Annotated in this window: 47 protein-coding genes and 1 pseudogene (2 of these 48 cut by a window edge); 27 read left to right on the forward strand and 21 right to left on the reverse strand. The window is 52.8% G+C overall.

Going from position 1 to position 57,671, the window contains the following annotated elements:
- A protein-coding gene (locus tag ACQE32_RS13210; RefSeq protein WP_427022039.1) for a carbohydrate porin crosses the window boundary here: on the reverse strand, nt 1–1,204 show its 5' portion. Its footprint begins 293 nt before the window's first position; only the first 1,204 of its 1,497 coding nucleotides appear in the window; it begins with the start codon at nt 1,202–1,204; its stop codon lies beyond the left edge, outside the window.
- A gap of 242 nt (nt 1,205–1,446) precedes the next feature.
- The gene (locus ACQE32_RS13215; RefSeq protein WP_427021913.1) at nt 1,447–2,358 is read right to left on the reverse strand and encodes an aminoimidazole riboside kinase; all 912 of its coding nucleotides are present in this window, start codon (nt 2,356–2,358) and stop codon (nt 1,447–1,449) included.
- A gap of 373 nt (nt 2,359–2,731) precedes the next feature.
- Here ACQE32_RS13215 and ACQE32_RS13220 point away from each other — a divergent pair, with 373 nt between their 5' ends.
- The 3 genes from ACQE32_RS13220 (at nt 2,732) to ACQE32_RS13230 (ending at nt 6,330) form a co-directional block, all read left to right on the forward strand.
- Nucleotides 2,732–4,279, forward strand: coding sequence for a methyl-accepting chemotaxis protein (locus tag ACQE32_RS13220; protein WP_427021914.1), 1,548 nt, complete (start codon nt 2,732–2,734; stop codon nt 4,277–4,279).
- Between the two features lie 144 nt (nt 4,280–4,423).
- Nucleotides 4,424–5,251 carry an AraC family ligand binding domain-containing protein gene (locus ACQE32_RS13225; protein ID WP_426981921.1) on the forward strand — a complete coding sequence of 276 codons (828 nt, stop codon included), beginning with the start codon at nt 4,424–4,426 and terminating at the stop codon, nt 5,249–5,251.
- Between the two features lie 113 nt (nt 5,252–5,364).
- Nucleotides 5,365–6,330 carry a DMT family transporter gene (locus tag ACQE32_RS13230; RefSeq protein WP_426973148.1) on the forward strand — a complete coding sequence of 322 codons (966 nt, stop codon included), beginning with the start codon at nt 5,365–5,367 and terminating at the stop codon, nt 6,328–6,330.
- Nucleotides 6,331–7,248: 918 nt separating this feature from the next.
- On the opposite strand, the gene ACQE32_RS13235 is transcribed toward ACQE32_RS13230, so the two are convergent.
- Nucleotides 7,249–7,647, reverse strand: a complete 399-nt coding sequence (locus ACQE32_RS13235) for a transposase (protein WP_085069697.1) — start codon at nt 7,645–7,647, stop codon at nt 7,249–7,251.
- A 531-nt stretch (nt 7,648–8,178) separates the two neighbouring features.
- Between ACQE32_RS13235 and ACQE32_RS13240 the strand changes: the two genes are divergently transcribed.
- Both ACQE32_RS13240 and ACQE32_RS13245 read left to right on the forward strand, forming a co-directional pair.
- Nucleotides 8,179–9,435: an oligosaccharide flippase family protein gene (locus ACQE32_RS13240; RefSeq protein ID WP_426973150.1), complete on the forward strand. Its 1,257-nt coding sequence runs from the start codon at nt 8,179–8,181 to the stop codon at nt 9,433–9,435.
- Between the two features lie 7 nt (nt 9,436–9,442).
- Complete coding sequence (locus tag ACQE32_RS13245; RefSeq protein WP_426973151.1) at nt 9,443–10,399, forward strand: ATP-grasp fold amidoligase family protein; 957 nt, start codon at nt 9,443–9,445, stop codon at nt 10,397–10,399.
- Between the two features lie 68 nt (nt 10,400–10,467).
- On the opposite strand, the gene ACQE32_RS13250 is transcribed toward ACQE32_RS13245, so the two are convergent.
- Nucleotides 10,468–10,749 (reverse strand): YjcB family protein, encoded by a 282-nt coding sequence (locus ACQE32_RS13250; protein ID WP_085069703.1) that lies wholly within the window; start codon nt 10,747–10,749, stop codon nt 10,468–10,470.
- A gap of 539 nt (nt 10,750–11,288) precedes the next feature.
- On the opposite strand from ACQE32_RS13250, the gene ACQE32_RS13255 reads away from it, so the two are divergent.
- On the forward strand, nt 11,289–12,569 hold the full coding sequence (locus ACQE32_RS13255; RefSeq protein WP_426973152.1) for a diguanylate cyclase domain-containing protein: 1,281 nt from the start codon (nt 11,289–11,291) through the stop codon (nt 12,567–12,569).
- Nucleotides 12,570–12,607: 38 nt separating this feature from the next.
- Here the strand turns inward: ACQE32_RS13255 and soxS are convergent, their stop codons facing one another.
- Nucleotides 12,608–13,036 (reverse strand): superoxide response transcriptional regulator SoxS, encoded by a 429-nt coding sequence (soxS, locus tag ACQE32_RS13260; RefSeq protein ID WP_250651039.1) that lies wholly within the window; start codon nt 13,034–13,036, stop codon nt 12,608–12,610.
- Nucleotides 13,037–13,124: 88 nt separating this feature from the next.
- Between soxS and soxR the strand changes: the two genes are divergently transcribed.
- From soxR to ACQE32_RS13280, 4 genes are all read left to right on the forward strand, one after another.
- A complete protein-coding gene (gene soxR, locus ACQE32_RS13265; protein WP_085069709.1) occupies nt 13,125–13,592 on the forward strand; it encodes a redox-sensitive transcriptional activator SoxR in 468 nt (155 codons plus the stop codon).
- A 41-nt stretch (nt 13,593–13,633) separates the two neighbouring features.
- Entirely contained in the window at nt 13,634–14,302 is a 669-nt protein-coding gene (locus ACQE32_RS13270; protein WP_426973153.1) for a glutathione S-transferase, read from the forward strand.
- Nucleotides 14,303–14,565: 263 nt separating this feature from the next.
- Complete coding sequence (locus ACQE32_RS13275; protein WP_085069713.1) at nt 14,566–15,915, forward strand: NCS2 family permease; 1,350 nt, start codon at nt 14,566–14,568, stop codon at nt 15,913–15,915.
- Between the two features lie 207 nt (nt 15,916–16,122).
- On the forward strand, nt 16,123–17,772 hold the full coding sequence (locus ACQE32_RS13280; RefSeq protein ID WP_426973155.1) for a Na+/H+ antiporter: 1,650 nt from the start codon (nt 16,123–16,125) through the stop codon (nt 17,770–17,772).
- A gap of 27 nt (nt 17,773–17,799) precedes the next feature.
- On the opposite strand, the gene ACQE32_RS13285 is transcribed toward ACQE32_RS13280, so the two are convergent.
- A complete protein-coding gene (locus ACQE32_RS13285; RefSeq protein WP_427021915.1) occupies nt 17,800–18,702 on the reverse strand; it encodes a LysR family transcriptional regulator in 903 nt (300 codons plus the stop codon).
- 107 nt (nt 18,703–18,809) lie between these two features.
- Between ACQE32_RS13285 and ACQE32_RS13290 the strand changes: the two genes are divergently transcribed.
- Nucleotides 18,810–19,235, forward strand: coding sequence for a CidA/LrgA family protein (locus ACQE32_RS13290; RefSeq protein ID WP_426973157.1), 426 nt, complete (start codon nt 18,810–18,812; stop codon nt 19,233–19,235).
- The gene (locus ACQE32_RS13295; protein ID WP_426973159.1) at nt 19,228–19,929 is read left to right on the forward strand and encodes an LrgB family protein; all 702 of its coding nucleotides are present in this window, start codon (nt 19,228–19,230) and stop codon (nt 19,927–19,929) included. Before ACQE32_RS13290 ends, ACQE32_RS13295 begins: the two co-directional genes overlap by 8 nt.
- Before the next feature lie 81 nt (nt 19,930–20,010).
- On the opposite strand, the gene actP is transcribed toward ACQE32_RS13295, so the two are convergent.
- The 3 genes from actP to acs form a co-directional block, all read right to left on the reverse strand.
- The gene (gene actP, locus ACQE32_RS13300; RefSeq protein WP_426973161.1) at nt 20,011–21,672 is read right to left on the reverse strand and encodes a cation/acetate symporter ActP; all 1,662 of its coding nucleotides are present in this window, start codon (nt 21,670–21,672) and stop codon (nt 20,011–20,013) included.
- Complete coding sequence (locus tag ACQE32_RS13305; protein ID WP_085069725.1) at nt 21,672–21,980, reverse strand: DUF485 domain-containing protein; 309 nt, start codon at nt 21,978–21,980, stop codon at nt 21,672–21,674. The genes actP and ACQE32_RS13305 overlap by 1 nt, the downstream gene beginning before the upstream one ends.
- A gap of 130 nt (nt 21,981–22,110) precedes the next feature.
- On the reverse strand, nt 22,111–24,066 hold the full coding sequence (acs, locus tag ACQE32_RS13310) for an acetate--CoA ligase (protein WP_250651031.1): 1,956 nt from the start codon (nt 24,064–24,066) through the stop codon (nt 22,111–22,113).
- A gap of 511 nt (nt 24,067–24,577) precedes the next feature.
- On the opposite strand from acs, the gene gltP reads away from it, so the two are divergent.
- The 4 genes from gltP (at nt 24,578) to ACQE32_RS13330 (ending at nt 30,593) form a co-directional block, all read left to right on the forward strand.
- Nucleotides 24,578–25,879 carry a glutamate/aspartate:proton symporter GltP gene (gltP, locus tag ACQE32_RS13315; RefSeq protein ID WP_426973164.1) on the forward strand — a complete coding sequence of 434 codons (1,302 nt, stop codon included), beginning with the start codon at nt 24,578–24,580 and terminating at the stop codon, nt 25,877–25,879.
- A 162-nt stretch (nt 25,880–26,041) separates the two neighbouring features.
- On the forward strand, nt 26,042–26,959 hold the full coding sequence (murQ, locus tag ACQE32_RS13320; protein ID WP_427021916.1) for an N-acetylmuramic acid 6-phosphate etherase: 918 nt from the start codon (nt 26,042–26,044) through the stop codon (nt 26,957–26,959).
- Nucleotides 26,960–27,251: 292 nt separating this feature from the next.
- Nucleotides 27,252–28,796 (forward strand): methyl-accepting chemotaxis protein, encoded by a 1,545-nt coding sequence (locus ACQE32_RS13325; protein WP_427021917.1) that lies wholly within the window; start codon nt 27,252–27,254, stop codon nt 28,794–28,796.
- 159 nt (nt 28,797–28,955) lie between these two features.
- A complete protein-coding gene (locus ACQE32_RS13330) occupies nt 28,956–30,593 on the forward strand; it encodes a dihydroxyacetone kinase subunit DhaK (protein ID WP_427021918.1) in 1,638 nt (545 codons plus the stop codon).
- 172 nt (nt 30,594–30,765) lie between these two features.
- Here ACQE32_RS13330 and sbmA read toward each other — a convergent pair whose 3' ends face one another.
- Nucleotides 30,766–31,992, reverse strand: coding sequence for a peptide antibiotic transporter SbmA (gene sbmA, locus ACQE32_RS13335; RefSeq protein ID WP_427021919.1), 1,227 nt, complete (start codon nt 31,990–31,992; stop codon nt 30,766–30,768).
- Between the two features lie 311 nt (nt 31,993–32,303).
- Here sbmA and ACQE32_RS13340 point away from each other — a divergent pair, with 311 nt between their 5' ends.
- From ACQE32_RS13340 to ACQE32_RS13350, 3 genes are read left to right on the forward strand one after another with little or no spacing between them, the layout of a single operon-like run.
- Nucleotides 32,304–33,044, forward strand: a complete 741-nt coding sequence (locus ACQE32_RS13340) for a gluconate 2-dehydrogenase subunit 3 family protein (RefSeq protein WP_426973172.1) — start codon at nt 32,304–32,306, stop codon at nt 33,042–33,044.
- A 2-nt stretch (nt 33,045–33,046) separates the two neighbouring features.
- Nucleotides 33,047–34,828, forward strand: coding sequence for a GMC family oxidoreductase (locus ACQE32_RS13345; RefSeq protein WP_085069742.1), 1,782 nt, complete (start codon nt 33,047–33,049; stop codon nt 34,826–34,828).
- Between the two features lie 11 nt (nt 34,829–34,839).
- The gene (locus ACQE32_RS13350; protein WP_427021920.1) at nt 34,840–36,165 is read left to right on the forward strand and encodes a c-type cytochrome; all 1,326 of its coding nucleotides are present in this window, start codon (nt 34,840–34,842) and stop codon (nt 36,163–36,165) included.
- Nucleotides 36,166–36,235: 70 nt separating this feature from the next.
- On the opposite strand, the gene ACQE32_RS13355 is transcribed toward ACQE32_RS13350, so the two are convergent.
- Nucleotides 36,236–36,559 carry a cupin domain-containing protein gene (locus ACQE32_RS13355; RefSeq protein WP_250651024.1) on the reverse strand — a complete coding sequence of 108 codons (324 nt, stop codon included), beginning with the start codon at nt 36,557–36,559 and terminating at the stop codon, nt 36,236–36,238.
- A gap of 4 nt (nt 36,560–36,563) precedes the next feature.
- Complete coding sequence (locus ACQE32_RS13360) at nt 36,564–37,748, reverse strand: oligogalacturonate lyase family protein (protein WP_427021921.1); 1,185 nt, start codon at nt 37,746–37,748, stop codon at nt 36,564–36,566.
- 326 nt (nt 37,749–38,074) lie between these two features.
- On the opposite strand from ACQE32_RS13360, the gene ACQE32_RS13365 reads away from it, so the two are divergent.
- Nucleotides 38,075–38,713, forward strand: coding sequence for an RpiB/LacA/LacB family sugar-phosphate isomerase (locus tag ACQE32_RS13365; RefSeq protein WP_085069746.1), 639 nt, complete (start codon nt 38,075–38,077; stop codon nt 38,711–38,713).
- A gap of 89 nt (nt 38,714–38,802) precedes the next feature.
- On the opposite strand, the gene ACQE32_RS13370 is transcribed toward ACQE32_RS13365, so the two are convergent.
- Nucleotides 38,803–39,672, reverse strand: a complete 870-nt coding sequence (locus ACQE32_RS13370) for a nucleoside-specific channel-forming protein Tsx (RefSeq protein ID WP_427021922.1) — start codon at nt 39,670–39,672, stop codon at nt 38,803–38,805.
- Between the two features lie 445 nt (nt 39,673–40,117).
- Between ACQE32_RS13370 and ACQE32_RS13375 the strand changes: the two genes are divergently transcribed.
- The 6 genes from ACQE32_RS13375 (at nt 40,118) to ACQE32_RS13400 (ending at nt 43,836) form a co-directional block, all read left to right on the forward strand.
- On the forward strand, nt 40,118–40,699 hold the full coding sequence (locus tag ACQE32_RS13375) for a TetR family transcriptional regulator (protein WP_426981909.1): 582 nt from the start codon (nt 40,118–40,120) through the stop codon (nt 40,697–40,699).
- A 12-nt stretch (nt 40,700–40,711) separates the two neighbouring features.
- Nucleotides 40,712–41,068 (forward strand): helix-turn-helix domain-containing protein, encoded by a 357-nt coding sequence (locus ACQE32_RS13380; RefSeq protein WP_426973179.1) that lies wholly within the window; start codon nt 40,712–40,714, stop codon nt 41,066–41,068.
- A 328-nt stretch (nt 41,069–41,396) separates the two neighbouring features.
- Complete coding sequence (locus ACQE32_RS13385; protein ID WP_085069752.1) at nt 41,397–41,579, forward strand: general stress protein; 183 nt, start codon at nt 41,397–41,399, stop codon at nt 41,577–41,579.
- Nucleotides 41,580–41,902: 323 nt separating this feature from the next.
- Nucleotides 41,903–42,409, forward strand: coding sequence for a ferritin-like domain-containing protein (locus tag ACQE32_RS13390; protein ID WP_352412391.1), 507 nt, complete (start codon nt 41,903–41,905; stop codon nt 42,407–42,409).
- Nucleotides 42,410–42,481: 72 nt separating this feature from the next.
- A complete protein-coding gene (locus tag ACQE32_RS13395) occupies nt 42,482–43,381 on the forward strand; it encodes a manganese catalase family protein (protein ID WP_426973180.1) in 900 nt (299 codons plus the stop codon).
- A 107-nt stretch (nt 43,382–43,488) separates the two neighbouring features.
- Nucleotides 43,489–43,836, forward strand: a complete 348-nt coding sequence (locus tag ACQE32_RS13400) for a LysR family transcriptional regulator (protein WP_426973182.1) — start codon at nt 43,489–43,491, stop codon at nt 43,834–43,836.
- A gap of 82 nt (nt 43,837–43,918) precedes the next feature.
- Here the strand turns inward: ACQE32_RS13400 and ACQE32_RS13405 are convergent, their stop codons facing one another.
- The 8 genes from ACQE32_RS13405 to tssF all read right to left on the reverse strand — a co-directional run bounded on the left by ACQE32_RS13405 (nt 43,919) and on the right by tssF (nt 55,861).
- Complete coding sequence (locus ACQE32_RS13405; protein ID WP_426981908.1) at nt 43,919–46,318, reverse strand: glucose/quinate/shikimate family membrane-bound PQQ-dependent dehydrogenase; 2,400 nt, start codon at nt 46,316–46,318, stop codon at nt 43,919–43,921.
- An 807-nt stretch (nt 46,319–47,125) separates the two neighbouring features.
- Nucleotides 47,126–47,617 carry a DcrB-related protein gene (locus ACQE32_RS13410; RefSeq protein ID WP_426973184.1) on the reverse strand — a complete coding sequence of 164 codons (492 nt, stop codon included), beginning with the start codon at nt 47,615–47,617 and terminating at the stop codon, nt 47,126–47,128.
- A gap of 20 nt (nt 47,618–47,637) precedes the next feature.
- Entirely contained in the window at nt 47,638–49,464 is a 1,827-nt protein-coding gene (locus tag ACQE32_RS13415) for an OmpA family protein (protein ID WP_427021923.1), read from the reverse strand.
- Nucleotides 49,458–50,807: a GlcNAc-transferase family protein gene (locus ACQE32_RS13420; protein ID WP_427022040.1), complete on the reverse strand. Its 1,350-nt coding sequence runs from the start codon at nt 50,805–50,807 to the stop codon at nt 49,458–49,460. The genes ACQE32_RS13415 and ACQE32_RS13420 overlap by 7 nt, the downstream gene beginning before the upstream one ends.
- 27 nt (nt 50,808–50,834) lie before the next feature.
- Nucleotides 50,835–51,851: a fimbrial protein gene (locus tag ACQE32_RS13425; protein WP_427021924.1), complete on the reverse strand. Its 1,017-nt coding sequence runs from the start codon at nt 51,849–51,851 to the stop codon at nt 50,835–50,837.
- A 3-nt stretch (nt 51,852–51,854) separates the two neighbouring features.
- Nucleotides 51,855–52,931: an ImpA family type VI secretion system protein gene (locus ACQE32_RS13430; protein WP_427021925.1), complete on the reverse strand. Its 1,077-nt coding sequence runs from the start codon at nt 52,929–52,931 to the stop codon at nt 51,855–51,857.
- Between the two features lie 51 nt (nt 52,932–52,982).
- Complete coding sequence (tssG, locus tag ACQE32_RS13435) at nt 52,983–53,984, reverse strand: type VI secretion system baseplate subunit TssG (RefSeq protein WP_426973191.1); 1,002 nt, start codon at nt 53,982–53,984, stop codon at nt 52,983–52,985.
- Complete coding sequence (gene tssF, locus ACQE32_RS13440; RefSeq protein WP_426973193.1) at nt 53,981–55,861, reverse strand: type VI secretion system baseplate subunit TssF; 1,881 nt, start codon at nt 55,859–55,861, stop codon at nt 53,981–53,983. The genes tssG and tssF overlap by 4 nt, the downstream gene beginning before the upstream one ends.
- A 494-nt stretch (nt 55,862–56,355) precedes the next feature.
- On the opposite strand from tssF, the pseudogene tssH reads away from it, so the two are divergent.
- A pseudogene (gene tssH, locus ACQE32_RS13445) lies at nt 56,356–57,671 on the forward strand (type VI secretion system ATPase TssH); its annotated part runs 1,288 nt beyond the window's last position; the annotation flags it as partial.

Here is a 57,671-nt window from a genome sequence, read left to right on the forward strand (position 1 = left end):
GGTTAATTTCCTGGATAAAGCGGGCATTAAACGTCAGCCAGCGATAGTCATCGCCCCGCACATAGCGATCGCGACTTTGCTGAGCCAGTAGCGCCGGGGCGAAGCTCCAGGTGTTATTAATCGCGGTGGTACCGTAGCTGGCCAGACGCCAGGTGTTGGCGTTTTGCGTCAGGTTGCCATCCGAACCAATGCCTTTTACCTCCGCGCCCAGACCGTGGCCGTACAGCAGAGCGCTTTTAGCCTGACCGGCGCGCAGCCCGTAAAAGCTATCGTTGTGCAACGCCGCCATGACATGAAAACCGCTATCACCGGCATTGTCATTGCGAACGCCATTATTGACGCGCTCTTCATTGTCTTTGGCGCGCAGCCCGCTGAGCATAAACTGGAACGGTCCGACAAAATTATTGGCGGTTACGATATAGTTTTGGATGGTGTTATCCACCGTTTCAATATCGCCAAAGTTGCGGCCGTAAAGAGAAAAGTTGCTGCGTACCCGATCGTTCCAGCGCACGTCATAAATTCCGCCGCCGGTTCCGGCAAGAAACACCACATCCGAGTCCAGCCAGTGAATATCAAAGTTATCGCGATCGAAGCGCTTGCCCGCCCATAGCGTGCTGTTATGGAACGCGCCGGTAAAGGTCGGCAGGCTGCCTAACTCAACAAAAGCCTGACGCAGATTCAGACTGCTGGTATCTGCCGTCCAGTCGTTGTAGCTCTGCTGACCATCTGCCAGCATCGCTTTAAAGCGGGTTGTAGCGCCGTTAGCCAGGCGGGTTTTATGTTCCAGGTTAAGTTCGACATAGGTGTTATTTTCATTGCCGAGTCTCCCTATCGCACCGCCGGTTTCGCCTGCTGGCGTCAGATAGGGACCGCTCTGCGTGCTGGTGGCCGCATCATTCATGATCAGGCCGGATCGTGCATAGCCGTGAAATTCAAAACCTTCGGCGATCTCTGGCGTTTGCGTCGGCGCGTCTGGCACGGCAGCAGTGGTCATTGGCGATGAAGAAAGCGATGGCACGGCAGCTGAGGACGCAGAAGCGGCGTGCACAGGGTTCGCTGCGGCTGGCGGCGCAGTGTTCGTCAAGGCTACCGGCTGAGACTTGTCACGCTGTTGTTCTATTCCGGCAACGCGCAGTTCTGCCTGGCGGGCGCGTTTTTCAGCATCGGCCGCGCGCTGTTCAGCAGCCTGCAGACGCGCTTCCATGGCGGCAAGACGAGTGGCAAGCTGATCTACGCTGGTATCGGCAAAGGCTAACGGCGTGGTGATCAGGGTAAAAGCAGCAACACCAGCCAAAGGGGTCAAGATGTTCAATTAGGCTATTCTCCAGAGGATTAACAACTTTGCTAAACCGGTTCGACAGGAGGATATTGAAATTGGATCCAGTAGATCAATAAAACTTGCTAACCCGGTTTAGTAATTGTGACCGGGCCAGCAATTTTCTGTTTTTAGTGGGGATCCTGATAAGGCAGGGCGGTCATTGCACCGCGTGCCGTCGTCGCCAGTGCGCCACAGCGTTGGGCGCTGGCGATCGCCTGCGGAAGCTCAACAGGTGAAAGGGGGTTAGGATCGCGGATCAAAGCGGCCAGCAGACCGGCAACAAACGCATCGCCTGCACCGGTAGTATCAACTACTTTAACCTGCGGGGCTGAATAGTGGCTCAGTTCGCCGTTCTGCCAGAGCGTCACGCCTGCCTTGCCCTGGGTAACCAACAGCAGAGCGGGACGATAATGCGCGCTGAAGCGGGTAATGCCGTCATGCAGCTCGTTGCTGTCGGTGAGAAAATAAAGCTCTTCCAGTGAAAGCTTTATCACATCTGCTTTCAGCAGCGCCTGAGCGACAACGTCGCGCATTTCCTGTGGATCTGACCAGAGGTCTTCCCGTAGGTTAGGATCGAAACTCACCCAGCCGCCAGCCTGCTGGATACCATCGATGGCACTGAAAGCTGCGCTGCGTGATGGCTCGGCGCTGAGGGCAATCGAACAAAGATGCAGACCTTCGCCTTTCTGAAACACAGGAAGATCCGCCGGGGTCAAAAACAGATCGGCGCTCGGGCGTACCATAAAGGTAAAAGTGCGTTCGCCTTCTTCGTCCAGGCCGACCAGCACCGTTGAGGTGCGTTGGTCCGGCAGCGCACGCATATAACCAGTATCCACATTTTCCTGCTGAAGCGTTTTCCGCAGTAGCTGGCCAAAGGGATCCTCTCCTGTGCAGCCAATAAAGGCGCTGTTTCCGCCCAGTCGGGCGATGCCGACCGCCACATTTGCCGGCGCGCCGCCAGGACAGACTATCAAACGCTGCTCGCCTTCCGGCAGCAGATCCACTACGGCGTCACCCAATACCCAGATACGTTTTGTCATCGCTTCCTCTTAGCTAATCATGCTAAACCGATTTAGCTAATCATGGCACATTTTTCAATGCGGGTGATAGCCCTGCGTAAACGAGCTTTAAAGGAAAAGAATTGCGGAGCGCCAGCCAGCACGGCCTGCATACGGGTAATTCTGGCTGCCTGCGCATCACCGGGCAGAGCTGTTGCGAATGATGCCTGCGGGAACAGGCGCGCGGCGGATAGCGCCCGGCACGCCGTATAAGTTACGTTTAAGGTTTTCGTGCGAAGGATCAATGAAAAGCTCAATAAAAAGTGAAAAACAGTGCTTTGCGCGCATGAACATATAAGAAATTTCTGACTATGGCCGATAAAGAGGGCACCGGTTTTATTCAGAGATCCCTTTAATGACCATCAAACGCTCTTCACTTATTATTCTGATCGCCTTACTGGCAATTTTTCTGTTCAGTTCCGTGACTAACGCTTTCCTGTTTGTGCGCAGCAATAACTCGCTCGACAGTGTGAACAAGGAAATCCGCGTGGTGTTGTCCATCATCGATCCTATCAACCACAGCCGTAACCTCCGTGTGCATCTGATGGAGTATATGAAGCAGCTGGAGAAAGGCGATATTGAGAGTGCCAACGCCAGAATGGCGGGTGTGGAAACGCTGGTGCAAAAAATGGATGAGGCCTTTGCCGCCTATGTAAAAGCGCCGCGTCTGAAAGATGAAGATGTGCTGCTGGCTGAGTATCAGCGTGCCTGGCTGGCCTATAAGCAACAGGGAATCGAACCGCTGATCGCCGCAGCGCATAGCGGCGACCAGGCCGGATTCACCAGTCAGCTCACCCAGGTGGCTAAACTGGACCGCCAGTATGAAATTGCGCTGGATCAGGTGCTGGCGTTGCACGAAGCCTACGCGAAACAGCTCAACGCTACCGCTCAGCAGAACTTTAACTTCTCGGTGATCATGCTGGTACTGTTTGCCGTGGTGTTTGTTTTCATTATTGGCCTGATCTATTTCCTGTTGAAAAAATACCTGCTTGATTCACTGCTGGCAGCGAAAGAGCAGTGCAGCAAAATTGCCGAGGGGCAGTTACAGCATACCGTGCCGGTTAGCGCGACCTCACGCACTGAAATTTCTGAAGTGATGCGCTCTATTGAGCAGATGCGTCTGGCATTGATTCAGATCATTAGCCAGGTACGTGACTCTTGTCACTCCGTAGCCAACGCGTCGCAGGAAATTGCCGTTGGTAATATCGATCTCTCTTCGCGTACTGAGCAACAGGCGTCAGCGCTGACACAAACCGCAGCCAGCATGGAAGAGCTGAGTGCAACGGTAAAACAGAATACCGATAACGTTTATCAGGCAACGCGCCTGACGCAGGAAGCGGTAAAAGCGGCTCAAAGCGGTAACGAAGTCTCGAAAGCGGTGATTACTACCATGAGCGGCATCACACAGAGCTCACGGAAAATCGAAGAGATCACCACCGTGATTAACAGCATCGCCTTCCAAACCAACATTTTGGCATTGAACGCTGCGGTAGAAGCGGCGCGAGCCGGGGAGCAGGGACGGGGCTTCGCGGTAGTGGCCGGTGAAGTGCGCAATCTGGCAAGCCGTAGCGCCGCCGCCGCGCGCGAAATCGAAGAGTTGATTAAAGATTCCGTTACCAGTATCAGCCAGGGATCGCAGCAGGTTACCAAAACCGGCGAAGCGATCGCGAATATCATCGATTCCGTTACGCGCGTTAACGCACTGATGCAGGAGGTTTCTACCGCGTCCGACGAGCAGAGCCGTGGCATTATGCAGATTGAACAGGCGGTAACAGAGATGGATGGCGTGACGCAGCAAAACGCCGCGCTAGTGCAGGAATCTGCTTCTGCGGCTTCTTCACTGGAAGAACAGGTTAACTACCTGAAAAATACCGTTTCGGCGTTCCAGCTACCCGCGCATTAATCAGGCCAACAAGGGCGATAACGTCGCGTCGCCCTTTTCCAACCTGTTTCACAGAAATTGCTGGCAGAGCATAGCCATCTTTTGCGTTATTCACACGCAACTGCCATGCTCTGCTTTCTCTCTTTTTTCTCTCAGGAGTTTAGTGTGCAGGGTGTGCCGCAACAGTTTCCCAGTGAAAAGGATCGCGCCCAGTTTCTTCAGCTTAGCGAGCTGCCCGGCGTTGAACTTTATCAGGCGCATATATCACGCTATGCCTTTGAGCCTCATACCCATGAAGCGTTTGGGATCGGCGCGATTGATTTCGGCGCGGAGCGCTTTCGTTATCGCGGCGCCAGCCATATTGCGGCGGCGCAATCGCTGGTAATGATGAATCCGGACGAACTCCATACCGGCGAATCGCTGGGAGAAGAGGGCTGGCGTTACCGTATGATCTATATCGATCCTGAAACGCTGGAGACGCTGACGGGCGAGCGCGGCTGGTGGTTTACCGAGGTAGTAAAAGAGGAGCCTTTGATTGCTTGCCAGCTTTCGCAGGCGATAGCCGCATTGTGGCGGGCGCCTGATGCACTGACCGCTCACGGTCAGATGCTACAGATTGTGGATCTGTTCCGGCCTTACGCCCGTATTGCGGATAAAGCACCGCAGGAGAAAATGCACCGTTTTGATAAGGTGCGCGACTATTTGCGTGCCAGCTATGCCCAGTCGGTCACCCTGGCGGAACTGGCTGAACTGGTTTCGCTCAGTCCTTATCATTTTTTGCGTCAGTTTAAATATCACTTTCATGTTACGCCGCACCAGATGCTGATGGCCTTTCGTCTGTTTGAGGCCAAGCGCCTGTTGGCGCAGGGTTACAGCGCCGCCGATGTTGCTCTTGGCGTGGGGTTAACCGATCAGGCGCATCTGACACGCGCGTTTGCTCATCGCTATGGCATAACCCCCGTTCGCTACCAGAAGCAGATAGCTGGCCGTTAAAAGTCGTCGACCAGCGCCAGTGATCCTCTCCTGCGCCGATCGCAATCTCCTACAATATTTTCCGCTCAACCTACGCCACAATGGCCGCTCATATACTTGTTAATGAGACAGCTATGCTTGCAGGAGTACTTTTTGCGCTGGCCGCTGGCCTGCTATGGGGCCTGATTTTTGTTAGCCCGCTACTGGTGCCGGAATATCCCGCCACAATGCTTTCCGCCGGCCGCTATCTGGCCTTTGGAATGATCGCTCTGGCGTTAGCCTGGCACGACCGGCACCGTTTGAAACGGTTATCACGCGGCGACTGGGCAGAAGCTTTCCGTCTGACGCTGATAGGCAATCTTCTTTATTACAGCTGTCTCGCCGCCGCTATTCAGCGTACCGGCGCACCCGTATCAACCATGCTGATCGGAACACTGCCGGTAGTAATAACCATCACTTCAAACCTGTTATATGGTGGTCAGGAGGGGCGCTTAGCCTGGGGTAAGCTAATGCCTGCACTGCTACTGATCGTTGTCGGTTTAGTCTGCGTGAATGTGGCTGAGTTACGCGGCGCGGCGCAACACATTGAATGGGCCAGTTATCTGAGCGGTATTGCCCTGGCGGTTATGGCGGTGATCTGTTGGACCTGGTATCCGCTGCGCAACGCCCGTTGGCTACGCGCTAACCCCGATAAAAAACCGGGGACCTGGGCTACGGCACAGGGCGTGGCAACGCTGCCGCTGGCACTACTGGCCTGGCTGCTGGTAGCCCTGATGATGAACTGGACTATGCCAGGTTTTGCTCTGCCTTTCGGCCCCCGGCCAGAGGTCTTTATTCCTCTGATGCTGGCGATTGGGCTGTTTTGCTCATGGATTGGGGCGCTGTGCTGGAATGAAGCCTGTCAGCGTTTGCCGACGGTGCTGGTTGGGCCGCTTATCGTTTTCGAAACGCTGGCGGGGCTGGCCTATACTTTCATGCTGCGCCAGAGCTGGCCACCGCTGCTCACGCTAATGGGAATTGCCTGTTTAATTATTGGCGTATTGATTGCTATTCGCATTAAACCTGAGCCAATAGTCGCACCGTTGGATATTTCCCCATAATTTACTTAGAAAAAGCGTCCGGTTTAAATAGCTGACCAGGCGCTTTTAAGAAAACCCTCAACGGCTTTTCACCGTTTTTGTTTTGATTTGCGTTAAGTGGCAACGTTTACGTAAAAAAAGCCCGTCCGGGAAATAAAATTTTTGCTGAAAGGGAGCTAATATTGCAGTAGATAAAAATTGGCCCTGATATTAAGATAATACTTAACCTGATAACGGCGGTAACCTGGGTCATTTCTCAACTAACTATCTGATTGTCTTGCCATAAGTGCCCCCTCCTGCGCTATCGGATTTTTCGCTAAAACGTTTCAACCCAGACGCATAAATGTCAAAGTTTACTACTGTATCGCTAATGTGTTGCACATCACATTATGGTAAAAATCGCGATCCAAACATTGCTTGAGTTGCCCTCAACAAGCAGAGCGGTAAACAAAGATCCTCTTACAAAAATCATTAGAAACCTGAAAGTGAAAACGGTTAAGACCATCTTTTGAACGCATTGCAACGTGATAATCATTAACTGTGCTTAATGACTTTACGGCGATCCTATTGTGAGTAGGGTACGGCAAGCAGATAAATCAGACCCCGATTTGCCATAAAAGGCATGGACAAACCGATACAGATTTATCTGGAAAGTATAAGGCAGATTGAAGCGAAATGGACCGTTACAGAGAAGACTATTAAAAGGGCTGAAGTGCTTCCCGGCCGCCTTTCCTGCATAAGTAAAGAAAGGTAAGCCGGGAAATACCTGAAATAAAGGGTTTTAATGTGAGTGTGATAAAAGAAAGCCTAAAAAACAATCGTGCCCAAACTGAAATAGTTCAGGAAAAAATGGTACGAATGGCTTGTTCTTAAAATTTTAATTAATTTCACACATCTTTGCTTATCAGATTTATCCTGAGCGTAGGCATTATTATTTAATCAGTGATTATCACACTGCCCGGAAGGATAGTGATAAACGCTACGGCTAATATCAAGCAGGCGGCAGCTACGGCGTGTACCTATCTCGAAAGTATCCTGTAAATAATTAACTGCTTGCCGCTTATCATTAGTCGTAAAGAAGTTTTTGACCACGCTTTGCAGCATCGCTTTATCAGAACTCAGAATTTGCAGTTCCCGGTTTAGTGCCTGCAGTCTCTCCTCTAACTCTTTGATTTTTCTACCTTCCTCGGAAGATAGCCCAGCGTACTTCTTCTTCCAGCTATAAAAGGTCGCTTCAGAAATCCCCAAATCTTCACAGATATCTTTGACCTTAACGCCACACTCAGAAGCTTTAATCGCGTTGGTGATTTGCTCTTCGGTGTATCGTGACTTTCTCATAAATGCTGTTACCTTTCTAATCAATTAATGGATGAGAAAAGCTGCAATAATAAATGGATCTAATCCCCTGGAATATTAAAGCAGCGTTTTAAAGTGCGCGATTTGAATGGCAAGCAATAAGTTAAGTTATCCTGTAGAAATATCATCATGGGATTTCTCTTATTTTATCTTTGGCTTAAACCCATACCTTTCTCAGCACCCAGTTTTGTTATAAATTCACTTCCCGTCAGGTGAACGATTTTGACAATGCTGGCACTCCACTGGAAACTTGCGTAACGGTAAATTTGTGCCAGGGTAGCTTTCAAAAAATAATTTTTATGAAATCGTTTACACAAAATTGAAAAGACCATTTTTTACCAGATAGCCTATGAGAAAAATCTCATGAAAAGGCAAGTAACCGTTATTTAGATAACCGGTAGTGGAATGTGGTTTTTAATCTTGTGCCGCCAGAGTTCACTGTGCGTAATTGTACGTTTAAAACACGGACGTCTTTTTCATATGTGAGAAGTGAGAAATACAAAGGATGCGTCGATGAAATACAGTGTGATGTCCAACGCCGCCTGGATGATATCTGAAAAATTTGTTTCCATATTTGGCGTAATTTTTGTCACGTCTTATGTAGCAAAATCTTTTGGACCCACGGTATTTGGTCAGATGTCTTTTTCAACATCGCTGTTCTCAGTGGTGCAAACTATTGCAATTTTTGGCACTGAAACCCTTCTGTTCAAGCGCATCAGTAAAAGCGCACAGAAAGGGATGCGTCTGATGACCATCGCCAAAAAGCTGCGTTTGGCTTTACTGTTGCTGCTTTCCTTGCCGCTTTTGGTTTGGATGTACTACCACATGCGCGAGAACTATCTCGCCTTTGCGTTGGCTTCGTTTGTAGCGGCGCTGTTTGTTACGCAGGACACCTTTAGCGTTTTTAACAATGCCCAGCTGGCGTCGCGCTTTAATACGATTGCCAACACCGTGGGCATGTTGCTGGGCTTTGCTATTAGCTTTAGCGTTGCCTGGCTAAAGTTGAGCCCGCTGTGGTTGACCTTGTCTATTGTCGCCGTCACGCTGGTACCATACATGATTAAACGGTATAGCTTTTATCAGCGTTACAGTGATGAAGAACCGCCGCCAGGTAAAAGCGGCAGTTATCTGCGTTACTTAATATATGCCGGACTGCCTTTAGCGATTTCGAGCATATTTATTTCAATTCAGATAAAAATGGCGCAATTCTTCCTGGTCAGCGTAGGGACTGCAAGGGATGTTGGGTTATTTAACGCAGCGAATATCATTTCTGCATCATGGATATTTATTCCTGCGGCAATTATTACCTCAAGCTTTACTGAAATATTCAGAGAGCAGTCAGAGAAGGCGTTAAAGCTGACTGCACGGTTGAATGGCTATGTCATGGTTATTTCACTATTGATGCTGCTTATCGTATCCCTTTACGGTGAGAAGATCATTATTACCCTGTATGGGGAAGATTACACACAATCAGGAAGTATCGTTACGTTGTTGTCATTAGCAACTTGCTTTTCGTCAATGGGGACGGTCGCATATCGTTATATGGTCAAAGAAGGAGGTTTTAATTATCTGTTGAAGAAAATTCTCTGTCTGATGTTAATCAGCATACCGCTGGCATGGTTATTAATTACCTGTTTTGGTTTGGTTGGCGCAGCCTGGAGCGTTTTAATCACAGAAATTCTGTCCCTGACCGTAATGAATTACTTCTTTAAGCATGGCGTCATTCGCAAGATCCACGTTTCCTCACTCAACTACAAAACTTACAAATGAGGTTAAAATGTCTAAGTTTAAAGATGAATTAAGAAGAAGCGTTCTTTATTTTGTTAAGAAAATGCCGTGGGCATATCAGGACCGCATTCACTATTTTCGTAAATTTAAAAGACTACCCAACATCCGTGAACCCAAGCTGTTTAATGAGAAGGTTCTGTATCGTAAGTTTGTCAACGGCGACTATGCCCGTTACGGCAAACTCTCCGATAAGTTCACGGTACGCGATTATATTGCTGAAGCGATTGGCGAAGAGTATTTGATCCCACTGGTGCATGAAACCAGCGATCCGACGACGCTGCTGAGCTTGCCTGGCCTGAAGAACACGGTGGTTAAGCCTAACCATGGTTCTAACATGGTAGAAATTTTGTTAGAAGAGCCTGATAGCCTGCAAAAGCAGCTGATCATTAATCGTTGCCAGGAATGGCTGCGTAAAGACTTTTCTGAAGAAGCGCGCGAAATTCATTACCGTTATATTAAGCCGCGCATTCTGGTTGAGCAGTATATCGGCGATGGGAAAAGTGCGCCGATCGATTATAAGTTCCACATGTTCAATAAAAAGGACGGTAATTTTGAATATGTGCTGCAGGTGATCTACAACCGCAGCAATCCGGCGTTGTCGATGAACTTTTACGTTAACAACCTAAAAGAAGCCTGGTACAAAATTCGCGATACGGGTCTTGACCTTAATGGAGTGATGCCGAAGCTGGAGCACGCATTAGCGTTAAGTAAAACCCTGGCGAAAGATTTCGATTATGTTCGTGTGGACTGGTATATCCATGAAGAGCAGGTGTGGTTTGGCGAATTAACCTTTACGCCAGGCGCAGGATTGGTTACCGGCCTCGACCGTGGACTGAATCGGATGATGGGTGAAATGTGGTTGCAGGATCATATCACGCAGCCAACGCCAGGCGCTTCGCCGGATGTGACCGACGTAACGCTGCCGGCGATACTAAAAAAAGTATAGTGGTGTTCGGCTGGGTGAATAATAAAAAAAGCGAGCCAGCAAGCTCGCTTTTTTTATCAGGCAATTAATCAGGGCATCGGCCATGCAGGTGGCGTCTGGCTCATGATATTAATAAATGCCTCTTTGGTGATGTTCAGGAAATTATTGAAATTTTCCATACTGAACGTCATCCCCAATAGACCAGCAACAAACCAGCAGGTCAGGCCCACGCCAATGCCGCTAAAAACAAAGGCCATTACCGGATGGCTTGTCTGACGACATTTTGTTTTAAAAGTGCTGGCGAAAAACATTAGTACGGCGCTCAGCAATTCCCAACGCATTACAACAAGGCTGGCGGTAAGCGTAGCCATAATATGCAACCCCTGTGTCTTATCAACCCTGACGCCTGGAAGGAAAAGACAGCGATAAAGATGTCAGGAAGTCTTTATCGGTCATAAACGTAGAGTACTAAAGTGTGACTTGGGTCACATTATAACACTAGATTTTAAAATTTGAACAAAATTTACACCGGCAAAAACGGCTGTTAGCCGTTTAAAAATTAATCGCAGACCAGCACAAAGCGGCGCTCCAGGATGAGTCCTAATCAGACACATTACCGACGAGCAAAAAGAATATAACTAATTGTTTTATCGGCGAATTACAGAGCGATCACCTGCTTTGAGATGAATCTGACCGCCCGTCTTATTGTACCGGGCATGGCATTCAGTCAGTCTTTTTCGAAGTTGCGGGCGCAACCGCTTCGCCCTTTTTATGCACGCCGCTAGCGCTGCGTCTGCCCCTATTATTCAGGACCTATTTATGACCAGGTTGCTTTCTGCTGCTGACATCGGTCTCAGGCATCGCCCACAGCCCAGCACATCGTTTCCCGGCCTCTGTTACGGAGGACGATGTGATTAAATCTCACCCTCACTTTTCTGAAACCGCTCCGGCGATCGCGCGTCCCACACTGCGCAAATCGCTGCAGCGTATTCATCTGATCATTATCGTTGTTTCCATGACGATTTCCTGCATCTCTTTGTCCACGCTTTCCCTGATTGCGTTACGTAACTATGCAGAAAATAACCTGGAGCTATTGGCCTCAACGCTGAGCTATACGGTGCAGTCGGCAGTAATAAAAGGCGACGGACAGATTATCCGCGAAGCGCTGGCGGAAATTGGCGGGCGTGGCTGTCTGGCCGACGGACGGGTGTATGACGGACAGGGGCGGTTATTAGCCAGCTGGCATGAGGCCTCGCATCAGAGCAAAAACGGCCTGGAACGCCTGATTGCGCGCTGGTTTTTTCCGCAGCCGATGAGTATACCGGTGATGCATGGTGGGGAAGAGATTGGAAAGATCTGGCTTATCGGTAACGCCAGTCAGGTTATCCAATATATCTATAAAACGCTTGCCTGGCTGGCTGCCAGCCTACTGACCACGGCAACGCTGGCTTCACTGCTGTCGCGGCGGATGCATGCCGGGATTATACAGGCGCTGCAAAGTATTACCCTGGTAACCCAGGATGTACGGCAGCGTCGCGCTTTTGGTCGCCGGGTTCCTGCTGCTGAAATCGCTGAGCTACAGGCGCTCAGCCATGATTTTAACTGCCTGCTGGCGGAGCTGGACGAATGGCAAAGCCATATGAAGCGTGAACATGACTATCTGACGCATCAGGCCAGTCATGACAGCCTGACCGGCTTAATGAACCGTATCGCATTTGAACAGGCGCTGACTCAGGCTTTTGCTGATAACGCGCAGCGACAAAGGCTGGCAGTGCTGTTTATTGATGGCGATCGCTTTAAGCAGATCAATGATACATGGGGACATGCGGCAGGCGATGCCATTATTACCGCCACCGCACAGCGGCTGCGCGCGCAGGTAAGAAAAACAGATATCGTGGCGCGCCTCGGCGGCGATGAATTTGCGGTTCTGCTGCGTAATATCACTGAGCCGGAGGAGATAGCCACGGTAGTCGAGCATCTGATGATCAGCATGGAAAGTCCGCTGCTTTTGCCGGACGGCGAGCCAATTATCTGGTCGGTGAGCATTGGCGCAGCGATGGGAAAAAATGCGCGATCCACAGAAGGGTTAATGGCTCAGGCAGATGCTGCTATGTATCACATCAAATCGCTGGGCGGCGGATGGTACTTATCGCCGCTGCTACAAAGCCATCCACAGGCTGAAATAGCCTGAAAGCGGCCCGGCAAACGCGCCGGGCCTGGCTTACGCTTTTAACCGCTGACCGGGCAGCAGATGCCGGTGGTACGCTGGGCGTAACTGCCAATAACATCGTTACGATTATAATTAACGGAACGCTGACGCAGCGCGCTTTGACGACGCATGCTGTGGCGATAGGCCGTGGGCGTTTGTGAAAACTGACGGCGGAATACGCGCGAAAAAGTTTGCTGCGAGTCAAAACCATACTGCATCGCAATATCAAATACCGGACGCTGGGTCAGAGTAAGAGCTTCCGCCGCCAGCGTCAGTCGACGCTCGCGAATATAGCTGCCCAACGTCTGTTTCGTTACGGTACGGAACATACGTTGCAGGTGCCATTTTGAGTAGCCTGCTTTGGCGGCGACTTCATCGATGGACAAGTTTTTATCTAAGTTCTGATCAATCCAGTCAGTCAGAGAATGAATAATGTCGTTATGCATCATGACTACGTCCTTCTGATGAGATTTTAAGCGTTGCGGGTTAATGGGGTGGGAGTATAATTCCTCAAGTTAACTTGAGGTAAAGCGCAAAATGAAAAAAAACAGTTCTCCCAAACCGGTACTGACGCCAGGCGAAGTGGCGAAACGTAGTGGGGTAGCGGTTTCCGCGCTGCATTTTTATGAGGCGAAAGGGCTGATCGCCAGCACGCGCAATGGTGGAAATCAACGGCGCTACAGCCGTGATGTGCTGCGCCGCGTGGCAATCATTAAAATTGCCCAGCGCATCGGCATTCCCCTGGCGACGGTTAGCGAAAGTCTGGCGCATATGCCGGTCGAAAAGCGTATTTCGCCTAAAGCCTGGGAAGAACTCACAGAGCAGTGGCGCGCCGAGCTAACGAAACGGATCGAGACCCTCACGCACCTGCGTGACGATCTTGACGGCTGTATCGGCTGCGGCTGTTTATCGATGCGCGACTGTCCGTTGCGCAACCCCGGCGACCGGCTGGCGGAGAAGGGCACCGGCGCGATCCTGCTCGATCCGCAGCGCGAAGAGGAGTAGCCGCTATACTGGAGGCTGGCGCTTAACCACAGGAATCGGTCATGATCGTTGTCCATCATCTCAACAACTCCCGTTCTCAGCGCATCCTCTGGCTACTGGAAGAGCTGGAGCTGCCCTATGAAATCCGGCGCTATCAGCGTCAGGCAAATATGCTGGCGCCGGAGGCGCTGAAACAGGTGCATCCGTTGGGGAAAGCGCCGGTTATCAGCGACGGCAATCGCGTAGTGGCTGAATCGGGCGCGATTCTGGAATATCTGGCGGACCGCTACGATGCCCAACAGCGGTTGACGCCGCAGAATGAAGAGGAAGCGTTGCAGAGTCGTTACTGGCTGCACTATGCGGAAGGGTCGCTGATGCCGCTGGTGGTTATGCGCCTGATCTTCAGCAGAATGGGCAAGCCGCCGGTGCCCTGGCTGTTGCGTCCCATCGGCGCAGCCTTCGGTAACGGCGTGCGCAAAGGCTTTATCGATAAGCAGCTGGCCACGCATCGTGAGTTTATCGAGCGACATCTGACTACCCATAGCTGGTTCGCTGGCGAACGGCTTACGCTGGCGGATTTTCAAATGAGCTTTCCTGTTCAGGGGCTGGCGGCGCGCGGCGGGTTGAATAATATGCCGGCAACGCAGGACTGGCTTGCTAACATTATGCGTCGTCCCGCCTGGCAGCGCGCCATTCAGCAGGGCGGCGAACTCGATCTGGCGGCGGAGTAGCCAGATAAAGAGGACGTAACGGCTCTTCCTTGCGAATTATCCTGGTTCAGGCGTAAACAGCAGTTGAAAATATGCCCGTAAAGGCAGGATAATCGTTTGCCTTTTTACAGGCCACTATTGCGGCCTAATTCGCGCGGCGAAGTAATCGTTTGCTTTTTTTACTGGCGTCTTCTGTTCATTTCACGCCAGCATCTATCCAGGGATATAAAAACGGTGCGTTCTGTCGCCGCGCAGGCTGTCATCCAAAAATAATGAGGTTTTTCATGTCGACTCCAACACAACCCGCGCGTCGCTCGCTTGATAGCTGGTTCCAAATTTCTGCGCGCGGCAGCAGCGTGCGTCAGGAGATCCTGGCGGGTTTAACCACCTTCCTGGCGATGGTCTATTCGGTGATCGTAGTACCGGGAATGCTGGGTAAGGCGGGCTTTCCGCCCGCTGCGGTGTTCGTTTCCACCTGTCTGGTGGCCAGTTTTGGTTCCATTATTATGGGGCTGTGGGCAAACCTGCCGATGGCAATCGGCTGCGCCATCTCACTGACCGCGTTTACCGCGTTTAGCCTGGTACTGGGGCAGCAAATCACCATTCCGGTGGCGCTGGGCGCTGTTTTCCTGATGGGCGTACTGTTTACCCTGATCTCCGCCACCGGCATTCGCGCCTGGATTTTGCGTAACCTGCCGATGGGCGTGGCGCATGGTACCGGCGTTGGTATTGGCCTGTTTTTACTGTTAATCGCTGCGGACGGCGTTGGCCTGGTGGTAAAAAATCCTGCTCCCGGTCTGCCGGTGGCGCTGGGGGATTTTACCTCTTTCCCGGTTATGATGAGCCTGCTGGGTCTGGCGGTGATTTTCGGTCTGGAAAAACGCCGTGTGCCGGGCGGCATCCTGCTGACAATCATTGCTATCTCTTTGATTGGTCTGGCGGTGGATCCGGCGGTCAGCTTTAAAGGGTTGTTTGCCATGCCCAGCCTGCGCGACGCAAATGGTCAGTCGCTGCTGTTCAGCCTGGATATTGGCGGCGCGTTGCAGGCGGCGGTACTGCCAAGCGTACTGGCGCTGGTGATGACGGCGGTATTTGATGCCACCGGCACGATCCGCGCCGTGGCCGGACAGGCTAACCTGCTGGATAAAGACGGGCAGATCATCAGCGGCGGCAAAGCGCTTACCACCGATTCGGTTAGCAGTATTTTTGCCGGCCTGGTCGGGGCATCACCGGCGGCGGTCTATATCGAATCGGCAGCCGGAACCGCAGCGGGCGGTAAAACCGGCCTGACGGCGATTGTAGTCGGTCTGCTGTTTTTGTTGATCCTGTTTATGTCGCCGCTGGCCTATCTGGTTCCGGCCTACGCCACCGCTCCCGCGCTGATGTATGTCGGGCTGTTGATGTTGAGCAACGTTGCGAAAATCGACTTTAATGATTTTGTCGATGCGATGTCCGGCCTGCTGACGGCAGTGTTTATCGTGCTGACCTGTAACATTGTTACCGGCATTATGCTGGGCTTCGGCGCGTTGGTGATTGGTCGTATATTTGCTGGCGAATGGCGTCGGCTGAATATTGGCACCGTGATTATCGCTATCGCTCTGGTGATCTTCTATGCCGGAGGTTGGGCGCTTTGATCGTTCAGGCGCGGCCGCAGTGCCGCGCTTTCCTTTATTTTTCCGTCACTTTCCTCTGATTTCTTTCATCTACAAAGAAATATCCTGAAGCGTAAACGATCGCACGCCATGTTTTTAACAGCTCGATCGTTTTGTTTTACACTGCTACGGGGTAACCCCAGGGTAATCGATTCACATATGCCTGTTGGAAGAGGCTATAAGGAAAGCATGGAAATCTTTTTTACTATTCTCATTATGACGCTGGTGGTGTCACTGTCCGGCGTTGCCGCCCGTATTATCCCGTTCCAGATCCCTCTGCCGCTGGTGCAAATCGCCGCCGGTGCGCTATTGGCATGGCCAACCTTTGGCCTGCATGTGGATTTCGATCCGGAACTGTTCCTGGTACTGTTTATTCCGCCGCTGCTGTTTGCCGACGGCTGGAAAACGCCGGTCAATGAGTTCCTGCATCATGGTCGGGAAATCATGGGACTGGCCTTAATGCTGGTACTGATTACGGTTGTGGGTATTGGCTATCTGATCTACTGGATGGTGCCAGGCATTCCGTTAGTGCCCGCCTTTGCGCTGGCAGCGGTGCTGTCGCCGACCGATGCCGTGGCCCTTTCCGGTATTGTTGGCGAAGGCCGTATTCCCAAGAAGATTATGTCGATACTACAGGGTGAAGCGCTAATGAATGACGCTTCCGGCCTGGTATCACTGAAATTTGCCGTCGCGGTGGCGATGGGAACCATGGTCTTTACCGTCTCCGGCGCGACGGTGGAATTTTTTAAAGTCGCGATCGGCGGTCTGCTGGCGGGCGCTGCGGTCTGCTGGATATTTGGTAAATCGCTGCGTCTGTTCAGCCGCCTGAGCGGTGACGATCCCGCAACACAAACCGTACTGCTGCTGCTGCTGCCGTTTGCCTCTTATCTGATTGCGGAGCATCTGGGCGTATCGGGTATTCTGGCGGCCGTGGCGGCCGGTATGATGATCACCCGTTCCGGTATTATGCGTCGTGCGCCGCTGGCGATGCGTCTGCGCGCCAACAGTGTCTGGCAGATGCTGGAATTTGTGTTTAACGGCATGGTGTTTTTGATGCTGGGCCTGCAGTTGCCGGGCATTCTGGAAACCTCCATTACCGAAGCCAATGCCGATCCTAACGTTGAGCTGTGGATGCTGTTTACCGACATCCTGCTGGTTTACGCCGCCTTGATGCTGGTGCGTTACGGCTGGCTGTGGGTCATGCAGCGCATCAGCAAGCGTTTCCTGAGCAAAAAACCCATGGAGTTCAGCAATTACAGTTCGCGTGAATTGCTGATCGCCTCCGTAGCGGGTGTTCGCGGTGCGATTACGCTGGCTGGCGTGCTGTCGATTCCGCTGTTTCTGCCTAACGGCGAGGCGTTTCCGGGGCGTTATGAACTGGTATTCCTCGCAACCGGCGTTATTCTGTTCTCGCTGTTCGTGGGCGTGATTGTTCTGCCATTACTGCTGCGCGGGATTGATGGCATCGACAAGTCCGTACATCGCCGTGAGCTACAGCAGGCGCGGGCGATCATGGCGGGCGTGGCGATTGACAGCCTGTATAAGATGGAAGAGCGGCTGGCGCATGACACGGAAGAGAATGTGGATAACGAGCTGCTTAAAGAGGTGAGCTCGCGCGTGATCGGTAATCTGCGTCGTCGTGCTGACGGGCAGGGCGATCTGGATAATGCCCATATCGCCGAAGAGCTGGAACGCCGCTTCCGACTTACTGCGCTGCGCGCCGAACGTGCCGAACTTTATCATCTGCGCGCCACGCAGCAGATCAGCAATGAAACCATGCAACAACTGTTGCGCGATCTCGATCTGCTGGAAGCGCTGCTGGTAGAGAAAGATCATTAAAAGCGGCAGGCGGGCACCTTTGCCCGCCTATACCCACAGGGTCGGCGCATCGCCCGGCCAGTATTCACGGCAGCAGTCAATCCACGCCTGCGCGCTGCGGGAAAGATAGCTGCCTTCTCGCCAGATCAATCCCAGCGTCCACGCCAGTTCCGATTCCAGCGGCAGCCACAGCAGCGATTGCTTATCCAGCCGCTGACAGATCGGCTCTGGTAAAATCGCCACTCCCATCCCCGCCTGCACCATCGCCGCCAGAAAATCCCATTGTCCACTGCGTACCGCGATCTGCGGCGTCAGGCCTTCACGCTGGAAAGCCTGCTTTAGCTGCCGGTTAAGCGAAAACTCTTCGTTAAAAATCAGCAGCGGGTGCCGGGTGACCTCCGCCAGCGAGACGCTGGTACGCTCCAGCCAGGGCGCGGCGTGCGGCACCAGCACGCACAGCGGATGACGCATCAGCGTCAGCGTGTTGAGCGGTAGCTGTTCATCTATCGGCAGGGCGGTAAGCGCTAAATCCAGGCTGCCGGAGAGAACCGCTTCCTGCACCGTCAGCCCGCCGGACTCAACGATTTTTAACGTAATGCCGGGATAACGCTGGCGAAATGCAGAGACAGAACCGGCAATTTGCATACCGACCATAGGCGGCACGCCCAGCCGCAGCTCACCGGTTTTCAGCTGATTGATATCGCCAATTTCCTGCTGCAGCTGTTTGAACTCCTGCAAAATCATCAGGCCGCGTTGATAAACCACCTGACCGCTGTCGGTCAGGTGTAGCCGACGGCCTTCACGCAGCAGCAGCTTGCAATTCAGTTCATCCTCCAGCTGACGCAACATTTTGCTGATGGTTGGCTGCGTCACGAATAGCGCTTCAGCCGCGCGGGTAAAGCTTTGCTGACGCACCACCTCAACAAAGTAGCGTAACGCCCGAACATCCATCAACTATTCCTTTTATGCATACTTTGGATAATTTTAATTCATTTTTTTCACCCTTTGCCAGCGCCGTATACTGACAGTCATCACAGAAACAGGGGGAGAAAATCAAAATGGCTCTGGCCTTAAGCCCGCAGAAAACGGGATGGTTGCAACGTTTGCAGGTGCCTGTACAGGTCGCTATTTATGTCGGCCTGTTTATCTGCGCGCAACAGCTGGTGAGTTGGCTGCATCTGCCGTTACCCGCCAATATTGTTGGTATGCTGCTGCTGCTGGCGCTGTTGGCGTTGCGCATCATGCCACTGAAATGGGTCAAGGCGGGCGGCAACTGGCTGCTGGCAGAGATGCTGCTGTTCTTTGTTCCGGCGGTAGTCGCGGTGGTCAACTATGGCGATCTGCTAAAAACTGAGGGCTGGCGTATCTGCGTAGTGATTGCGCTAAGCACCCTGATGGTGCTGGCGGCAACGGCGCTGGTGGTGGACAGAGTTTACCGGCTGGAGATCTGGCTGGCGCAACGTAAGCAGGCGCGCCATGAATAATCTCATTATTAGCCTGCTCTGTTTTATCGCCACGCTATGCATCTACTTTCTTAATAAACGACTCTACCGCCGCTGGCGCAAACTGCTGCTGATGCCGCTGGTGCTGACGCCGCTGCTGCTGGTGGGCATGCTGCTGGTGATGCATATCTCCTGGCAGAACTATATCAGCGAGAGCCGCTGGCTGCTGTGGTTACTTGGCCCGGCGACCCTGGCGTTTGCGGTGCCGGTCTATGAAAACCAGAGCATTATCCGCCAGCACTGGCTTTCGCTGTCGGTTGGCGTGGTCACCGCCACGCTGGTGGCCGTATGCAGTTCGGTCTGGCTGGCGCGTCTGCTGGCGCTGCCGGAAATTATCCAGCGCAGCCTGGCGATACGCTCCATCACTACCCCTTTTGCGCTGGCGGCGGCAAAGCAGGTAGGCGGACAGCCCGATCTGGTGGCGCTGTTTGTGGTGCTGACTGGCGTATTCGGTATGGCGGTCGGCGACGTACTATTTCTGCGGCTGGCGGTAAAACAGGGCATGGCCAAAGGTGCAGGTTTTGGTGCCGCATCACACGGTGCCGGTACCGCGCGCGCTTATGAACTGGGGCAGCAGGAAGGCGTGGTCTCCAGCCTGGTCATGATGCTCTCTGGCGTGGTAACGGTGATCATCGCGCCGCTAATTGGTCAACTGATGTGGGCCGCAGCCCGGTAGCAGGCGCCTTAACGGCGAGGCTAAATAAAAACAGGGCCCGTAGGCCCTGTTGTAAAGGATGATAAAGTTGGAGCGTGACGATCAGTGCGTCTTGCCCTGATCGATACCCAGCCCGGTTTGTGAACGAACAAACTGCGAGTGGAACAGCTGACGCTCCTGGGCGCCTTGCGCCGAATGGTCGGTGACAGAGAACAGCCAGGTGCCGATAAAGGCTGCCAGCATCGAGAACAGCGCCGGATACTCATACGGGAACACCGGAGATTCATGTCCCATCACCTGAACCCACACGGTAGGGCCGAGGATCATTAGTATCACCGCCGTCAGCAGACCCAGCCAGCCGCCCACCATCGCACCGCGCGTGGTTAGCCTCGACCAGTACATCGAAAGCAGGATAATCGGGAAGTTACAGCTGGCGGCGATAGAGAAGGCCAGCCCCACCATAAAGGCGATATTCTGTTTCTCAAACAAAATACCCAGGGCAATAGCCACTACACCCAGCACCAGCACGGTGATTTTCGATACGCGCAGCTCCTCGCGTTCGTTGGCCTGCCCCTTACGCCATACGCTGGCATAAAGGTCGTGCGAAACCGCAGAGGCGCCGGCCAGCGTCAGTCCGGCGACCACCGCCAGAATAGTGGCGAACGCCACCGCAGAAATAAAGCCGAGGAAGGTGCTGCCGCCGACCGCATTCGCCAGATGCACCGCTGCCATGTTGTTGCCGCCAATCAGCGCACCAGTGGCGTCTTTAAACATCGGATTTGCACCCACCAGCAGGATCGCGCCGAAACCGATAATAAAGGTCAGGAAATAGAAGTAGCCCATAAAGCCGGTGGCCCAGAACACGCTTTTACGCGCCTCGCGGGCATCGCTCACGGTAAAGAAGCGCATCAGGATATGGGGCAGCCCGGCGGTACCGAACATCAGTCCCAGCCCCAGCGACAGCGCTGAAATCGGATCGTTTACCAGCCCGCCGGGACGCATAATTGCCTGGCCGTTAGGGTGTACTGCCATCGCCTCGGTGAACAGCGTATTGAAGCTGAAGCCGACCGTTTTCATCACCATAATTGCCATAAACGACGCGCCGAACAGCAGCAGCACCGCTTTGATAATCTGCACCCAGGTGGTGGCCAGCATGCCGCCGAACAGCACATAGAGCACCATCAGAATGCCCACCAGCACCACGGCAACGTGATAATCCAGGCCAAACAGCAACTGGATCAGTTTGCCCGCGCCCACCATCTGGGCAATCAGGTACAGCGCCACCACCACCAGCGAACCGCAGGCGGAAAGCGTGCGGATCGGTTTCTGCTGTAAGCGGTAAGAGGCCACATCGGCAAAGGTATAGCGCCCGAGATTACGCAGCCGTTCGGCAATCAGAAACAGAATGATCGGCCAGCCGACCAGGAAGCCCAGCGAGTAGATCAAACCATCGTAGCCGGAGGTGTAGACCAGCGCGGAAATACCCAGAAACGAGGCGGCGGACATAAAGTCGCCGGCGATCGCCAGCCCATTCTGAAAACCGGTAATATTGCCGCCGGCGGTATAGTAGTCGCTGCGCGATCGGGTGCGTTTCGACGCCCACCAGGTGATCCCCAACGTACCGGCGACAAACACCAGAAACATGATAATCGCCTGGTAGTTCGTTCCCTGTTTTTGCACTGCGCCAGTCAGCGCGTCGGCAGCCAGCAGCGGCAGCGGAAACAGCAGAGCGAGCCCCGCCGTAAAGCGTTTTAGCCCGTTCATTATTTCACCTCATCAAGGATCTGTTTGGTCAGACGATCGAACTCGCCGTTGGCACGCCAGACATAAACGCCGGTGAGCAGAAAAGAGATAACAATCAGGCCGACGCCGATGGGAATACCGCGCGTGACGTTGGTGCCTTCATGCAGCGGGGTTCCCAGCCAGTCGGGCGCAAAGGCGATAAGCAGAATAAAGCCAACATACAGGATGAGCATGATAATGGTGAGAAGCAGCGCAAAACGCTGGCGCTTTTGCACCAGCAGTTTAAAGCGCGCACTCTTTTCTATTCGGGCATAGATAGCGTCGTTCATTACAGCGTCTCCAGAGGTAAGAAAAGCGCAAAGGATTTTTTATCGTGTTATGACGTCTGTTTTTTCCCGGCTGGCAGAACCCGCCGAGTCGCGTGCTGACTACGCCGGGCGGCCCTGAACCGCCCGCCGATTATGGCATGGTAATCCCCTGTTTTTCCTCGAGCAGTTTTTCCACCACGCCGGGATCGGCAAGCGTCGAGGTATCGCCCAGGTTGCTGGTATCGCCCGTGGCGATTTTGCGCAGAATACGTCGCATAATCTTGCCGGAGCGGGTTTTTGGCAGTGAATCAGTCCAGTGCAGAATGTCGGGCGTAGCGATCGGCCCAATCTCTTTACGCACCCAGTTGCGAACCTCCGCATAAAGCTCCGGCGTTGGTTCCTCACCGTGGTTCAGCGTGATATAGGCGTAAATCGCCTGTCCTTTAATTGAATGAGGAATACCCACCACGGCCGCTTCGGCGATTTTGGCATGGGATACCAGCGCCGATTCAATTTCAGCGGTGCCCAGACGATGCCCGGAAACATTCAGCACATCATCCACGCGACCGGTTATCCAGTAATAGCCATCTTCATCGCGTCGCGCGCCGTCGCCGCTGAAGTACATATTTTTAAAGGTAGAGAAGTAGGTTTGCTCGAAGCGTTCATGATCGCCGAACAGGGTGCGCGCCTGGCCCGGCCAGGAATCAACGATGACCAGGTTGCCCTCGCAGGCTCCCTCTTGTGAATGACCCTCGTTATCCACCAGCGCAGGCTGAACGCCAAAGAAAGGTCGGGTGGCCGATCCCGGTTTCAGCTCAGTAGCGCCGGGCAGGGGAGCGATCATAAAGCCGCCGGTCTCGGTCTGCCACCAGGTATCCACTATCGGGCAGCGGCTGTCGCCAATTTTTTTGTAATACCACTCCCAGGCTTCCGGGTTGATAGGTTCCCCCACCGATCCCATGATACGCAGCGAAGCGCGGCTGGTGCCGGCAATCGCCTTGTCGCCTTCCGCCATCAGAGCGCGGATCGCCGTTGGCGCGGTATAGAGTAGCGTTACCTTATGTTTATCAACCACTTCCGCCATGCGGCTTGGCTGCGGCCAGTTGGGCACGCCTTCAAACATCAGCGTCGTGGCGCCACAGGCCAGCGGACCGTAAAGCAGATAGCTGTGACCCGTGATCCAGCCAACGTCAGCGGTACACCAGTAAACATCGGTCGGATGATAATCAAACACATACTTAAAGGTCGTGGCGGCATAGACCAGATATCCGCCGGTGGTGTGCAGCACGCCTTTCGGCTTACCGGTAGAGCCGGAGGTATAAAGGATAAACAGCGGATCTTCAGCGTTCATCTCTTCCGGCTGATGATGGGCGCAGGCGCTGTTCATCAACTCATGCCACCAGCAGTCACGGCCGTTTTGCCAGTTAATTTCATTACCGGTGCGCTTCATCACCACCACATGATTAATGGTGGTAACGCCCGGATTTTTTAGCGCGTCATCAACATTTCTCTTTAAAGGAATGGTACGACCTGCACGCACACCCTCATCGGCAGTGATCACCAGTTTCGCGCTGGAGTCGATAATACGACCCGCCACCGCTTCTGGCGAAAAGCCACCGAAAATAACCGAATGCACCGCGCCGATGCGTGCGCAGGCCAGCATCGCGATCGCCGCTTCGGGCACCATCGGCATATAGATAGCAACGACGTCGCCTTTGTTAATATTCAGTTCTTTAAGAACGTTAGAGAAGCGGCAAACCTCGCGATGTAGATCGCGATAGGTCAGGGTTTTACTTTCTCTGGCGTCATCGCCTTCCCAGATAATTGCCGGATGATCGCCACGCTCATGCAGATGCCGGTCAAGGCAGTTGGCGGCCAAATTCAGCGTGCCGTCTTCGTACCAGCGAATGCTGATATTTCCGGGAGCAAAGGAGGTATTTTTAATTTTGCTATAGGGCTTAATCCAGTCCAGGATTTTGCCCTGTTCGGCCCAGAACGCGTCGGGGTCCTGCACCGATTGTTGGTACATTGCCTGGTACTGTTCCGCATTAATCAGGGTGTTTTCCGCAATATTGGCGGGAACGGGATGCTTAATTATTTGGCTCATGGCTGATCTCCTTGAAGTTGTTAATAATATGTCAATCAAAGGTTAATGACAGCGAGAGGCAGCGCTTTGTTTCCTTTTTGCGCGATAGATCACGGGAATAGTAAATGCGATGAAAAATGCAGGGTTTTTATTAGTCTGATGGCAAAACGATAACGCTTCATCTTCTGATTAAGTGTAGGTAATGACGCGCAGAATTGTTGAAAAAAACAGCAAACGGTATCGCTGCGTTAATGCATAGCTATGCTAAAAGCACGGCCTATATTACTTTTCATAACATAGAGTTAGTGTATCAATAACCTAAAGGCATTTATCTTGCCCTGGCACAATCAGACGAAACAGCGTGTCGGAAAGGTTGCTTTTCGCCCGTTGATAATGGTACTTATCAACGGCCCTTTTCCGGGCGATACCATCAATAACCCTCGATTTTACCGGACTTTGTCCCTTTCCCTTATATGTGTCAGCGTCCGCGCTTCCCAGGCGAAATCAGGGTTTGTTAAGGAAATGAAACACTATGAAAGGTTTTAAAATCAGCCTTGCCTGGCAAATACTGATTGCATTGGTGCTGGGTGTCATCGTTGGTGCGATTTTGCATAACCAGCCTGAGGATCGTGAATGGTTAATCACCAATATCCTCTCGCCCGCCGGTGATATCTTTATTCATCTGATCAAGATGATTGTTGTGCCTATTGTTATCTCTACCTTAGTGGTGGGTATTGCTGGTGTAGGCGACGCAAAGAAGCTTGGACGCATCGGCGTCAAAACGATTGTCTACTTTGAAGTGATTACCACCATTGCCATCGTGGTAGGGATTACCCTGGCGAACGTGTTTCAGCCTGGCACCGGCATTGATATGTCGACGCTGGCAACGGTGGACATCTCTAAATATGAAGCCACTACCGAACAGGTACAGAGTGGAGCGCACAGCCTTGTTGTCACCATTTTGTCGCTGATCCCACAGAATATTTTCGCTGCGATCGCCAAAGGCGATATGCTGCCGATTATCTTCTTCTCGGTGCTGTTTGGTCTGGGCCTTTCATCGCTACCGTCCGAGCATCGCGATCCGCTGGTGAAGGTGTTCCGTTCGGTTTCGGAGACCATGTTCAAAGTCACGCATATGATCATGCGCTATGCGCCGATTGGCGTGTTTGCGTTGATTGCCGTGACCATTGCTAACTTTGGTTTCTCCTCGCTCTGGCCGCTGGCGAAGCTGGTGCTGCTGGTATACGCCGCTATCCTGTTTTTCGCCTTCGTGGTGCTGGGCACGGTGGCGCGTATGTGTAAGCTGAAAATCACCACGCTGATGCGTATCCTGAAGGATGAGCTGATCCTCTCTTACTCAACCTCCAGCTCGGAAACGGTGCTGCCGCGTATTATGGAGAAGATGGAAGCCTACGGCGCGCCGAAAGCCATTACCAGCTTTGTGGTGCCAACCGGTTACTCCTTCAATCTGGACGGCTCTACTCTGTATCAGAGCATTGCGGCGATTTTTATCGCTCAGCTCTACGGCATTGAGCTTTCGCTGATGGATGAGATCGTGCTGGTGCTGACGCTGATGGTGACCTCAAAAGGCATCGCTGGCGTACCGGGCGTCTCGTTTGTGGTGCTGCTGGCGACGCTGGGTAGCGTTGGCATCCCGCTGGAAGGGCTGGCGTTTATCGCTGGCGTCGATCGCATCATGGATATGGCGCGTACCGCGCTGAACGTAGTGGGCAATGCGCTGGCGGTACTGGTTATCGCCAAGTGGGAAGATCAGTTTGATAACGCCCAGGCGAAAGAATACGAACAGCAACTGCGGCTACAAACCGCACGTTAACAGGCTGTTAGCCTCAACGCCGCCCTGGTATCATGCCCGGGCGGCGTTTTTTTTCGCCCGCAGCAAACCGTTCCACTGCGTACAGTTTCATTCTGATAACGAGTTGCTCATTATAGAGCGTCTAAACCGGTTTGCTGCATGAGCGTATACAAGGGAGTTGCTATGAGTCTCGATCTGTCACGTATGATCACCGAAAGCCGCAATCCTGCCAGTGAAAACATTGATGAACTGGCAACGGAGGCGATGCTGCGCGTTATTAATAATGAAGATAAAAAGGTGGCGCTGGCCGTCGAGGCGATCGTGCCGCAGATAGCGCAGGCGGTAGACGCCATCACCGCCGCCTTTCAGCGTGGAGGCCGCCTGATTTATAGCGGCGCAGGTACCTCAGGACGCCTGGGTATTCTGGATGCAAGTGAATGCCCGCCAACCTTTGGTACCCCGCATGAGCAGGTCATTGGGCTGATTGCAGGTGGACATCGGGCCATTTTACAGGCGGTGGAAAACGCGGAAGATAATGCAGATATGGGCGCGGCGGATTTACAGTCCATTCAGTTTAGCGAACGGGATGTGCTGGTTGGCATTGCCGCCAGCGGGCGTACACCCTATGTGCTGGGTGCGCTGGATTACGCTAAACGTCAGGGGGCCGTTACCGTGGCGCTGACCTGTAACCCTGACAGTGAGATGGCACGCGTGGCGCAGATTGCCTTAACGCCGGTTGTCGGGCCGGAAGTGGTAACCGGCTCATCACGCATGAAGGCCGGAACAGCACAAAAGCTGGTGCTGAATATGCTGACCACCGGCGCGATGATCCGCAGCGGAAAGGTCTTTGGTAATCTGATGGTGGATGTGGAAGCCACTAATCAGAAGCTGGTGCAGCGTCAGATTAATATTGTCCGGCAGGCGACCGACTGTAGCGCTGAGGCGGCGCAGGCGGCACTGGCAGACTGTAACGGCCATTGTAAAACCGCCATCCTGATGGTGCTGGGCCAGCTTTCAGCGGCAGAAGCTACCCACCTGCTGGCGCAGAATCAGGGCTTTATTCGTCAGGCGCTGCAACAGGCGCTTGCGCAAAACCTGTAATTTCTCACGGGCAGCTAACGCACAGGGCTTCACAGGTTAGCTGCTTCATCCTGCTTTTTTATCCCTTTTATCACGCGATTTCTCTTACCCTAAATAAAATCTTATAGATGGAATTAACCCCACTCTGCGCTGCTTTTTTCAGCAAGCGCCTGCCGTCACGCTTAAAACGGGGCTGATATCGGCGGGCAGCGTTTTTTTTCCGCTAAAGATCCGCCTGTCAGATGCCGAAACTATAAAAAAACATAATCTATTCACTGTATCTGACTTTGTCCCCATTCAAGGAATTGATTTCATGCGTAACAACCAGCCCGTCACTCATCAGGAGTTTGCGTTTAGCGATGACGCAACGCTGATGTCCACCACCGACCTTAACAGCCACATAACCTATGCCAACGATGCGTTTATTGATGTCAGCGGCTTTACGCCGGAAGAGATCAATGGTCAGCCGCATAACATGGTGCGGCATCCTGATATGCCGCCTGAAGCCTTTGCCGATATGTGGGCCACGCTGAAGCAGGGGCTGCCCTGGTCTGCGCTGGTAAAAAATCGCCGTAAAAACGGCGATCACTATTGGGTACGGGCCAATGCTATTCCGGTGATGCGCAATGATGCCGTGCATGGCTATATGTCGGTGCGTACTAAACCCTCAGCGGCGGAAATAAAGGAGGCGGAAACGCTGTACGGCGATTTTCGTAGCGGAAATCATAAGGGTCGTAAACTGCATCAGGGACTGCTGGTCTACCGTGGCTGGCGACGCTGGCGTTCAATGTTCAAGACCATGCCGCTGCGTTGGCGTATTCGTTCTGCGCTGCTGGCGCTGCTGCCGTTAACTATCGCTGGCGTCTGGGCGCTGGGCGTGACGGCAGGCGTGCTGGGGATATTCAGCATCGGCATGGCTTTGCTGCTGTTCCTTGCCAGCGCCTGGCTGGAGCAGCAGATTTCCCGTCCCCTGGAGCGGGTCTGTCAGCAGGCGCTCAACGTTGCCACCGGCAACAGCCATAAAGTTGATTTGATGGATCGGGTCGATGAGATCGGCACCACGCTGCGTGCTATCGGTCAGCTTGGTCTGATGTTTCGCTGGCTGGTTGATGACGTGAGCGGGCAGGCGATCAATGTCATGAGCGCCAGCGATGCGATGGCGCGCAGCAATGATGAGCTAAGCCAGCGCACCGAACAGGCGGCAGCTAACGTCCAGCAAACCGCTGCCACCATGAACCAGATGACCTCCACGGTAAAAAGCAATAAAGAGAGCGCGGCAGAGGTAAACCAGCTTTCTATTACCACCAGTCAGGCGGCAGAAAAGGGCGGCGAGTCGATGCGTGAAATGGTAAACACCATGAGCGAAATCGCGGAAAGCGCGAAAAAAATCGCCAGTATTATCAGCGTTATCGATAGCATCGCCTTCCAGACCAATATTCTGGCATTGAATGCGGCGGTTGAGGCGGCGCGCGCTGGCGAGCAGGGCAAAGGGTTTGCGGTGGTGGCCGGTGAAGTGCGGAATCTGGCAAGCCGTAGCGCCAAAGCCGCCAGTGAAATCAAAACGCTGGTAGCAGCCAGCGTGAAACGGGTAGAAACCGGTACCGGGCAGGTCAATCAAACCGGCAGCACTATGCAGGAAATTGTTGCGCGGGTGCAGGATGTTTCAACGCTGATTGGTCAGATTAGCGCCGCCACGGCGGAGCAGGCCTCGGCCCTGAGTGAGGTAAGCCAGGCGGTAGAAAATCTGGACGATATTACGCATCAAAACGCGGCGCGTGTACTGGAAGGTGCGGAGGCATCAGGTCGCATGACGCGCCAGGCTACGCGGCTGGTCGAAGCGATCAGCGTTTTTCGCTAACGCGCTCGCCGGGCGATAAGCCCGGCGATTCATGTTTTCCCATGATTAATCTCTGCATGCGCCCGCGTTGCGGATATTTGCTATCGAATCTCTGACAGCTTCAACTACAGTTAAGCTTTGCGCCGCTGCGTCTGGGCGAAACAACACAGAGAGGAAACCATGAGTCAGTTTTTCATGAACGAAAAAAGCGAACTGGTGAACGAAGCGATCGAAGGTGCGTTAATCACCACGCCTTTCCATAACCTGAGCCGACTGGATGCCGGAGAAGGTATTCGTGTAGTGGTGCGTAACGACTGGGATAAGCGCAAGGTGGCGCTGATTTCCGGCGGTGGCTCCGGTCATGAACCTGCGCACGTAGGCTTTGTGGGCAAAGGCATGCTGACCGCCGCCGTATGCGGCGATGTTTTCGCCTCGCCCAGCGTCGATGCAGTGCTTAGCGCGATTATTAATGTTACCGGCGAAGCGGGCTGCTTGCTGATCGTAAAAAACTATACCGGTGACCGCCTGAATTTTGGTCTGGCGGCAGAAAAAGCGCGGGCGCTGGGTTACAAAGTTGAGCTGGCGATCGTTAAAGACGACATTGCGCTGCCGGACAATCCACAGCCGCGCGGCCTGGCCGGAACCGTATTGATTCATAAGCTGGCCGGTTACTACGCTGAACAGGGCGCTTCGCTGGAAGAGGTCACACAGCGCGCTCAACAGGCTATCGCGGATACCGCCAGCATAGGGCTGGCGTTTGCCACCTGCCATATTCCCGGCGAGCCGCAGGACAACCGCGTAGCGGAAGGGGAAAGCGAACTGGGCATGGGTATTCATGGCGAACCGGGTGTAACAACGCTAAAAACGCAGAACAGTCGTGAAATAGTGCAGATCATGATGGAAAAACTGGCAGAAAAGGTGCCGAACGAGAAACAGGCGCTGCTGCTGATCAACAACCTCGGCGGTTTCTCAATGCTGGAGTCAGGCGTACTGGCGCGGGAAGCGCTACGGTCACCGCTGGCAAACCGGCTGAGTCACCTGGTTGGCCCGGCGACGCTGGTCAGCTCGCTGGATATGAAGGGTTTTTCCCTGACCACGCTGTTGCTGGATCAGGAACGGCTGCGCGCGCTGCAGGCACCGGTAGAAGCCAGCGGCTGGCAGCCGCTGCAACAGGTAGCTACGCCGTCAACAGTAAAAGGCGAAGAGATTAAACGTCCGCCGCAGGCACAGCCCTCTGCAAACGCCGCCGTACAGCGCGTAGTGGACAACGTGTGTCAAACGCTGGTGGATCTCGAAAGCGAGCTGAATAAGCTGGATGCCAAAGTAGGCGATGGCGACACCGGTTCTACCTTCGCGGCAGGCGCACGTAAAATCCTGCAGGCCAGCCAGCAACAGGCGTTACCTTTTAATGAACCTGCACGTTTGCTGACGCTGGTGGGTGAACAGCTGGCGGTGGTGATGGGCGGTTCCAGCGGCGTGCTGATGTCGATTATGTTCACTGCTGCCGGACAGCAGCTGGAAGAGGGCCAACCTTTGCCGCAGGCGCTGATGGCCGGACTGGAGCGTATGAAACACTACGGTGGTGCCCGCATTGGCGATCGCACGTTAATTGATGCGCTGGAACCGGCGCTACAGGCGCTGGTGGAAGGCAAAGGGCTGAGCGAGGCCGCCGCTGCCGCGCGTCAGGGCGCAGAATCAACGGCCAGCATGAGCGCGGCGAAAGCCGGGCGCTCTTCCTATCTGAACCAGGAGAGTTTGAACGGCGTTAAAGACCCAGGTGCATACGCCGTTGAGCGCGTGTTCGCTGCGCTTAATTAATGCTGCGTGGTTCGCTGCGCTCAGCCAGGCGTGCCGCCAGTTGAGTAACATACTGGCGCTGCGGCGTAACCCGTAGCGCCAGATTGATATTTTCCATGACCCGGGTGATTTCTGCCATTTCGGCGCTGAGCTTGCCGTTTTCGTACAGTCAGCGATAGCGCTGAGCAAGCAATCACTCCGTGAGTTTTGCCGCTATGGTTTCGCCTGCGATAATGCGCTCAAAGCTACGCAACCGTTTGTAAATGGACATCAGGGAGACCAGCGTTGACCAGGAGGCGATCAGATACTGAAAAGAGGCGCGCACCTGATCGAAAACATTGGTGATTTGCTGCAGCAAACCCAACGTCAGGGTGCCAGCAATAATCGCCGGAAACAGAATAAACACGCCAAAAACATTATCAACCTGCAGGTAAAGAATGCGGATAACGTTGAAATAAAGATAATGAAACCACAGGCGAAAATAGTTATAGCGCACCCGGCTAAACAGCTGTTTTACCGTGGGTGGGGCGGCACGTTGAGGATCGTCCTCGCCATAAACCAGCTCTTTACGCCAGGCGGCTTCCACCCGTTGATTACGAAATTCCAGACCCGGCAGCTTGATTCCCACCAGCGCCAGCAGTGCGGTGCCAAACAGCGACCACATCAACGCCGCTACCACCAGTCCGTAGGGCATTGCACCCAGCAGCGGAACGCTTTTGACATGCTTCGACAGAGTGACCAGCACCGGTAAAAATGCTACCAGCGTCATAATGGCCTGAATCAGGCCCACGCCCCAGGATTCCAGCGTGCCGGAAAAGCGCATGGTGTCATCCTGTACACGCTGTGCGGCCCCCTCAACGTGACGCAGCTGCGACCAGTGCGCCATATAGCGGTTGTTCATCGCCGTGCGCCAGCGAAATACCCAGTGGCTGATAAAAAAAGCGTTAAGCACGCCGATGACCACCGCTATCAGTGCAATGCTAAGGAAAGCGCCAATTTGCTGATAAAAAGCCGCGAGCGATACCGAGCCCGCCTTGCTCAGAGCGCGTTGAATTAAATCGTAAAACGGGCCGTACCAGGCGTTAATCGCCACGCCAACCTGCACATCAAACCAGGTCATAAACAGAATCAGCGCTGAACCCAGCACTGACCAGCGCTGCCATGGATGAGGGCTAAAAATAAACCAGCCTGCGGCAAACAGCGCTGCTGTCAGGGCAAAATAGAGATAAAACCACAGCTCGCCGGGCTGAACAAAGCGCCAGGCGTTATCCGGCAGCGGCTGACTGGCATAAGCAGTGAACGTCGCCAGATGAAATACCAGCTGACTGGCCTCGGTAAACCAGAACACGATCGCTATCAGACTGAACAGCGTCGCGGTGCTGAAAAACAGCACAGGTCGGGGGAAAAAACAGCTAAACATAAGCACTCCATAGTCAGGATGGCTCTGTTATAGCCTGTGCGATGTTAATCGTCTGTGGAGGGTTGTGACCAGCCGTTACAGAGAGCTTTTGCTGAGCGCGGCGGCGCAAGAGAGATGTCAGCTTAATGTTAAAAAAATTGTGGTGTTTTGTTTTTTGAAGCTAAAGATTTTACAAAATAACTGTTACAATGCGCGCCTTTGTTACCGGTAACAAAACGTTTACTGCCGGAAAAACCCTTCAGTTACTGATAATTACAATAACGATCAGGATCAACAGTTGCGCCGTTAGCAACGAGCGCTAAGGCAATGTCATGTCGCAAAACAAAACAAGCACTTCAAGGCGGGATTTTCTCCTGAAAACCATCACCCTGGCACCTGCCGTGGCGATGGGCACCACCGGGATCGCATCATTTGGACTCAGCCACAGCGCGCAGGCCACCGATAGCGCGTCGCCGGCCGGGCCGCAAACCGCTCGTGATTATCAGCCCGTCTGGTTTTCTGCCGAGGAGTTTGCCTTTATTAAGGCGGCGGTCGCCCGGTTAATTCCGGCTGACGAACGTGGCCCCGGCGCGCTGGAAGCTGGCGTTCCGGAATTCATTGATCGGCAGATGAACACGCCATACGCCACCGGCAATAACTGGTATATGCAGGGACCATTCGATCCTGATGCGCCGAAAGAGCTGGGCTATCAGCTGCCGCTGGTACCGCAACAGATCTATCGCCTTGGTATTGCAGAAGCGGACGCCTGGGCGAAACAGCAACATGGCAAAGCCTTTGCTGCACTGACGCCAGCGCAGCAGGACGCGCTGCTGAGCGAGTTTGAAAGCAACAAGGCCAGCTTTAAACAGCTGCCAGCAAAAGTTTTCTTTGCTTATCTTCTGCAAAATACCCGCGAAGGCTTTTTCTGCGATCCGCTGCACGGCGGCAATCAGCACATGGTGGGCTGGAAGCTGATCGGCTTCCCGGGCGCACGCGCTGACTTTATGGACTGGGTGGAGCGCGGCGAGCGTTATCCCTTCCCGGCGGTATCGATTCGTGGAGAAAGAGCATAAGCATGGCAAACCAGATGAAAAAAGTAGACGCGGTGATTGTCGGCTTCGGCTGGGCCGGATCGATTATGGCGAAAGAACTCACGGAAGCAGGATTGCAGGTCGTGGCGCTGGAACGCGGTCCGCACCGCGATACTTACCCGGACGGCGCTTATCCGCAGGTAATTGATGAACTCACCTATAACGTTCGCAAAAAGCTGTTCCAGGATCTGTCGAAAAGCACCGTGACCATTCGTCACAATCCTTCCCAGACCGCACAGCCCTACCGTCAGCTGGCGGCGTTTTTACCCGGCACCGGCACCGGCGGCGCTGGCCTGCACTGGTCGGGCGTCCATTTCCGTGTCGATCCCATGGAACTGCGGATGCGCAGCCACTATGAGGAGCGTTACGGCAAAAACTTTATTCCGGAAGGGATGACGATTCAGGATTTCGGCGTAAGTTACGACGAACTGGAACCCTTCTTCGACAAGGCGGAAAAAGTGTTCGGTACCTCCGGCTCGGCCTGGAGTATCAAAGGCAAAGTGGTCGGACAGGGCCGTGGCAACCCGTTTGCCCCCGATCGCTCGGACGATTTCCCGCTGCCGCCGCAGAAACGCACTTATTCCGCGCAGCTGTTTGCCAAAGCGGCTGAGTCTGTGGGCTACCATCCTTACGATCTGCCTTCGGCAAATACCTCTGCGCCTTACACCAATCCCTATGGCGCGCAGATGGGCCCGTGTAACTTCTGCGGCTACTGTAGCGGCTACGCCTGCTACATGTATTCCAAGGCTTCGCCCAACGTCAACATCTGGCCAGCGCTGCGCCAGGAGCCGAAGTTTGAGCTGCGTGATAACTCGCATGTGCTGCGCGTTAATCTGACTGACGATAAAAAACGTGCCACCGGCGTAACCTATGTGGATGCGCAGGGCCGCGAGGTTGAGCAGCCGGCGGATCTGGTGATCCTTTCCGCCTTCCAGTTCCATAACGTGCATCTGATGCTGCTTTCCGGCATCGGTAAGCCTTACAACCCAATCACCAACGAAGGCGTGGTGGGACGTAACTTTGCCTATCAGAACATCTCTACCATCAAGGCGTTCTTTGGCAAGGATGTACATACCAATAACTTTATCGGCGCAGGCGGTGCGGGCGTGGGCGTGGACGATTTCAACGCCGATAATTTTGACCACGGTAAATATGGCTTTGTGGGCGGATCGCCTTTCTGGGTTAACCAGGCGGGCGTGAAGCCGATTTCCGGCTTGCCGGTGCCGCAGGGCACGCCTGGCTGGGGTAGCAAGTGGAAAGCGGCAGTGGCCGATCACTATACGCACCATGTTTCTATGGATGCGCACGGCGCGCACCAGTCTTACCGCACCAACTATCTCGATCTGGATCCGAACTATAAGGATGCCTTTGGTCAGCCGCTGCTGCGCATGACCTTTGACTGGCAGGACAACGACATCAAGATGTCGCAGTTTATGCACGGCAAAATGCGCAAAATTGCCGAGGCGATGAATCCAAAAGAGATCATCGGCGCGCCAAAAGTGCAGGGCACCCATTTCGATACCACGGTTTATCAGACCACGCATATGAATGGCGGCGCCATCATGGGCGAAGATCCGCAAACCAGCGCGGTGAACCGCTATCTGCAAAGCTGGGATGTGCCGAACGTTTTTGTGCCGGGTGCGTCCGCTTTCCCGCAGGGGCTGGGCTATAACCCAACCGGCATGGTCGCCGCGCTGACTTACTGGTCGGCCAGGGCAATTCGTGAACAGTATCTGAAAAACCCCGGACCGCTGGTGCAGGCATAAGGATGATGGCGATGAAAAAGGTATTACTGGCGCTGTGCCTGATGACGTCCGCTACTGGCGCAATGGCGGTTGATAACCAGGGCGGCGATTTGATCAAGCGTGGTGAGTATCTGGCGCGCGCGGGTGACTGTGTCGCCTGTCACACCAGCAAAGATGGCAAACCCTTTGCGGGCGGCCTGCCGATGGAAACGCCGATCGGCACCATTTATTCCACCAATATCACGCCCGATAAGGAAAGCGGTATCGGCAGCTACAGCTATGACGATTTCCAGAAAGCGGTACGTCACGGCATCGCGAAAAACGGCGATACGCTCTACCCGGCCATGCCTTACCCCTCTTACGCGGTGGTAAGCGATGAGGATATGCAGGCGCTGTACGCTTACTTTATGCATGGCGTGGCGCCGGTGGCGCAGCAGAATAAAGAGAGCGATATTCCCTGGCCGCTGTCTATGCGCTGGCCGCTCTCTGTGTGGCGTACGCTTTTCGCGCCGGACGTGAAAGCGTTCCAGCCGAAATCGGGTGAAGATCGGGAACTGGCGCGCGGACGTTATCTGGTGGAAGGGCTGGGGCACTGCGGCGCCTGCCACACGCCGCGCAGCATTACCATGCAGGAGAAAGCGCTGAGCGATGAGAAAGGCAGCGATTACCTTGCCGGCAGCAACGCGCCGATTGATGGCTGGACCGCCAGCAACCTGCGTGGCGATAACCGTGACGGCCTGGGGCGCTGGAGCAAGGACGATCTGGTGCAATTTCTGCGCACCGGTCGCAATGACGATACGGCGGCTTTCGGTGGCATGACGGAAGTGGTAGAGCATAGTCTGCAGTATCTGAGCGATGAAGATATCAAGGCGATAGCGCGCTATCTGAAATCGTTAGGCGCGAAAGATCCTTCGCAAACCGGCTTCCAGCCAGATGACGCGGTGGCACAGGCGCTGTGGAAAGGCGACGACAGCAAAGCAGGCGCGGCGGAATATGTTGATAGCTGTGCCGCCTGTCACCGTACCGATGGCCAGGGCTATAAGCGTTTCTTCCCGGCGCTGCGCGGCAATCCGGTGGTGCTGGCAGACGATCCGACCTCGCTGATCCACATCGTCCTGACCGGCAGCACCTTGCCGGGCGTACAGGGCGCACCAAGTACGGTAGTGATGCCAGGCTTTGGCTGGCGTCTGAACGATCGGCAGGTGGCCGACGTGGTGAACTTTATTCGCACCAGCTGGGGCAACCAGGCCGCGAAGCCGGTCACCGCACAGGATGTGGCCGACGTACGGAAAACGTCATTTGTTTCCGGGCAGCAGGGCAATATTGATATTGAAAAACTGCCACAGGCTGCGCATTAAGCCTGAGCCGTAATCGCACGGCGGCGCATCTTTAACCGGATCCGCCGCCGTTATTTTTTGCGGCACGTGATTACGAAAGGAAATCTTCCCGCTGTGGCGTAAAGGTATCCAGCAGCACGCCTGGCTCCAGGCAGACGCAGCCATGCACCACATCCGGCTTTTTATAGAGCGTATCGCCAGCGCTGACCTCATGGGTTTCGCCATCAATGGTAAACGCGAAGCGGCCTGACAGCACGTAGGTGAGCTGCTCGTGCGGGTGATGATGCAGCGGGCCAACCGCATCTTTTTCAAATGTCACTTCCACCGCCATCATGCCGCCGCCATGCGCCAGGATGCGCCGCGTCACGCCATTGCCCAGATCTTCAACCTGAGTCTGCTCTCTGAAAATAAACATACCGTTATCCATTATCTGCGGGTTGATCGAAAAAATCGTCGCGGATGGCAGCCAGGTAAAGCGCGGGCTGCCCTTCATAATCGGAGGTGAACAGCACCTGGCGATTGTCCGGGGTGAACGATGGATGCGGGTGGGTCACCTGACGATCGCCGTCCAGCACGCGCCACGAACTGTTATGGGCCGCCAGCGCACGATGGCGGCGCGTTTCCACATCAAACAGCCACAGCATCGGATCGTTTTCAATGGTGTAGCCTTTGGTATCCTGCACATCCACTGGTGTACCTGAACCGTCTCCTACCAGCAGCGTGCCATTGTGATTACTCATCAAATGCGAGCAGGCAGGCATGGTCATTAAAACTTCATTATGCTGCGTTACCGGATCGTAGCGGCAGATCTCGCGATCGGGACGATCTTTATGATAGGAGACATAGATCAGCGCCGATCCATCGGGCACCCAAAACTCATGGGTACAGCTTTCGCCAGGCGCATGATCTTTTACCTTGCGCATATTGTCGCCATCCTCGTCAATCAGCCACATACGGGCATCAACCCGATCGTGCGGGCCTTCATGGCAAAAGGCGACGGTATGATCGTCGTAAGGACGATAGATAGGATGGCCCAGCCACAGACGCTGCTCCAGAATGGTTTCCGCTTCACCGGTGCGTAAATCAACGCGCAGCAGGCGGCAGTGCGGATTTTTTTCAAAAAAGGTTTTAAATACCTGCCAGTCGCTGAGCGGTTCCCAGTCTTCGCGATCGATTTCAATGCCGACCAGACTGGTACATTCGCTGTTGGCAACCCAGGTGCCATAGCCTACCCACGCCTGTGGCACGGTGTAAATGGTGACCTCTTCATACGTGTCCAGATCCACACGGCGTAGCTGGCGCTCGTTTTTAACGTAGAAAAGATAGCGATCGTCGGGCGAGAGAAAGCCACCAAAGGTATTATCGCCAGCACCTTCCGTGAGCTGGGTGGCCTGCTGCTGCTTTAAATCAAGCAGATAGTAGTTGCGATGACCATCAAACTCACCGGCAAACAGCAGCTTGCTGCCGTCGTTGAAAAAGCACTTCTGGTAGAAATAGTTGCGGTGGCTTAACACCTCTGGCGGCGTTAAGCGCACCATTTCCGCACCGGTCTTCTCATCCTGAAAACGATAGAAGGGCAGATGTAACCGACTCCCCTTTGCCATAGCTTTTTCCTCCCGCCAGGGGTTAATAGAAAATGAAACGCTGTTTCACATTGTGGAGAGCATACCCGGTTCGTGGCGGTTGCCGAGCGTAGCCTGAAGAAAATGTAAGAAAGATCACACAATTTTTCGGGCGGCAGCTAAATGCGCGCGGGTGCGCAAAAAGTAAGTGAAAAAGGGGCCTGAACCCAGAAATGTGAAAACCGTCACAGCAAAAAGTTAAAGCGATCTTTATAAGGAACAGCTAATATTAAATTATGAAACGGTGTTTCATAATTATGAATGCATACCACCGGCAGATAACCAGCCAGGTAATAAGAGGATAAACGATGAAAATTGCTCTGATGATGGAGAACAGCCAGGCGGCAAAAAACGCCGTGGTGCTAAAAGAACTGCAGCAGGTCGCTAACGGTCTGGATTATCCGGTATTTAACGTGGGCATGAGCGATGAGCAGGATCATCATCTGACCTATATTCACCTGGGTATTATGGCCAGCATTCTGCTGAATTCAAAAGCCGTGGATTTTGTTATTGCTGGCTGTGGCACTGGCCAGGGTGCCCTGATGTCGCTAAATATTCATCCGGGCGTCGCCTGTGGTTACTGTATCGATCCGGCGGATGCCTATCTGTTTGCCCAGATTAATAACGGTAACGCGCTGGCGCTGCCTTTCGCCAAAGGTTTCGGCTGGGGTGCGGAGCTGAACCTGCGCTTTATCTTTGAAAAAGCCTTTAGCGGCGAAAAAGGCCAGGGCTATCCGCCGGAGCGTAAAGAGCCACAGGTGCGCAACGCCGGTATCCTTAATCAGGTCAAAGCGGCAGTGGTGAAAGATAACTACCTTGATACACTGCGCGCGATCGATCCCGAACTGGTGAAAACAGCGGTCAGCGGTCAGCGTTTCCAGCAGTGTTTCTTTGAGAACTGCCAGGATAAAGAGATTGAAAACTTTGTCCGTGAAATGCTGGGCTAAGTAAACAAAAAGCCAGCCTCCGTAAAGATGGCTGGCTTTTTTGTCTTCAGGCGGCGGGGCCGGGGGTTAACTCCTGGCCCTGCTTGCTATTAGAAGTTATAACCCACAACCAGATAGTAACCCCAGCCGGTTGATTTCACTTCAAACGGACCGTCGCCGAAGTTCGGATGGGCACCATCCGCCCACTGACCGCCGTTATGGAAGTAACGCGCCACCACCGAGTAGTGCCAGTGATCGTAGCCCAGCGCGAGGATATGGCTGGAGGCGATAGAGTTACTGGCGCGAGTAGCACCCGGCGTTTTATCAGCCAGATCAGATCCCCAGTCGAAGTTGGTAAAGCCGATATAGCTCAGGTTGCCGCCCCACAGCGTGGTGATCGGCAGGAAGTATTTCACCTTGAAGCGGTAACCATCCCAGCTGTTTTCATTCGCCGCACCATAGTTTTCCCACTGATATTTGGCGTAGACGTTAAGCGACAGGCCCAGTTTGGTATGGGTATCGATATCCGTTCCCAGACCCATATACCAGGTATTCTGACGGTTGTTGCTGTCCCGGCCCATGTCGTAAACGTAGTTATTGGCAAAATACCACTCTTTGAAAGGACCGAAGCTCAGGTCGGTGCCGGTCAGCTTATCAATAGAAAAGCGTGGTTCAATTTCCAGGAATAGCGGCGAACCGTTGTCCCAAATGCCTTGCTGATAGCTGTTTGCTGCGCCGAAGAAATTAGGAATATCCAGGTAGCCATAAAAATCAAACCAGTCTTTATGGGCAAAGGCTTCATATTCCAGATAGACGTCGTTATTCAGATGCGGCCCGAAGCGGGTGTGGTTGCTGCCCACCACGTTAACGCTCTGATGCCACCAGTCAGAGACATAGGTCGCATCGCTGGTTTGCGCCTGAGAAGTGACGCTGTATGACGCTGCCAACAGCGCGCCTGCCATCAACATTTTATTTTTCATTGGTTACCACATGCTTAATTGCCTCTCTGCTGAGTCAGAGAAGGCCGCGAATCAGTGCCCATTTCTGGACGGAAAGGTGTTGTTATATGCCACTCCGGGGAAGACGTACGGGTACGTCGCGGCAGCCCGCATAGGTTGCCTGTATCCTGCGGATAGAAAATAGATATTGCTCACGTTTGTCAAAGTTTGTTTCATTTTGATTCAGCTGTTTTGTGATGCGGATCACGAACAAACGTTGTGTGTTTAAAAATTTCGTCATACACCGCCTTTTCAATAGCAAGCAATCGCTTTCGTATGTTACGCAAACGATTAGCTGTAATGTTGTTGCTGTAAGGGATATGTAAGGATATGTCATATTGTTTTGAACGCATGTTCAGGAAAATTATTGAACATGTGTTCAAAAAGAGGCACACTGCCCGCCAGCTAAACATTACGGGACAAAGGAATGGGATACTTAAAAGCGGACGTGCGGGCAGAATTGTTACTGAATGCCGCTATAAAAGTGATGAAAAGCGAAGGATACGCTGCGGTTACTGCACGCAAAGTTGCGCAAGAGAGCGGGGCAGCTGTAGGGCATATCAACCGTCATTTCGCTTCGTTAAGTCAGCTAAAGTGTCAGGCATTCCTGGCTATTGTGCATGAGAAATCGGCGGAACATAAAGCAGCCAGCGAAGCATCAAGCGGTATCGACGCCGTACTCGCGCTGCTGGGTACCTGTGATAAAAAAACGCGCGATATAGAAATCTGGCGTGAAGTGTCGGTGCTGGCGCATCAGGATCGCGCACTGCACGAAATCTTTGTCTATGCGCTGAATCAGTGGCACAGCATGCTCAGTAGTGTCATCGAAAATAACCATTTGCGTTGCCATGATATGGCGTCTGCTACCGCCTGGCGTTTGATCGCGCTGGTTCTGGGGCAGGATTTACTGGCCATGCACGGCGTCATTGATGGTGATGAAGAGGTGCTGCGGTGCAATTTGCTTCACCTTATTCGGCTGGAGTTGCAGCCAGATGCGTCCGCACGGTAAAGGGAGAGAAACATGAGCGTAAGCGCGGCAAGTGAAAAGATGTTCACCTATGGCGTTATTCGTGAACTGATGCGCTGGATTGAAAGCAATCCACATCGACGCATTACCGTAGATGACTGCGCTGAAAAAACGGGTTATTCAAAATGGTATCTTCAGCGTTACTTTCATGCGGTAACCGGGAAAACCCTGGCAGCGTTCTGCCGCGAAAAGCGTTTGGTTGCCTCAGCTCGCATGCTGTTAGAGGCGAATGTCACCATTGAATATGTTGCGGTACAGCATGGTTTTTCTTCCCATGATACTTTCCACAAAACCTTTGTTCGTCACTATGGCATGACGCCTGGCGAATTCCGTCAAAAGTGCCGTGAATAACTCAGGTCAGTAAAGACTGGCCTGCACGGTAATTACCTTATCGTTTATTTATCTCCCATAAAATCACAGCAGAGTTAATGCTTATTACCGCTTCGCCTGTTAATAACCCTGCGTTTATTTAATATTTGCATCCGATTGTAATTAAATCTTTCAAATCTGAAGGTTTACAGGGCCGTTCTTTTTCTTTTCAATCATTTATTACCGCTGCGTTTATCATTTGCGTTCCTCAACGCGTTAGCTAAATTTATACCCGTAGTCGCGAATATTCTTTTCCATTACCCAGGTAGTGGATAAGAATATTATTTATGAAATAACGAGGAGGAATACTATGACTGAACATCGTGGCAATCCTGGTAATTTCGCAGAAGATCGTGAGAAAGCATCAGAAGCCGGTAAAAAAGGCGGTCAGCATAGCGGGGGTAATTTCAAAAATGACCGTGAAAAAGCTTCCGAAGCTGGTAAAAAAGGCGGCCAAAACAGCCACGGCGGTGGACGTCCCTCTGGCAGCTAACCGATTAGCTGGCTGATCCCATCGTTTTCAACCCCCGACACGTTTTGTATAACTGTCGGGGGTTTCTCATTTCCGTATCTCTATTTATAGCACTAATCTGAATATCACCCGTTTCTGCTTTATAGCGCATTAACAAAAACATAACGCAAATTTTTTTTGCGTTAGGGTTGTTAATTGCTGTTTCGCTGCCTACGCTTTTTAAGTATGGATTTTAAGGTTCGCCGAACTTTTATCGGTGAACAATATGAAAGAGATAATTCTGACGTTGCGTTTGTTGATTACGTTGGGCTTATTTTCTGACTCACTTATCACGAGGTGAAAGTATGACTTATCAGGAAAACTATCTCAGCTGGCTGCGTGACGCGCATGCAATGGAAAAACAAGCAGAAGAAATGCTGGAAAAAATGTCTTCGCGCCTGGAGCATTATCCCGATCTTAAAGCACGTCTTCAGCAACATATCGAAGAAACACGTCAGCAGCAGCAAATGCTGCAACAGGTTATCGATCGCCAGGATACCTCCAGCTCTACCATGAAAGACATGATGGGGAAAGTGGCGGCGATGGGCCAGGCGATGGGCGGTATGTTTGCTTCCGATGAAGTCGTGAAAGGCGCAATCAGCGGCTACGTCTTCGAACAGTTTGAAATTGCCTGCTACACCTCTCTGATTGCCGCCGCTGAACTGGCTGGCGATAGCGAGGGTGCACGCGTATTTGAGCAAATCCGCGAGCAGGAAAAAGCAATGGCTGACTGGGCACTGAACCATCTGCCTGATGTTACCGAGCAGTTCATGGTGCGTTCTGCACAGCCAGATACCGAAGCAAAAAAATAATATCAAAGCCAGCAATGGCATTTCACTGCATTGAGGTTGCCAGCGTTGGCAACCTCTATAGAGGAGTGAGCAATGTTTAGACATGTCAAACAATTGCAGTACACGGTACGTGTGGCTGAACCTAACCCAGGGTTGGCAAATCTGCTGCTTGAGCAGTTTGGTGGTCCGCAGGGTGAACTTGCCGCCGCCTGCCGTTATTTTACCCAGGGTCTGGGCGATGACGATGCCGGACGTAAAGATATGCTGCTGGATATCGCAACGGAAGAGCTGAGCCATCTTGAGATTATCGGTTCTCTGGTAGGGATGCTGAACAAAGGCGCAAAAGGCGCGCTGGCTGAAGGAACCGAACAGGAAGCTGAGCTTTATCGTTCATTAACCGGCAACGGTAACGATAGTCATACCACCGCATTGTTGTACGGTGGTGGGCCGCCGCTGACAAACTCTGCTGGCGTACCCTGGACCGCAGCCTATATTGATACCATCGGCGAAGTCACCGCCGATCTGCGCTCCAATATCGCCGCAGAAGCGCGTGCAAAAATCATCTACGAACGACTGATTAACCTGACGGATGATCCAGGCGTAAAAGATGCGCTGGGCTTCCTGATGACGCGCGAAGTCGCGCACCAGATCTCTTTTGAGAAAGCGCTCTATTCGATTCGTAACAACTTCCCGCCAGGCAAACTGCCGCCGATTGAGAAGTATGCCAACACTTACTTCAATATGTCTGAAGGCGGTGATGTACGCGGTAGCTGGAACTCGGATGAGAACTTTGATTACGTCGCGAATCCTCAGCCGGCGGTTGACGGCGGCGACGGTCTGGCATCAGTGATGCTGTCGGAGCAGGAAAAAGCCATGCTTGAAAGCATGGCGTTGCGCACCCGTTCTAACCCGGATATTGATCCTACCACCGGGGCTGAACTGGGCTCGCAGCAGTTAACTGACGACGCGCAAAACCTTACGCCGAAACAGTAAGCCTCTCCTGAGCCGCCTACGTGCGGCTCAGTTTTACTTGTTTTTTCCCACTGGTATTTTCCCCTTCTTTTTGTCAGGCTGTCCGTCACATGCTGACGGGGAACCTTATGCAACCGCTTGAAAATATTACCGCAATGATGGTTTTTGCCCGTGTAGTGGAAACCCAGAGTTTCACCGAGGCGGCGAATAGCCTTGGCCTGTCAAAATCTTTTATCAGCAAAGAGATTGCGCAACTGGAAATCCGGCTGGGCGTTAAGCTACTGGAGCGGACAACCCGACGCATGGTGGTCACCGAAGTGGGGCGCGCCTGGTATCAATTTTGCGCCCGCGCCCTGCAGGAAGTGCAGGAGGCCGATGCGTTTATTCGCGATTATCATCAACAGCCCGCCGGTAATCTCAGCATTATTGCGCCAGTTAATTTTGGTCGACGCTGTATCGTGCGCGGCGCGCTATAGGTTGCTATGGCTTTTCTGGCGATCCGCAGGCATAAAAAAACCCCGGCGTCAGGCCGGGGTTTTGTCAGCGTTGCGGGTCAGATTATTTCTGATCCGGCAGCGCGTAGGCAATGATGTAATCACCCAGTTTGGTGCCAAAAGAGCCGTGGCCACCAGCAGAAATCACCACGTACTGTTTGCCGTTGGCTTCATAGGTCATCGGCGTTGCCTGACCACCCGCCGGCAGACGGCCTTCCCACAATTTCTCACCGGTATTGGTGCTGAAAGCGCGCAGGTAGTTATCCGCTGTCGCAGCGATAAAGAATACGTGACCTGCCGTGGTTACCGGGCCACCCAACATCGGCATACCCATTTTGAACGGCAGAGGAACCGGTGAGCTGTCGCGAACGGTACCGATACGTTTTTTCCACACCACTTCGTTGGTTTTCAGATCCAGCGCGGAGATATAACCCCAGGCTGGCTGTTTGCACGGCAGACCAATCGGAGAAAGGAACGGATTCAGTTCCACACCAAAAGGTACGCCATACTGCGGCTGAATACCGGTTTCGGTGCCTGAACCGCCTTTCGCATCGGCTGGCGGCTCCATCGGGTTACCTGGACCACGTGGAATCAGCTTAGAAACAAACGGCAGCGCCATTGGGTTAGCAATCGCGATCTGACGGTTAGGATCCACGGCGATACCACCCCATTCAAACATGCCAAGGTTGCCCGGGAATACCAGGGTACCCTGTTCAGACGGCGGCGTGAACGGGCCTTCATAGCGCAGACGATGGAAGATAACGCGGCACACCAGCTGATCGAACATGGTGGCGCCCCACATATCTTTGCCCGACAGGTTATCTTTCGGACGGAACGTCAGCTCTGAGTAAGGCTGGGTTGGCGACAGGCGATCGCCTTTCGCCGGACCTTGCGGAACCGGGGTTTCCGGCGCAGGCACAACCAGCTTACCGTTGCGGCGATCCAGCACAAAGATGTTACCGGTCTTGGCAGGCGCGTAAATAACCGGGACGGTATTGCCATCTTTATCGGTAATGTCAGCCAGCGTCGGCTGGGACGGCAGATCCATATCCCACAGGTCATGGTGAACGGTCTGATAAGACCATGCCAGCTTACCGGTCGTGGCGTTCAGAGCCAGAACGGTGTTGGCGTAACGCTCCTGTTCCGGCGTACGGTGACCACCCCAGATATCCGGCGTGGAGACGCCCATCGGCAGGTAAACCAGATCCAGTTTGGCGTCATAAACCGCAGGCGCCCAGGAGTTAGGTGAGTTCGGTACGAAGGTTTTACCGTCTGCCGGGATGGCATTTGGATCTTTCGCGCCCGGATCGAACACCCAAAGCAGCGCGCCGGTATTCACATCAAAGCCGCGGATAACGCCTGACGCTTCATGCGTGGAGTAGTTATCGGTTACCGCGCCTGCGACCACAATGACTTTATCAGTGATAACCGGCGGAGAGGTTGGCTCATAGGAACCCGGCGTGGAGACTGACTGTTTGTGCTGCAGATCCAGCTCGCCGTTGTTAGCGAAGTCCGGGCAGCGTTTGCCAGTTTCAGCATCCAGCGCGAACAGACGACCGTCGTTTACCGGCAGGATAATGCGGCGTGCGCAAAGTGCCGGCGCGGCAGTACCCGCAGCAGCAGCAGCAGCAGGGGCTTCATGATAAGAAACGCCACGGCAGGTGATGTGCTGGAAAGTTGGGTTTGACTTCAAACCTGGATCAAATTTCCATTTCTCTTTACCGGTTGTTGCATCCAGAGCAAACAGAATCTGGTGTGCAGTACACAGGTAAAGGGTGTCGCGGATTTTAATCGGCGTCACTTCATTGGTGATTTCACCCGGATCGTTCGGCGTTTTCAGGTCGCCGGTACGGAAGGTCCAGGCTACCTGCAGATCTTTTACGTTCTTCTCGTTGATTTGGGTCAGCGGAGAATAACGGGTACCTGCCTGATCGCGGCCATAGGCCGGCCAGTCGCCCGGTGGGATCGAGGTATCAGCCGCAGCCGGTGCAGTTTGTGCGGAGGCTGGCAGGGTGCCGTTGATCTCCTGCGGATCGTTAAACACAGCCCACGCCAGCACAATAACGCTGACAGCCAGGCTCAGACCCATCAGAGAAGCGCCTGCTTTGCTACCGTGAGACGGCGTAATGCCGCGATATACAAACGGCAACAGCAGCCAGATGCCAAAAATAACCCAAACGTCGGTACGCGGTGCCAGGGCCCAGAAGTCGAAACCGGCTTCCCATACTGACCAGGCTACCGTACCCAGCAGCAGCAGTGCGTAGACCACCAGCGCGGCGCTGTGACGACGATATAACAGAAAGGCCGTTACCAGCATCGCAATACCGCTAATAACGTAGTACCAGCTACCACCTATTGTGGAGAGCCAAAGCCCGCCAATCAGCAAATACGCGCCGCAAAGCACAGCGAATAATACGGTGAGAAGCCGTATCACGCGTAAAGATGATGAGGAGTCTTTCCCCATAATTTAGTCCTCTTGAGTGTTGCCATAAACCTAAGTAAACAACCAGCCTGGTTGTATACCAGCAGATAAAGTACGGGTGTTCAGTGTTCCTGATAGCGCTCTTCTGTGAGCTAAATGTTCCTGATGCGTTAAATTTTATATGAATAAGCGTTACAAGTTTCGATTTTTTTGGCAGGAATTATGATCCGCTGCTTTTTATATAGCAGCTGATCCTGATGCTGGGGCAAAAAATAGCCACGAGAATCGACTTATGGCGAAAAAAAACGCGCTATTTCCGCCACCGGATAACGATTAACCGCATAGTGAGAGGCCACGCCGGAATAAACGGCGGCGGTAAGGAAAAAACGTTATTTATTCCTCATGAGGCGAGTAGAACACCAGCTAATAAATGAGCGCTGATCGGAAGATAAAAATGGCCCTCCAGCCACTCAGGGCGGCAGCGGACAAGATAGACCATTTGTAGCTCGGTCCCCGATAACGCGCCAAACCCGGCTGTGCCACGTAGTGATAATTAACATTGCTAATAAAAAGGCTGAAACAGCGACGATAGCTGTGAAAACACAGCCTCAGCCATAGACTGCCCGGCACAATATCCTCATGCAGGGCATGCCGGTGCGTAATGATAATTTCGCGTTCGGCTTATGACGCGGGCCTGATATCGCGGCGGGAAATTTCAGGCGGAAAGCGTGATTGCAAGTGATAAATATAAAAACTTCCCGCGAACAATCGCTTCGCCAGGAACCAGACAAACCAGAATTTCGGTCGAAATTCTGGTTTTAGAGGCGGGATTGTTACAACAGGGCTGCGTTAGCTTTCCACAGCAAGAGGGGCGTCAGCCGGAATAAAGCTATTAATAATGCGAACATAGTGTTTACGCTGCGCTTCGGTGAAATCATTATTGGCAGCCAGAGTGAACACAATCAGTTTACGTGAGTGCGGATTAAGCCGCGGATGCCAGGGTAGCGTCACAATTGACGATACCTGCCGAACCCACGCACCATCTTCAAGAAATTTATTGGCGGTTTGCAGCACAGGCAGCTTTGCCGGGCCAATCTCATGTTTCAGGTTTTTCCCCTCCACCTCAAAACCAGGGACAAATCGTTTCATTTTATCCCATTGCTTTTCGCAAAAATCATCTACTGTCTGATCTTGTTCCAGCGTGGCGCGGTTAATCAAAATATTATAGGCATTATGATCATCGTCCATAAAGCGAAGGATATTAATTGATTGATCCTCCTGTGGGTCGAATGTCATGAAACTCCCTTCGTTAAGCGGATAGGTCACAGGTTTTTTGCTCATAGGTGACTCTCTCTTATTCCTTAATGGTGTTGTACAGGTAGCGGAATGATTTCAACGCGGCGGTTCTGTGCGCGTCCTTCCTGGGTATCGTTACTGGCTACTGGACGGGAGTTACCCGCGCCTTCAATGATAAAATGGCTGGCCGGCAAACCGGTCTGTTCTGTCAGCCAGTCCCGAATCTTCCTGGCGCGTTCGGTTGATAACGACAGGTTTATGGCGGCGGATCCGGTATTGTCCGAGTGACCGATGATGAGGTACTTCTGTTGCGTCGCGCCCTTTATTTTGGGAACCAGCCCCGCCAGTATTTCTTCACTGCCCGGTCTCAAATTGCTGCTGCCGCTTTCAAACAGCGGCACTGTGCCGGAAAGGGTGAATAAGGCCGCGTCAGCACTCTCTTCATGCTCCCTCATTAACATTTTTAACGGCGTTATCCGGCTGAGGTAACTCTGAATTTCGTCGATGTTCCGCTTGCCGTAGTAATAAAAAACCGTCGTCAGGCAGATAAGGATCGCCAGTAGCGCGACAATACCGGGCCACTTTCTGCGGACCGGCGATAGTGCGATCGCTGGTGGACGTTCAGGCGCAGCTTCTGGTTCTTGTTCCTGTTCGATGAGCGGTAGCAACGGAATTGCAGGTAGCGGCGGCATGGCAATGCATGTCGACAAACCCGGCAGGATCCCATATTTCTCCGCGAGCCAGAGCGACCAGGCGCCATGGCGAGTGAATCCTTGTCCATAATCGGCAAGGAGAACGCCCACCAGATCGATTTGCGTGCTGTCGAACAGGTTTTGCAACACACTCATGATTCGCTTTTCCGCCAACCAGGCGATGAGTGTGCAGGCCAGGGCATGGCGCTGAATAGCGTAGAGATCGCTGCCGTCATCGCGGGCGTCAAGCTCGGTAATCAGGTTAACAAGACGCGATTCCAGCTTGAGGTGGCAGTCAGGCGACGCCGTTAGTCCGCCTGTCCAGATAGCGCTGTCTGGATCATGAGGATAGCGCTGCTGGCTTAGCCGTGTATAAAGCCCAAGCAGACAAGGTAAATGCTCCGGCAATCGGTTTGATGAAAAAGCGTGTTGCCACGCCGTGATTTGTTCAATCATGACGCTGCTGTTTTCGAAACCATCTGCCAGTAGCGGAAAGAAGGCCAGCGTTGTCACCGTGCCGTGGCTTTTTTTTACATGCTCCAGTCGGCCGATCAGCGTGCTGACGTGTTCAGCAACAACCCAGACGATACTGTTGTCGCTACTGGAGGAGAGATTGGCCTGGCTAAACCACTTACCGGCGAACGGCCCAATAATAAAGACCATCAATCGGGGGGACCCTGCATCGCCGTGTTGTACGATCCACGACGCCGGTTCTCCTGCCGATGAGCGTAATGGAGCGCGTGCGCGCGAAAAATAGCGAGCCCGCCAGGCAGTACGTAGCGTAATGAGCGTTTCGGTTCGCCCTTCCATTTGTATCAGCAGCATTAAAAGCTTCCACGCGTAGCGAAATATCACTTCGCTGTCAGTGTTGAGCAGAGCGTCAAGCTGGGCGGAGAGCGTGAGGTTTTCTTGACTTTCGGTGTAACCGTAAAAGTAATGCACCAGTGAATAACGTTGCCAGGAAAGGGAGTTATGTTGCTTATTACTGGTGAGCCGTTTATCGAAATAACAACATAGCGCGCGGCAGAGCGATTCACTCTCTGCCTGTGTCTGGTCTTCCGTCAGCAGCGCCTTATTAAATTGTTCGATGAGCGAGATCAGCCTGAGCTGAAAGTCCGCAGCGGAAGGAATGATCCCGTCAAAGGAGAGAAGTGTATCGATGCCCGTTAGCCTGCAAAAAAGGGTTTCGCTTTTCACCATGCTTTCTCCGTGACGTTGCCCCAGCCTGAGGTATCTGACCACGGGCATATTCGAATAACAGAAGGCCTGTCAATGCTGGCGGTTTTAAACTCAAGTAAAAGCGTAGGGAGATTATCGGCCGATTCGGTGCGTAACGTTTCCAGCTCCTGGGGTTCCAGCGTGCGCTTATACAGCAGGATATTCTGCGCGTTATAAACACTGAGATGCAGATTGCTCATCCTGGTTTCATCGGTCTCATAATCTGACGCGTTCAGCGTGATGGATTTTTTGTAGTAGGCGAACTGCCGGTTAAGCCATTCCGTTTCGTCGGCTGGCGGTGTCGCAAAAAAGTTAATTTTTTCGCTATCCAGGACTTCAGGCAAAACCGTGCTTTTTTGCAGGCAGATACCAGCCTGATATTCAAACTGTCGCAGGGTTCTCTGATTGCCTAACGTGTAAGGGGCGAGGCTGGCGACAGATTCTTTCTCTTCCAGTCCTAACAGGGTCCTGACCCGTTTTTTCGCAACCAGGTCTCTTTCCCACCACGCTTTTTCGACTTTGCCCTGATCCTTCGCCTGATTATTGTGATCGCCCCAGACTTTGCTGTGTTCTTTACGCTGATAGTAATGCCAGAGCAGCGGCTTATGGGGATGATAAACGTCGTAGCCGTGAGTGAAGGCACGGACCGCCATGGCTATCTCTTCTCCAGCGAAGAATATCTGTGGATCGTTGGGTACCGTCTTTACAAAATCGCCGAGAGTGAAGATGAATCCGCCAGCCAGATAGCTGCCGCGTACCGGTACCTCGGCTTGAAACGGCGTAGAGCTAAACATCGGAATGCCTTGCGTGTCGTATTCACGAAAAATCAAACGGCTAACATAGGTCTTTTTACTGGCCTCTTCGTCGTCACCTGGCTTGTAAGCCGGGGGATAAGAGGAGATTATCGGGCGGGGGGACGTCGTCTGTAGTTGTCGCAGCATGGCTGTCATTTCGTTATCCCAGTCAGGAATAAAGCGGCAGTGAGAGTCTATCTGCAGGAAATAACGCTCATTTTCGAACAGCGTTTCCGCCAGGCTGCGCGCCCAGCATGCCCCCTGGCTGGTATAATAGTGGACGCTGATAACATCAATGCGGGCCTGGTTATAGCGAAACATCAATACTTCGCGTCCTTCGACGACCCGGCCTCCCTGTGGCGTAAACCCGGCCTGTTCGAAAAACTCTGGCATTTCGTTGTCCTGCCAGCAAATCGCAATATGCAGATTTTCCGGATGCGCAGCATGGCGCAGCATATCCCTGAGGGTCGGCAACAGTTCCGGATCGCGATAGCTGGCGATGCTGATAAAAATTGTCGCTGGGTTATCCATATTTCCCTGATCCATTAATTATTCCGTTTACTGAATATCAAAAACGATTTCTGCTTTTGCTGTGAAAATGCCACCAGCGGGCGTGGCGGTATTGCCTGGAATTAACGTGGCTTTCCATGAGAATTCGGCGGGTCCCTGGCTGGTGATATTGCTCTTTTGCTCGTAAGTGGTGCCGTCGACTTTCATCAACTGGTTATTACCGTTGGTGATGCGGATCCTCAGCCTGTCTTTATTGCCGGCCGCATCTTCGACCCGGATATAGCTGCCGTCTGAAGAGGGGGTATCGGTGATTATTGAGGCTTTGGCTGAATAGGTGCCATAGTCGCTCTTACACACAATGGCGAAATCCATATTGCGGGTCACGCCTGCGCTTAGCAGCGTGGGCGTCACGGTATTAAAATCGATGGTTTTGGCATTATCGGTAGTACATGCCGGGGTGCTGACTATTTTCATCCCGCCAATATTTAATTTGACGGTGAAATTGGCTGGATTGGCACTCATTATATAGTTATAGCCAATTAGCCCTGCGGGCAATACGGTATCGCCCGTTGGGCTATTCAGGCGTATTCTGCCGGTTTTAAAAAACTGGATGCGGTAGAACGATCCCGCTCCAACATCCAGCATACCGGTTGTTGGTATCACCCATTCCCCCGTATTCTTATCCTTTACAGGAGAAAATTTCAGGTAGCTGGTGGACGGGAAGTTACCAAAGGCCTCACCATTGCTGAATAACAGCTTAACGCCAATACCGGGAATATTGGTCTGATAGATCCTTGTGCTCGGATCCTGGCCAAACAGATTTACCGCGCGCTTTCCATATTCTGTATTTACATCACACTTGTCGAAGCCAACACCGACTCCCAGCACCGTGCTGTCGTACTGAGCGAACTCCTTCGAGGTATCGATCTCCTGATCGGCGGATAGGGTAATCACCTGTGAGCTGATAGCGAGCGGCGTCGGCTGGCCGCGCGCAAGCGTACAGACGGCCCAGGCGCCAGGCGATATCAATATCGTGGAAAGCAGAGCGATAGCGATCCTTAACATCTTTTATTCCTTCTCTTGACTCAGAATGGCGACGATTTCAGGGGGATACATCTTTAAGAGTTCGGCGAAATTTTTCCCAATGCTCTCCTCTGCGTACCTCAAAACCGGAATGAGCGGGCTACTGGGTTCGGTCATTGCGAACCAGCTGCGAACTTCTTGCAGTCGGTGCAGCGCATCGGTGCGGTTGTTAATGCCCTTGCGGACTTCCGACGCCGCCGAAGGGCGCTCGCCACTAACTGCTGGGGCTTCAACGGAAAGCGGTGCGGCATTGATTACAGGAACAGGACGTTCTTCCTGTGCGGGGATTTCCGGTAAGGTATCTGCAGGGAGGTCTGCCGCCGGCGCTGTGCTGCCAAATTCACTGGAAAACATGGCAAGAATATTTTCCAGCACGTTCAGTTCCGGCGCTTCATCCTGAAGTGTTGCGGCAAGCTCTTTTTTTATCTCCTGTAAGAAGAAATGCGCCTGAGTGAGTGGGCGGATCGCGTCTCGTGCGTTGAGATGCCATTCGTGCACTAATGCGGCGATGGCCGTCTCTGGCAGAGCGCCTTCTTCCCGGGGAACCTGGTGTGCCTTTTCAAACTCCTTTACGCTGATTTGCAGGCCAGCGGCTCGTGGAAGCGGCTGGTTACGTAAATCCGCCAGCAGACCATGAATATCCTCCAGTTCGGCGAATGCATTCGCTCGCAATATAGGGGCAAACTCCCCCTCGTCCAGCAATTGGGGATGGAGATCGTCTGGCCAGGCCTTCAGCAAGGCGTGGAGGACTTCAGTACCCTCCGCCAGCGCAGGCAGGCCAATCTTACGTAATCGACAGCGCATCAGGATAACCAACAGCCGGATATCCTTGCTTTTTTGCAGCAGGGCAAGGCAATTTTGCTCTATTTCCGTCCAGTTAATGGGTTCCGCCGCTTCGACGAAGCTGCCGTATTCGGCTCCCAGTTTTGGTTGGATCTGGGATTGCAGCATGATAAATGCCGGATCGTAATCCAGACTTGCGCCGCAGGGGGCATCCTCTGTGACTGGCTGCATGACATGCTGGTAATAATCTGAACAGGCCAGGACTGGTATATGATTCATCACGTTTTATTTTTTATCCCTGTTGTTGGTATCCTTAATTCGGAGCGATTATTAGCGATGATACGTTTCCGGTTCGAAGCTCATACCGTAAACCGGCGAGTCGCATGTCTCCCTCTCTAGCCAACTGGCGTAACCAAGCTGATGATTACCATCGAGCGTGGCGCGCGGTACTTGATCGGGTGCCAGTATTAACTGGACATCCCAGGCATACTCGAAACCGATAAAGCTGCGCACCAGTTCACGAAGTACTGACAGGTCGCGACCCCATGGGCTGAAAAGCATGTACTGAGAGAGGGAAAGTGGTCCCATTAACAATTTGAATTTGTGCTGCCTGTCCAGTACGGTGTTGCCGAGGATCGCACCGTCGCCCAGTAAAGATGCGTAGCAGTCATCGCCAAGCGCGGTTTGATCTTTGCTGTCCAGGAAAATCCATTGCAGCTCAAACTCTTTCATTCGAACAGGAACGTTGAAGTAGTACTGCATAGCGCCCAGCAGGCCGTCTGGATTACGGGCTTCACGAACCAAATGCGCAGAAGAGGCCAGCCTGGCGTGAACCGGAAGCGGTTCTGGTGCCAGTTCAGCTGGATCCAGCCCTACCAGGCTACCGACATAAAATGAAAAACGTTCGTCGTCTTTACGATCCAGCGAGGCAGTATCCTGCGATAAAAACCAGGCACGATAGAACAGGCTAAGCGCCCGATGATGGAAGATATCCACGAAGTCGATTAGCGTGTGGTCGTGTTGTTCATAGCGTGAGTAGGCCAGCTCAGAAAGATGAAGCGGCATCGCCCCTTGCGCGCCCCAAACCCCCAACCCGAACAACTGAAGCTTAATTTTGTCATCCTGTTGGCTGATGGCAGCTATCTCGCGCGGCGAGAAGACCATGCTTGCTACCTGCCCAAGGCGGAAGCGCTCCTGAGAAGGCAACGTGGCCTTACCCGGCGGTGGCAAAGCAGGTGTACGGGCGGCCATTGCGCGCATGATGCTGATGAAACCCGCCTCCCATGGAACCTGAGTATCAAACCAGGCTTCCAGCCCATCAGGTTTTGTCATAACGCCCCCCGTCTGCCCGGGCGCGCTTTCCAGCGCGCGATCAATCCGCGTTGCATGGAGTGCAGTTCAGTTTCCGTAAATACGTTAATGGAGGCATGGCGCGCCAGATAGTTTTCCATCACCAGGCCAAATAAATAGGGACTTATGCCGGAGAAACCCTCTTCGTCCACGGTCAGGCTACAGTTTACTCCGCGTCCGTAGACCAGCAATCCATCGTCCGCCAGGCGGCGTACGACTGGCTTGGTCTGGCATCCTACCAGGCTGTTAATTTGCTCAATGGGTTCAGGATCAGCGGCGCTGGTGAACAGCCTTAGCATATTGCGCAGCGACTCGCCGCCCTGAGCGTGTTCCATATCCGAGAGCGGCAGATAGTTAAAGCTCAGCTGGCGGATCAGCCTCCATGCGGACTCACCCACAGATAATGGAGGTTGTGGAGCGCTGGGCGCGCTGACAAAGCGCGCGCCATGAATAGGGACGGAATCCGACATGGTGAGATCGAAGTTGCCGGTATTGGTGAGAAGACGAGGCAAATCGCGATTAGTGACCATCGCATCGACCAACAGGTAGCGAATATGTTCGCTATAGGGCGCTTCTTGCTGGTCGACCAGCGAGATGAAAATTTCGGTGCCGCTGTAAGGTGTTCGGGTGTCATATTTGCGGCCGGTGGTCTCTTTAGCGCGCATCTCTCGCTTAACAGAGAAGTAACGCCCAAAATTGCCCATATCGCTATGACGAGTTTGATAAAGCGGATTAAATATTAACTCTTCGCTGGTTTCCGCCTGCAGACCCACTACTTTGTTTACGGAAAAAACTTCATAGTCGAGTGAGCGGCTGCGATCGGGAATGATATGGAAATAATTCAATGCCCGGTTGATCTCAATGCGGTCCACCCGTTTCGGAAACAGGTTAATGACCGGAGTACAAAAAAGTAAAAAACGTGAAGCGTCGAGATGAACAGTAAGATCCTGCGGCAATTTAGTTAGGAGAATAATGACTTCTACTTCGTTAGTATTGTTTTGTTCCAGCGCAGCGGAGAGCTGAGTGAGAGAAAAAAAGTAAAAACGCGCACGGCATGCAATATATTCCTGAATTAATGTATGACCGTGAAACATATTCCATTGCAGCGGTAACAGGCTTTGATCAGGCGCCAGACCTTCGAATTTTAGCGGTTGATGGCTGATGACATGGTGCCGTGGCTTATTTTGTTCTCCGCTACGTACTACTGTTGCAATATGGCTGCCGTGAAGCAGCTCAAAGGTATGTGAAACAATGCGTTCATCTCCCTGAATATAAACAGGAAGTTCATCCAGTCCTTTCAGGCTGGAGAAAACCAAATCGCCCTGTAGTTTCAATTTCATGCGTAGTGCGCCTTTTAACTGATGGCGCTTGATACGATAGTGTTCAAGGTCAGGAATATCGGGGGGAACCGAGGTTAGTCTGACTTCTGTAAGTTCCAGCGGCCATAATGTCACATCCTGGTTATTTCTAAATTCGCAGCGAGTCATTTCACCGGGCAGGATTTGGCTGTAAAACGCACTCTGTTTAGGAATGAGATAGCCATGCGTTAAATCGCCTTCACTTAGATCCGGCTTTAGTTGCACGACCCCCATTGAAGGTGTTGGCGAGTTATAGTTGGGATAGACGATATCAAGCAAGCGCTGGGTAAATTTAGGGAATTCAGCATCGAGCTTTATCTGCGTCCTGGCAGATAAAAAGCAAAAAGCTTCTATTAAACGTTCAACATAAGGATCGGCAATTTCAATGCCGTTCATTCCCAGGCGCCCGGCAATCTTAGGGTGGCGGGCAGCAAACTCGTGTGCCATTTCCCTGATGAAAGTCAGTTCCCGATTGTAGTAATCCAGAAAGTTGTGTTCCACTTGGCATCCTGTAATTATCGGCAAGGTAAATCTAACTAACGGTAATGCTTAGAAGCAGGAGAAGCAGGAGAAGCAGGAGAAGCAGGAATATCATGCGGTTCTCGTCGAACTCCTTTTCCTCTCTTTATTAACATCATTCTAAAAGTAAAAAGTATTTTTTTGCTTTGCATATTAATTGTTTTTGTTAATTTAGGAATGTCTCTCGGGCTGTATTCTGAAAAAGAAATGTTTTTGTTTTGAAAAAGAATTCTTTGCCGGTCAAATGATAGGAATGTTTCTCGGGCTAAATTCTTAAAAGCCACAATTTCTTTGTTGAGGGGTTTTATTTACCAGTCAAATAAATAGAATGCCTAACAGGAATAAATAAAATGATTAATGGTTGACTTGGCAGTTGAGTTGTCAATCTTATTGACGAATATATAAAAAAGTAGGGTGTTCTTATCTCTTGCCCAGGAGGGAAAGTGGATGAGCACGGCAATCAAATTTCGGATTAAATCAGGGCGGATTTTATTGTGGCAATAACCAGAAAAAATCTATTTAGCAAGCTCAACACTATCTTGTTTAAAAGTGTAGAAAGTGCAACAACACTGTGTAAATTACGTGGCAATCCTTATGTTGAGCTGGTGCATTGGTTAAATCAGTTATATCAGCAGCAAGACAGTGATATTAAGCATATTATTCGATATTTCGACATTGATGCTGAAATGCTGGAACGCGATTTTGCGCAGGCATTAACTCGTCTGCCAACGGGAGCCAGTTCTATATCTGATTTTTCTTATCATATAGAATTAGCGATTGAACGCTCTTGGGTATTCGCTAGCCTTGAATGCCATGCTGGTTGCATTCGCAGCAGCCATTTGTTGATGGCAATGCTTACCACAATGGAATTACGTCGCGCGCTTTTCGCTATTTCTCCTTTATTTGAAAAAATCCCGCTGGAACCATTAAATAAAGACCTTGGCTATATCGTTCGCGATTCTGCAGAACAAAGCGACCTGGCAGGCGATGCGGTGATAACTGGCGAAGCGGGGATTCCCGGCGAGGCCAGTAATGCCATGGGATCGCCCCTGAATGGGGGGGGGTTGGCCCAATTTTCGACAGATCTCACCGCACTGGCGCGGGAAGGAAAAATCGATCCCGTACTGGGACGCGATAAAGAGATCAATACCATGGTGGATATCCTGTTGCGTCGTCGGCAGAACAATCCATTACTGACGGGGGAGGCCGGGGTAGGTAAGACCGCTGTAGTCGAAGGTCTGGCGTTGGCTATCGCGGCAGGCGAGGTTCCCCCCTCTCTGCAGAAAGTTCGTTTGTTGACGCTTGATGTGGTGGCGCTCTCGGCGGGCGCCAGTATGAAAGGTGAATTTGAGGCGCGCCTCAAGTCAGTCCTGGAAGAGGCCGTCGGCTCCGCAGAACCGGTAATTCTGTTTATTGATGAAATTCATACGTTAGTGGGTGCGGGCGGCAATGCCGGAACGGGCGATGCGGCGAACCTGATGAAACCCATGCTGGCGCGTGGTCAATTGCGCACCATCGGCGCGACGACCTGGAGTGAATTCAAACGCCATATTGAAAAAGATCCGGCGTTGACCCGCCGCTTTCAGGTGCTGCAGGTAGAAGAACCTTCGGAAGAGTTGGCTATCGCAATGGTGCGTGGTTTGCTGCCGGTTCTTGAGAAACATCACGGCGTCTGGATCATGGATGAGGCCGTCCGGGCTGCTGTCCGGCTTTCCCATCGCTATATTCCTGCTCGTCAATTGCCTGATAAAGCGATAAGCCTGCTGGATACTGCCTGTGCCAGGGTAGCGGT

It is taken from the genome of Pantoea sp. FN0302 (assembly GCF_050113775.1).
GTDB classification, from domain to species: domain Bacteria; phylum Pseudomonadota; class Gammaproteobacteria; order Enterobacterales; family Enterobacteriaceae; genus Mixta; species Mixta alhagi.

Excerpts from the sequence above, each read along its gene's own strand:
- ACQE32_RS13250 (WP_085069703.1), bottom strand. The coding sequence starts at position 10,749 with ATGGCTACGCTTACCGCCAGCCTTGTTGTAATGCGTTGGGAATTGCTG.
- ACQE32_RS13380 (WP_426973179.1), top strand. The coding sequence starts at position 40,712 with ATGAGCGTAAGCGCGGCAAGTGAAAAGATGTTCACCTATGGCGTTATT.
- acs (WP_250651031.1), bottom strand. The coding sequence starts at position 24,066 with ATGAGCCAAATAATTAAGCATCCCGTTCCCGCCAATATTGCGGAAAAC.
- soxR (WP_085069709.1), top strand. The coding sequence starts at position 13,125 with ATGAAAAAAAACAGTTCTCCCAAACCGGTACTGACGCCAGGCGAAGTG.
- ACQE32_RS13235 (WP_085069697.1), bottom strand. The coding sequence starts at position 7,647 with ATGAGAAAGTCACGATACACCGAAGAGCAAATCACCAACGCGATTAAA.
- gltP (WP_426973164.1), top strand. The coding sequence starts at position 24,578 with ATGAAAGGTTTTAAAATCAGCCTTGCCTGGCAAATACTGATTGCATTG.
- tssG (WP_426973191.1), bottom strand. The coding sequence starts at position 53,984 with ATGACAAAACCTGATGGGCTGGAAGCCTGGTTTGATACTCAGGTTCCA.
- ACQE32_RS13390 (WP_352412391.1), top strand. The coding sequence starts at position 41,903 with ATGACTTATCAGGAAAACTATCTCAGCTGGCTGCGTGACGCGCATGCA.
- ACQE32_RS13295 (WP_426973159.1), top strand. The coding sequence starts at position 19,228 with ATGAATAATCTCATTATTAGCCTGCTCTGTTTTATCGCCACGCTATGC.
- ACQE32_RS13345 (WP_085069742.1), top strand. The coding sequence starts at position 33,047 with ATGGCAAACCAGATGAAAAAAGTAGACGCGGTGATTGTCGGCTTCGGC.
- ACQE32_RS13215 (WP_427021913.1), bottom strand. The coding sequence starts at position 2,358 with ATGACAAAACGTATCTGGGTATTGGGTGACGCCGTAGTGGATCTGCTG.
- ACQE32_RS13340 (WP_426973172.1), top strand. The coding sequence starts at position 32,304 with ATGTCGCAAAACAAAACAAGCACTTCAAGGCGGGATTTTCTCCTGAAA.
- ACQE32_RS13370 (WP_427021922.1), bottom strand. The coding sequence starts at position 39,672 with ATGAAAAATAAAATGTTGATGGCAGGCGCGCTGTTGGCAGCGTCATAC.
- ACQE32_RS13400 (WP_426973182.1), top strand. The coding sequence starts at position 43,489 with ATGCAACCGCTTGAAAATATTACCGCAATGATGGTTTTTGCCCGTGTA.
- ACQE32_RS13405 (WP_426981908.1), bottom strand. The coding sequence starts at position 46,318 with ATGGGGAAAGACTCCTCATCATCTTTACGCGTGATACGGCTTCTCACC.
- ACQE32_RS13270 (WP_426973153.1), top strand. The coding sequence starts at position 13,634 with ATGATCGTTGTCCATCATCTCAACAACTCCCGTTCTCAGCGCATCCTC.
- ACQE32_RS13245 (WP_426973151.1), top strand. The coding sequence starts at position 9,443 with ATGTCTAAGTTTAAAGATGAATTAAGAAGAAGCGTTCTTTATTTTGTT.
- murQ (WP_427021916.1), top strand. The coding sequence starts at position 26,042 with ATGAGTCTCGATCTGTCACGTATGATCACCGAAAGCCGCAATCCTGCC.
- ACQE32_RS13355 (WP_250651024.1), bottom strand. The coding sequence starts at position 36,559 with ATGTTTATTTTCAGAGAGCAGACTCAGGTTGAAGATCTGGGCAATGGC.
- ACQE32_RS13410 (WP_426973184.1), bottom strand. The coding sequence starts at position 47,617 with ATGAGCAAAAAACCTGTGACCTATCCGCTTAACGAAGGGAGTTTCATG.
- ACQE32_RS13325 (WP_427021917.1), top strand. The coding sequence starts at position 27,252 with ATGCGTAACAACCAGCCCGTCACTCATCAGGAGTTTGCGTTTAGCGAT.
- ACQE32_RS13375 (WP_426981909.1), top strand. The coding sequence starts at position 40,118 with ATGGGATACTTAAAAGCGGACGTGCGGGCAGAATTGTTACTGAATGCC.
- ACQE32_RS13230 (WP_426973148.1), top strand. The coding sequence starts at position 5,365 with ATGCTTGCAGGAGTACTTTTTGCGCTGGCCGCTGGCCTGCTATGGGGC.
- ACQE32_RS13275 (WP_085069713.1), top strand. The coding sequence starts at position 14,566 with ATGTCGACTCCAACACAACCCGCGCGTCGCTCGCTTGATAGCTGGTTC.
- soxS (WP_250651039.1), bottom strand. The coding sequence starts at position 13,036 with ATGATGCATAACGACATTATTCATTCTCTGACTGACTGGATTGATCAG.
- ACQE32_RS13350 (WP_427021920.1), top strand. The coding sequence starts at position 34,840 with ATGAAAAAGGTATTACTGGCGCTGTGCCTGATGACGTCCGCTACTGGC.
- ACQE32_RS13415 (WP_427021923.1), bottom strand. The coding sequence starts at position 49,464 with ATGGTGAAAAGCGAAACCCTTTTTTGCAGGCTAACGGGCATCGATACA.
- ACQE32_RS13360 (WP_427021921.1), bottom strand. The coding sequence starts at position 37,748 with ATGGCAAAGGGGAGTCGGTTACATCTGCCCTTCTATCGTTTTCAGGAT.
- ACQE32_RS13285 (WP_427021915.1), bottom strand. The coding sequence starts at position 18,702 with ATGGATGTTCGGGCGTTACGCTACTTTGTTGAGGTGGTGCGTCAGCAA.
- ACQE32_RS13385 (WP_085069752.1), top strand. The coding sequence starts at position 41,397 with ATGACTGAACATCGTGGCAATCCTGGTAATTTCGCAGAAGATCGTGAG.
- ACQE32_RS13220 (WP_427021914.1), top strand. The coding sequence starts at position 2,732 with ATGACCATCAAACGCTCTTCACTTATTATTCTGATCGCCTTACTGGCA.
- ACQE32_RS13420 (WP_427022040.1), bottom strand. The coding sequence starts at position 50,807 with ATGGATAACCCAGCGACAATTTTTATCAGCATCGCCAGCTATCGCGAT.
- ACQE32_RS13240 (WP_426973150.1), top strand. The coding sequence starts at position 8,179 with ATGAAATACAGTGTGATGTCCAACGCCGCCTGGATGATATCTGAAAAA.
- ACQE32_RS13430 (WP_427021925.1), bottom strand. The coding sequence starts at position 52,931 with ATGAATCATATACCAGTCCTGGCCTGTTCAGATTATTACCAGCATGTC.
- ACQE32_RS13365 (WP_085069746.1), top strand. The coding sequence starts at position 38,075 with ATGAAAATTGCTCTGATGATGGAGAACAGCCAGGCGGCAAAAAACGCC.
- ACQE32_RS13425 (WP_427021924.1), bottom strand. The coding sequence starts at position 51,851 with ATGTTAAGGATCGCTATCGCTCTGCTTTCCACGATATTGATATCGCCT.
- sbmA (WP_427021919.1), bottom strand. The coding sequence starts at position 31,992 with ATGTTTAGCTGTTTTTTCCCCCGACCTGTGCTGTTTTTCAGCACCGCG.
- ACQE32_RS13395 (WP_426973180.1), top strand. The coding sequence starts at position 42,482 with ATGTTTAGACATGTCAAACAATTGCAGTACACGGTACGTGTGGCTGAA.
- ACQE32_RS13290 (WP_426973157.1), top strand. The coding sequence starts at position 18,810 with ATGGCTCTGGCCTTAAGCCCGCAGAAAACGGGATGGTTGCAACGTTTG.
- ACQE32_RS13280 (WP_426973155.1), top strand. The coding sequence starts at position 16,123 with ATGGAAATCTTTTTTACTATTCTCATTATGACGCTGGTGGTGTCACTG.
- actP (WP_426973161.1), bottom strand. The coding sequence starts at position 21,672 with ATGAACGGGCTAAAACGCTTTACGGCGGGGCTCGCTCTGCTGTTTCCG.
- ACQE32_RS13305 (WP_085069725.1), bottom strand. The coding sequence starts at position 21,980 with ATGAACGACGCTATCTATGCCCGAATAGAAAAGAGTGCGCGCTTTAAA.
- ACQE32_RS13330 (WP_427021918.1), top strand. The coding sequence starts at position 28,956 with ATGAGTCAGTTTTTCATGAACGAAAAAAGCGAACTGGTGAACGAAGCG.